Source organism: Mucilaginibacter gossypii (genome assembly GCF_900100945.1).
Lineage (GTDB): Bacteria > Bacteroidota > Bacteroidia > Sphingobacteriales > Sphingobacteriaceae > Mucilaginibacter > Mucilaginibacter gossypii.
The window spans coordinates 57,672-115,342 of the sequence record NZ_FNCG01000015.1 but is presented as its reverse complement, the minus strand read 5'-3'; the positions used below and the strand labels follow the sequence as shown (position 1 = coordinate 115,342).

At 43.1% G+C, this 57,671-nt stretch carries 49 protein-coding genes and 2 tRNA genes (1 of these 51 only partly in view); 24 read left to right on the top strand and 27 right to left on the bottom strand.

Annotated features, from left to right (window positions below; genetic code table 11):
• The 4 genes in view from BLS28_RS23040 to BLS28_RS23025 are tightly spaced (at most 50 nt apart) and all read left to right on the top strand, a layout consistent with a single transcriptional unit that may run on beyond the window.
• A protein-coding gene (locus tag BLS28_RS23040; protein ID WP_176844545.1) for a WG repeat-containing protein crosses the window boundary here: on the top strand, positions 1-848 show its 3' portion. The gene continues 247 nt to the left of window position 1, outside the view; the window shows 848 of its 1,095 coding nt (coding positions 248-1,095); its start codon lies beyond the left edge, outside the window; its stop codon occupies positions 846-848.
• Positions 845-1,654 (top strand): YARHG domain-containing protein, encoded by an 810-nt coding sequence (locus BLS28_RS23035; protein WP_091172938.1) that lies wholly within the window; start codon positions 845-847, stop codon positions 1,652-1,654. Before BLS28_RS23040 ends, BLS28_RS23035 begins: the two co-directional genes overlap by 4 nt.
• Entirely contained in the window at positions 1,651-1,974 is a 324-nt protein-coding gene (locus BLS28_RS23030; RefSeq protein WP_091172934.1) for a DUF2306 domain-containing protein, read from the top strand. The genes BLS28_RS23035 and BLS28_RS23030 overlap by 4 nt, the downstream gene beginning before the upstream one ends.
• Positions 1,975-2,024: 50 nt before the next feature.
• On the top strand, positions 2,025-2,294 hold the full coding sequence (locus tag BLS28_RS23025; RefSeq protein WP_369596636.1) for a DUF2306 domain-containing protein: 270 nt from the start codon (positions 2,025-2,027) through the stop codon (positions 2,292-2,294).
• An 87-nt stretch (positions 2,295-2,381) separates the two neighbouring features.
• Here the strand turns inward: BLS28_RS23025 and BLS28_RS23020 are convergent, their stop codons facing one another.
• From BLS28_RS23020 to BLS28_RS22990, 7 genes are all read right to left on the bottom strand, one after another.
• Complete coding sequence (locus BLS28_RS23020) at positions 2,382-3,548, bottom strand: toxic anion resistance protein (protein WP_091172928.1); 1,167 nt, start codon at positions 3,546-3,548, stop codon at positions 2,382-2,384.
• Positions 3,549-3,635: 87 nt separating this feature from the next.
• Positions 3,636-4,250: a TerD family protein gene (locus tag BLS28_RS23015; RefSeq protein ID WP_091172925.1), complete on the bottom strand. Its 615-nt coding sequence runs from the start codon at positions 4,248-4,250 to the stop codon at positions 3,636-3,638.
• Between the two features lie 4 nt (positions 4,251-4,254).
• On the bottom strand, positions 4,255-4,809 hold the full coding sequence (locus BLS28_RS23010) for a TerD family protein (RefSeq protein WP_091172923.1): 555 nt from the start codon (positions 4,807-4,809) through the stop codon (positions 4,255-4,257).
• Entirely contained in the window at positions 4,799-5,644 is an 846-nt protein-coding gene (locus tag BLS28_RS23005; protein WP_091172920.1) for a phosphoribosyltransferase family protein, read from the bottom strand. Before BLS28_RS23005 ends, BLS28_RS23010 begins: the two co-directional genes overlap by 11 nt.
• A complete protein-coding gene (locus BLS28_RS23000; RefSeq protein WP_091172917.1) occupies positions 5,641-6,336 on the bottom strand; it encodes an HAD family hydrolase in 696 nt (231 codons plus the stop codon). Before BLS28_RS23000 ends, BLS28_RS23005 begins: the two co-directional genes overlap by 4 nt.
• Before the next feature lie 132 nt (positions 6,337-6,468).
• Positions 6,469-7,137: a TerD family protein gene (locus BLS28_RS22995; RefSeq protein WP_091172913.1), complete on the bottom strand. Its 669-nt coding sequence runs from the start codon at positions 7,135-7,137 to the stop codon at positions 6,469-6,471.
• 4 nt (positions 7,138-7,141) lie between these two features.
• On the bottom strand, positions 7,142-7,717 hold the full coding sequence (locus tag BLS28_RS22990) for a TerD family protein (protein WP_091172910.1): 576 nt from the start codon (positions 7,715-7,717) through the stop codon (positions 7,142-7,144).
• A gap of 387 nt (positions 7,718-8,104) precedes the next feature.
• Here BLS28_RS22990 and BLS28_RS22985 point away from each other — a divergent pair, with 387 nt between their 5' ends.
• The 11 genes from BLS28_RS22985 (at position 8,105) to BLS28_RS22935 (ending at position 19,700) form a co-directional block, all read left to right on the top strand.
• Positions 8,105-8,836 carry a hypothetical protein gene (locus BLS28_RS22985; protein WP_091172906.1) on the top strand — a complete coding sequence of 244 codons (732 nt, stop codon included), beginning with the start codon at positions 8,105-8,107 and terminating at the stop codon, positions 8,834-8,836.
• 166 nt (positions 8,837-9,002) lie between these two features.
• Positions 9,003-11,690 carry a TonB-dependent receptor gene (locus BLS28_RS22980; protein WP_256337517.1) on the top strand — a complete coding sequence of 896 codons (2,688 nt, stop codon included), beginning with the start codon at positions 9,003-9,005 and terminating at the stop codon, positions 11,688-11,690.
• 9 nt (positions 11,691-11,699) lie between these two features.
• Positions 11,700-12,875, top strand: a complete 1,176-nt coding sequence (locus BLS28_RS22975; RefSeq protein WP_091172899.1) for a DUF4249 domain-containing protein — start codon at positions 11,700-11,702, stop codon at positions 12,873-12,875.
• A 47-nt stretch (positions 12,876-12,922) separates the two neighbouring features.
• Positions 12,923-15,307, top strand: a complete 2,385-nt coding sequence (locus BLS28_RS22970) for a hypothetical protein (RefSeq protein WP_091172896.1) — start codon at positions 12,923-12,925, stop codon at positions 15,305-15,307.
• Positions 15,308-15,494: 187 nt separating this feature from the next.
• Positions 15,495-15,571 (top strand) — tRNA-Asp (locus BLS28_RS22965).
• A gap of 109 nt (positions 15,572-15,680) precedes the next feature.
• Positions 15,681-15,754: transfer RNA gene (locus tag BLS28_RS22960), tRNA-Asp, on the top strand.
• 126 nt (positions 15,755-15,880) lie between these two features.
• Positions 15,881-16,783, top strand: a complete 903-nt coding sequence (locus BLS28_RS22955) for a helix-turn-helix domain-containing protein (protein WP_090531134.1) — start codon at positions 15,881-15,883, stop codon at positions 16,781-16,783.
• A 93-nt stretch (positions 16,784-16,876) separates the two neighbouring features.
• The gene (locus BLS28_RS22950; RefSeq protein ID WP_091172892.1) at positions 16,877-17,710 is read left to right on the top strand and encodes an oxidoreductase; all 834 of its coding nucleotides are present in this window, start codon (positions 16,877-16,879) and stop codon (positions 17,708-17,710) included.
• A gap of 41 nt (positions 17,711-17,751) precedes the next feature.
• On the top strand, positions 17,752-18,483 hold the full coding sequence (locus tag BLS28_RS22945; RefSeq protein ID WP_091172885.1) for an SDR family oxidoreductase: 732 nt from the start codon (positions 17,752-17,754) through the stop codon (positions 18,481-18,483).
• Between the two features lie 132 nt (positions 18,484-18,615).
• A complete protein-coding gene (locus tag BLS28_RS22940) occupies positions 18,616-19,461 on the top strand; it encodes an oxidoreductase (protein WP_091172881.1) in 846 nt (281 codons plus the stop codon).
• Entirely contained in the window at positions 19,422-19,700 is a 279-nt protein-coding gene (locus tag BLS28_RS22935) for an Atu4866 domain-containing protein (protein WP_091172877.1), read from the top strand. Before BLS28_RS22940 ends, BLS28_RS22935 begins: the two co-directional genes overlap by 40 nt.
• 183 nt (positions 19,701-19,883) lie before the next feature.
• Here the strand turns inward: BLS28_RS22935 and BLS28_RS22930 are convergent, their stop codons facing one another.
• From BLS28_RS22930 to BLS28_RS22910, 5 genes are all read right to left on the bottom strand, one after another.
• Positions 19,884-20,813, bottom strand: coding sequence for an NAD(P)-dependent oxidoreductase (locus tag BLS28_RS22930; protein ID WP_091172874.1), 930 nt, complete (start codon positions 20,811-20,813; stop codon positions 19,884-19,886).
• Between the two features lie 245 nt (positions 20,814-21,058).
• Positions 21,059-23,200, bottom strand: coding sequence for a carboxy terminal-processing peptidase (locus BLS28_RS22925; protein WP_091173135.1), 2,142 nt, complete (start codon positions 23,198-23,200; stop codon positions 21,059-21,061).
• A 189-nt stretch (positions 23,201-23,389) separates the two neighbouring features.
• Positions 23,390-24,019: a tetratricopeptide repeat protein gene (locus BLS28_RS22920; protein WP_091172871.1), complete on the bottom strand. Its 630-nt coding sequence runs from the start codon at positions 24,017-24,019 to the stop codon at positions 23,390-23,392.
• Positions 24,020-24,199: 180 nt separating this feature from the next.
• Positions 24,200-25,042 (bottom strand): isoaspartyl peptidase/L-asparaginase, encoded by an 843-nt coding sequence (locus BLS28_RS22915; protein ID WP_091172868.1) that lies wholly within the window; start codon positions 25,040-25,042, stop codon positions 24,200-24,202.
• 73 nt (positions 25,043-25,115) lie between these two features.
• Positions 25,116-26,036, bottom strand: a complete 921-nt coding sequence (locus BLS28_RS22910) for a cyanophycinase (RefSeq protein ID WP_091172864.1) — start codon at positions 26,034-26,036, stop codon at positions 25,116-25,118.
• A 172-nt stretch (positions 26,037-26,208) separates the two neighbouring features.
• On the opposite strand from BLS28_RS22910, the gene cphA reads away from it, so the two are divergent.
• Positions 26,209-28,836, top strand: a complete 2,628-nt coding sequence (cphA, locus tag BLS28_RS22905) for a cyanophycin synthetase (protein ID WP_091172860.1) — start codon at positions 26,209-26,211, stop codon at positions 28,834-28,836.
• Between the two features lie 270 nt (positions 28,837-29,106).
• Here the strand turns inward: cphA and BLS28_RS22900 are convergent, their stop codons facing one another.
• Together BLS28_RS22900 and BLS28_RS22895 are read right to left on the bottom strand one after the other, a co-directional pair.
• The gene (locus BLS28_RS22900; protein WP_091172856.1) at positions 29,107-29,769 is read right to left on the bottom strand and encodes a DNA-3-methyladenine glycosylase family protein; all 663 of its coding nucleotides are present in this window, start codon (positions 29,767-29,769) and stop codon (positions 29,107-29,109) included.
• A gap of 151 nt (positions 29,770-29,920) precedes the next feature.
• A complete protein-coding gene (locus tag BLS28_RS22895) occupies positions 29,921-31,039 on the bottom strand; it encodes a DUF4407 domain-containing protein (protein WP_091172853.1) in 1,119 nt (372 codons plus the stop codon).
• Between the two features lie 116 nt (positions 31,040-31,155).
• On the opposite strand from BLS28_RS22895, the gene BLS28_RS22890 reads away from it, so the two are divergent.
• From BLS28_RS22890 to BLS28_RS22880, 3 genes are all read left to right on the top strand, one after another.
• A complete protein-coding gene (locus BLS28_RS22890) occupies positions 31,156-31,470 on the top strand; it encodes a rhodanese-like domain-containing protein (RefSeq protein WP_090531100.1) in 315 nt (104 codons plus the stop codon).
• 2 nt (positions 31,471-31,472) lie between these two features.
• The gene (locus tag BLS28_RS22885) at positions 31,473-31,688 is read left to right on the top strand and encodes a DUF6358 family protein (RefSeq protein ID WP_091172849.1); all 216 of its coding nucleotides are present in this window, start codon (positions 31,473-31,475) and stop codon (positions 31,686-31,688) included.
• A 219-nt stretch (positions 31,689-31,907) separates the two neighbouring features.
• Positions 31,908-32,816 carry a prohibitin family protein gene (locus BLS28_RS22880; RefSeq protein ID WP_091172845.1) on the top strand — a complete coding sequence of 303 codons (909 nt, stop codon included), beginning with the start codon at positions 31,908-31,910 and terminating at the stop codon, positions 32,814-32,816.
• A 41-nt stretch (positions 32,817-32,857) separates the two neighbouring features.
• On the opposite strand, the gene BLS28_RS22875 is transcribed toward BLS28_RS22880, so the two are convergent.
• From BLS28_RS22875 to BLS28_RS22840, 8 genes are all read right to left on the bottom strand, one after another.
• A complete protein-coding gene (locus tag BLS28_RS22875; protein ID WP_091172841.1) occupies positions 32,858-33,415 on the bottom strand; it encodes a hypothetical protein in 558 nt (185 codons plus the stop codon).
• Between the two features lie 86 nt (positions 33,416-33,501).
• Complete coding sequence (locus tag BLS28_RS22870) at positions 33,502-34,137, bottom strand: hypothetical protein (RefSeq protein ID WP_091172838.1); 636 nt, start codon at positions 34,135-34,137, stop codon at positions 33,502-33,504.
• 171 nt (positions 34,138-34,308) lie between these two features.
• On the bottom strand, positions 34,309-36,585 hold the full coding sequence (locus BLS28_RS22865) for a GH92 family glycosyl hydrolase (protein WP_091172835.1): 2,277 nt from the start codon (positions 36,583-36,585) through the stop codon (positions 34,309-34,311).
• Between the two features lie 334 nt (positions 36,586-36,919).
• Positions 36,920-39,106, bottom strand: coding sequence for a hypothetical protein (locus BLS28_RS22860; protein ID WP_218134499.1), 2,187 nt, complete (start codon positions 39,104-39,106; stop codon positions 36,920-36,922).
• A gap of 176 nt (positions 39,107-39,282) precedes the next feature.
• On the bottom strand, positions 39,283-40,032 hold the full coding sequence (locus tag BLS28_RS22855) for a DUF3823 domain-containing protein (RefSeq protein ID WP_091172828.1): 750 nt from the start codon (positions 40,030-40,032) through the stop codon (positions 39,283-39,285).
• A gap of 13 nt (positions 40,033-40,045) precedes the next feature.
• On the bottom strand, positions 40,046-41,956 hold the full coding sequence (locus tag BLS28_RS22850) for a RagB/SusD family nutrient uptake outer membrane protein (RefSeq protein ID WP_091173132.1): 1,911 nt from the start codon (positions 41,954-41,956) through the stop codon (positions 40,046-40,048).
• Positions 41,957-41,969: 13 nt separating this feature from the next.
• Positions 41,970-45,143: a SusC/RagA family TonB-linked outer membrane protein gene (locus BLS28_RS22845; RefSeq protein ID WP_091172823.1), complete on the bottom strand. Its 3,174-nt coding sequence runs from the start codon at positions 45,141-45,143 to the stop codon at positions 41,970-41,972.
• 523 nt (positions 45,144-45,666) lie between these two features.
• The gene (locus BLS28_RS22840; RefSeq protein ID WP_091172820.1) at positions 45,667-46,854 is read right to left on the bottom strand and encodes a class I SAM-dependent rRNA methyltransferase; all 1,188 of its coding nucleotides are present in this window, start codon (positions 46,852-46,854) and stop codon (positions 45,667-45,669) included.
• Between the two features lie 166 nt (positions 46,855-47,020).
• Between BLS28_RS22840 and BLS28_RS22835 the strand changes: the two genes are divergently transcribed.
• Positions 47,021-47,875, top strand: coding sequence for a DUF2911 domain-containing protein (locus BLS28_RS22835; RefSeq protein ID WP_091172818.1), 855 nt, complete (start codon positions 47,021-47,023; stop codon positions 47,873-47,875).
• Positions 47,876-47,976: 101 nt separating this feature from the next.
• Here the strand turns inward: BLS28_RS22835 and BLS28_RS22830 are convergent, their stop codons facing one another.
• The 5 genes from BLS28_RS22830 to BLS28_RS22810 form a co-directional block, all read right to left on the bottom strand.
• Positions 47,977-49,686 carry a sodium:solute symporter family protein gene (locus BLS28_RS22830; RefSeq protein ID WP_091172814.1) on the bottom strand — a complete coding sequence of 570 codons (1,710 nt, stop codon included), beginning with the start codon at positions 49,684-49,686 and terminating at the stop codon, positions 47,977-47,979.
• Positions 49,687-49,794: 108 nt separating this feature from the next.
• Positions 49,795-49,986, bottom strand: coding sequence for a hypothetical protein (locus tag BLS28_RS22825; RefSeq protein WP_090531057.1), 192 nt, complete (start codon positions 49,984-49,986; stop codon positions 49,795-49,797).
• Between the two features lie 211 nt (positions 49,987-50,197).
• Complete coding sequence (locus BLS28_RS22820; protein ID WP_091172811.1) at positions 50,198-51,439, bottom strand: RNA polymerase sigma factor; 1,242 nt, start codon at positions 51,437-51,439, stop codon at positions 50,198-50,200.
• Between the two features lie 45 nt (positions 51,440-51,484).
• Positions 51,485-51,829, bottom strand: a complete 345-nt coding sequence (locus BLS28_RS22815; RefSeq protein WP_090531052.1) for a YciI family protein — start codon at positions 51,827-51,829, stop codon at positions 51,485-51,487.
• A 34-nt stretch (positions 51,830-51,863) separates the two neighbouring features.
• Positions 51,864-52,316, bottom strand: a complete 453-nt coding sequence (locus BLS28_RS22810; protein ID WP_090531050.1) for a carboxymuconolactone decarboxylase family protein — start codon at positions 52,314-52,316, stop codon at positions 51,864-51,866.
• 212 nt (positions 52,317-52,528) lie between these two features.
• Here BLS28_RS22810 and BLS28_RS22805 point away from each other — a divergent pair, with 212 nt between their 5' ends.
• The 4 genes from BLS28_RS22805 (at position 52,529) to BLS28_RS22790 (ending at position 57,202) form a co-directional block, all read left to right on the top strand.
• On the top strand, positions 52,529-52,987 hold the full coding sequence (locus BLS28_RS22805; protein WP_091172806.1) for a DUF1569 domain-containing protein: 459 nt from the start codon (positions 52,529-52,531) through the stop codon (positions 52,985-52,987).
• A 68-nt stretch (positions 52,988-53,055) separates the two neighbouring features.
• Complete coding sequence (locus tag BLS28_RS22800) at positions 53,056-54,144, top strand: acyltransferase family protein (protein ID WP_091172802.1); 1,089 nt, start codon at positions 53,056-53,058, stop codon at positions 54,142-54,144.
• 181 nt (positions 54,145-54,325) lie between these two features.
• The gene (locus tag BLS28_RS22795) at positions 54,326-54,922 is read left to right on the top strand and encodes a DUF6436 domain-containing protein (protein WP_090531366.1); all 597 of its coding nucleotides are present in this window, start codon (positions 54,326-54,328) and stop codon (positions 54,920-54,922) included.
• Between the two features lie 24 nt (positions 54,923-54,946).
• The gene (locus BLS28_RS22790; protein ID WP_091172798.1) at positions 54,947-57,202 is read left to right on the top strand and encodes a response regulator; all 2,256 of its coding nucleotides are present in this window, start codon (positions 54,947-54,949) and stop codon (positions 57,200-57,202) included.
• Positions 57,203-57,671 lie beyond the last annotated feature (469 nt).

Here is a 57,671-nt window from a genome sequence, read left to right as displayed (position 1 = left end):
GCGACGAAGAGGATGTATCTTTTAACATAGAGCTGAATGTAGAGCAGGCCGAAATTACGCAGATCAATCCTCAACTCGCCACAGCTGTTGTTCCTGTTACCTTTAGCGAGCAACATCTGGATACAAGGCATTCGGGCATAACTTTTACCATTCAAAAAAACGAGCAAAACAAACTCAGCATCTACCAGGCAGATGCTCGTAATTTCATGAGTGATTATATAGCTTACCGTAATACCGCGTGGACGAAAAAATATACAGATAAAGAAATTTACAGCCCGGAAACATTGAAAGCATTCTTAGATGCAGGCAATTTATTCGCTAAATATGATAGCGTAATATGGTTTACCCATTTAAAGAAACAGACATATTTTTATGTAGTAAAGGGGAAATGGGATTACTATAACTTAATGAAGGATACTACCAAAATATATAAAATGGGATTAATCGGACCCGATTATAAAGAAGTAATCCCTGCTGAATATGACCTTATTCATAACATCAGCGGCACGTTCCCTGATCTTATTGAAGTTGAAAAAGATCGTAAGCGGGGTTTTTACGACCTTAGTGGCAAAGTTGTAATTCCCGTTGAATATGACCAGATATTTCCGGTTAATGACACCGAAAACCTTGCCGCATTAAGAAAAGGCGATGAGTACTTTTGGTTAAAAAACGACTTTTCTGTGTCCGAAAAAGCCGAGGTTAAAATCAGTGAGCTGTTTTCAAAACTTAAGCAACCAAACTCATTTACATTGACCAAAAGCCCGGCCGGTGATATCACCGAGTTTAACTCGCGCGAGCAGCACGGCAGCATTTATATACCTCCTCTTACCTTGTTGACCTTGGGTTGATCCGAAAGATTCAGGAGTTTAAAAATCCGCTGCGAAACCATGTTGACTTTGTAGCAACAAGTTCACAGTATATAGTAAAAGCGAAGGCGTTGCCAGTAAAAATATCCACAGAAAACAACAGTTGGCTGCAAAGTGCTTATTATTCTATCCGCGATTACTTTATTGGAGGCCGTTCCGAATTCTATGACACCAATAATATGGTGTTGATAGATAACAAAAACAACAAGATTTATAGCTATGAAATTAACACTGAAATTAACTCCGAAGAAGGTGGTAGCGAATTAAGCGGAAGCTGCAATGAGTATAATATCAACGCTATCAGCGATTCGCTGCTGGAGGTAAAAGTAACCACCACTGCTAACATCGAACTTTATAATAACACCTTTATTGATGAATTACCCATATTTCACCTTTTAAAAATTGAAAATGGTAAAGTAAAAGAGGCCATGAATACCAAAAGGGTATTTGCTTTTACTAAATACCAAAAAATAGACGACCATTTTATTAATGGCTGTTATGTTTATGGTAAACTTGATAATGGAAAATATAAAACTTCAGTCGGAAGGCCAATTTCGTCCGAAGTATTGAGGTATATGAAAAACGAAATCTATGCCGATTATAATTATAAGTTTAAAGACAAACGCTGGACGGAAATGTTCGAACAACAATTTTACGGACACTATAAATCAGAAAACCTCAGCGTTCAGGATTCGCTAACCGAGATAGATAAGTATAACATCCAGTGGATAGATCAGAGGCTAAAAGGTTTACCGTCAATAAAACCAAATGTACTTGCCGCTAAATGAGCATTACAACCCGCATATTGGGATACTTTGCCTTTTTTTGGGTATTCGTACTCTGCGCCGGTACGTTTGTTCAGTACTGGGATTTTAATCATGATTCTTATTTTCTGCATATCAAACAAAAAGCCGTTGAAACCGGATGGTACCTGCCTGCTTTTTATTGCCATATTATAGGCAGCAGCGTGATCCTGTTAGCCGGTTTTTTCCAGTTTTCAAAAAAAGTATATAATAACAAAGCCCTACACCGGACATTGGGAAAGCTGTATGTGTTCGGCGTGCTGTTTTTCGCGGCACCGGGCGCTTATATCATGACGCTTTTATAAACCGGGGTACAGGCGTATTTATATCTTTTTTACTTCAGAATACATTGTGGATGGCCTTTACCCTGGCGGCATTTTTATTGGTTAAGAAAGGGCGAATTGATGATCATATTAAAATGATGAACCGGAGTTATGCGCTGGCTTTCGGCGCGGTTACTTTGCGGTTTTATATCTGGCTGTTTACTGTTTTGGGTAACGGCGTAAACTTTCATAATAACTACCTCATCATTGCCTTTTTCAGCTGGGTGCCTAATTTGATTTTGGCTGAGGTTATAAACAAGTATGGGAATAGGCAGGTTGAGGTAGAGAGAGAACGGGTATAAAACAAAAGCGTCATTGCTGTAAAGGAACGAAGCAATGACGCCAATGCATTAATGCCTTCTCCGTTGGAGAGGGTTGGGTGAGGCTCTTTAACTCACGCTCGTTACCGTTTTCTTCAATTCTGTTTCCAGGTTTTGAAGCTCAGTATTCAATGTGCGGCGATTGGCTGTGCCTTCGTCGTGAATGCGTTTTACCTCGGTAAGGGTTTCAATAAGTGATGAAGTAGTCTTTTTCAGTGTGTCTAACGATACTACCGTTTTCTCATTTTCGCGGGCTACATCAATACTGTTTTGTTTCAGCATTTCGGCATTCTTTTGTAAAATGGTGTTGGTTGTATCCGAGATCTTTTTCTGCATCTCCACATTCTCTTTCTGGCGGTTGAGGGCTACAGCAATGGTAAGCTGGTTTTTCCAAACCGGGATTGTGGTTGATACAATAGACTGTGCTTTTTCGGCAATGGTGGTATTGTTGTTCTGCACCACACGGATCTGTGCCAGCGATTGCATCATGATAAAGCGTACTACCTTTAAATCGGCAAGGCGTTTATCCAAACGGTTCACAAAATCGCGCAGGTCGGCAATTTCATAATCCTGGTAAGCCGTTGGGTTACCGTCCATCACTGCCAGCTTTTCGTTAAGCTCATTATACTTGAGTTGACCAGCAATGATCAGGTCTTCCATTTGTTTAATGTAGGTAACATTGCTGTCAAACATGGTTTGCAGCGAGCTGTTATCCTTTAACGAATTAACACGGCCTGCCTTGATCTTATTGGTGATCTTATCAATATTGTTAACCACGGTATCGTATTTCTGGAAAAGCTTTTTGGTATCAACCACCAGCTTTTTCATAAAAGGGATATGTGAAATGAATGACGTAAACGCGTTTTGGTTCAGCTCATCAACATCAATATAATTAAGTTCGGTAAGCAACTCGTTAATCAGCCCGCCTACTTCGCCTGAATTATAGGTACGTACCGAAGTAAGGAAGTTATTGCTATATTTCTCCATGGAGTTTTGTATCTCAACGCCGTAGTTCAGTATCGAGTTAACATCAGCTGGGTTGATGTCCTTACCCATCTCACCGTATTTTTGCAAATCCTGGTTTGGTATAGCGTCAAGGTTTACATTACCTTGTTTATCCACCTTCATAGGCACATTGCCGGTTGGTGCGGCTGCCGCCGGAAGATCCAGATTGGTTGGAGTGATCAGCGGTGGTATATTCAGATTTAGTTCATCATTGTTTGGTGCACTTTCCATAATCTTATTATTAATGATTTAGTAGTACTTAATTAGCTGATCTTAAGCGCCACCCGGCTTAATACTTAAGATCAATGAATTAAACTTTTACAAGTAGGTTGCGGTTACAGTTTTCACTGTTTCTTCCAATTTACGGTCGCGGGTTGGTTCGCCGATGGCGTTAAATTTCCATTCGCCGTTCTTTTTGTAAAAAACACCCATCACCATGGATACATGGCCCGCAAAATCTTTGCTGTGCGCAATATCATAAGTAGCGAAGATTTCGTTAACGCGGGTTGGCGTACCTTCATAAATTCGGATAGATGCAAATGGAATGCTGCCGAAATCCTGGCCGCGGAAGCTGTTCAACACAAAGGCTACATAGCTTACGGTTGGGCTAAGCGTAGCAAAATCAACGGTAATCACTTCGTTATCCAGCCCGTCGTTACCTGCCATGTCACCGGTAAGATCATCACCGCTGTGTTTAACCGAGCGATCTTTTGAACGCAGGTTACCAAAGTAGATCACGTCAATTAGCTGTTTGCTGTCGTTATATAAAATGCAGCTGGCGTCAAGGTCAACGGCCTCTTTCGTAGTGCCAAAGCCAAATAGGCCTTTTCTTTCTATCGCGCCCCAGTTTATCCCAACACATACATTTTGCAATTTGCTGCCATTACTTTTTTCGAGGCTGATCCGTTGCCCTTTTTGAAGATTGATAGCCATATGTTTAGTTGTATTTGTTTAAATAATCCTGCAGGCCACCTTTCATGCCTACGCCTACAGCTTCAAATTTCCAGTTATTATCTTTTTTGTAGATGCGGCCAAACTCAACGGCAGTTTCTATCGAAAAATCTTCTTCCAGCTCGTATTTCAAAATATCGGTATTGGTAGCTGAATCAAAAATGCGGACGAAAGAGTTGCGCACCTGCCCGAAATTTTGGCGGCGACTTTCGGCTTCGTGGATAGTCACCACGATGCAGATTTCAGTAGCACGCGGATCGATCTTTGACAAGTCGACAATAATCTGCTCATCGTCACCGTCACCTGCACCGGTCAGGTTATCGCCGGTATGCTCAACAGCACCATCCGGAGACTTTGAGTTATTATAGAAAACGAAAAATTCGTCGGCCAGTATTTTTTTATTATCGCCCATGATGAACACCGAAGCATCCAAATCAAAAGCCGAGCCTGTTGATGAGCTGTTTGTATCCCAACCAAGGCCTATCGTAAATTTAGGGGCACCAATAGTTTCCCTTTGGCCTTTTTGCAAGTTAATTGCCATGCTGAATTAGTTTATTATTGTTTATTAATAGGTTTTGTTTAATAAAGTTTAAGTTAGGTGTATAGGCTTCAATGGTATGATAACCATTACCCAAAGCCATATCATACAGCAAGTTTATGAAATTGCTGTCTTGATCTTGTATAAAGATGCAAAAACTTTCGTGATCGTAATTTAAAATATATTTTACTATGCGGGTGTTGATGCAAAAATTAGTGCCCTTAATGATATCATTTAAATGATAGATGTTTTTAACATGGTGATAATTGAGGTAGTTCTCTATATTGGGGTGTATGTTTTTGTTCACCAGTTCGGCAAAGTACAGCATGTAAATGTCGTTCTGTAAGCCATACTCGTCTACCATTTTCATGATCATGCGTTCATGACTTCCGGTTATCTTGATGTCATCCAAAAATAACAGCGTTTTGCCCAAAAGGAAATCCTTATCAATATGAAACGAATCGTTACCTATTAAATTGATCCTTTGCTCGGCATCCAGCTCGCCGTAATCTTCTTTATAGGTTATGGTACGATGAACCTTGGTTTCCTGTACAACAGGATAACCATGATGGGCCAGCCAGCGGTTAAGCCTGCACACAAAGTGGTTTTTCATGGCAAACGTAGCCGTTGGGATAAACGAGTAGGGGCTCGATATCACTACGATCTGTTTCTCTATTGGCTGTTTAGTTAAGATTTCGATGATAAAGCCATCGGCCAGCTCGGTGCCGAAGTAGCGGGATACCTCGCCATCGCCAAATTTAAAGCGACTGTAATCATCGGCATCGAAACCAAAATGTGTTGCGCTGTTGATATGATGTAATGAGTAGGTAGCTTTCATACACTTAATAAGGTTAAAATGGATAAGTTGTTTGAATTGATGAGCAGGCTATTGAGTCCTGCATCATTAGCCCCCGCTATATCTGCCGCCGGGTTATCGCCTATATGTATTATACCTGACCGGTCTATCTGCTTTGGTTTATTACACTCTTTAACTTTTTGCACCATCAGCTTAAATAAATCCCCGTTTGGTTTCGACATCCCCTCCTCGTCCGAATAGAGCTGAAAGTTAAAGAAAGTATCCAACCCCAATTTAACCATCACCTTGCGGAGCGTTTGTCCTTTTATAAAGCCTGTATTACTTAAAATACTCAATGAGCAATCACCTTTTTGTTTTAGATGCTGCAGCACTTCAATTGTTACAGGTGAGTAAAGCACCGGCAGATAGTAAAACAGCAGGGTTTCCATGTCGGCATACAGCTTATCTATATTAACATCGGCAAGCGGATACTGGTTATCATTAATTGCGCTGATCACCATCAGGTACATTTCATCGGCATCAATGTTTTTACCAGTACGTTCGTTCACGGCATTGCACATGAGGTCAACCTGCCTGAAAGCCCTTGCCACATCGTCAATGCTTTTACCGCCTGGGTTAAAATCCCGGTGAAAGATCTTAGTGCGTTCTATCTTAAAGTATGGGTTTGACTTGATCAGCGTGAGCCACAGATCAAATGAATAGTGCTGGTACATTTATGTTTAGGTAGAATTAAACTTAACCAAAATGTCATTGCGAGCGTAGCGTGGCAATCGCTTGCTACACAGAGCGGCTATGCTTACGTGCGATTGCTTCGTCGTTCCTCCTCGCAATGACATGTTTTTATGTTAATAGTTCCGAAGTAATTCCGAAAGGCTATCAGTACTATGCGGATCACCGATGGCACGGAATTTCCATGTATCATCCTTTCGATAGACTTCGGCAAAGGTCATGGAACACATGCCGTTGTAAGTTGAATCGCCGGAAAGACTGAATTTAGCGATCTCTTTACCATGGCTGTCAATCGCGCGGATGAAAGCATTCTCCACCATGCCAAAGTGTTGATTGTTTTTACGCCCCTGGTAAATAGCTACCAGGAACAAGATCCGGTCATATTTAGGGTCGAGCGAATCAAGCTTTACGATGATCTGCTCATCATCACCTTCTCCCGCCCCGGTACGGTTATCGCCCGTTAGCCAGATGTGGCCGGAGGGATGTCGCATAGAATTAAAGTAGATCACATCACCCTCAAACATATTAATGGTACGGCCATTGGCAGTTTGCTTGGCATAACCGCGATTAGCCACTTTGCCGTTTTTATCTAACAAAAACGCTATTGCATCCAAATCATATTCAGCTTCTTCGGCACCGCCAAACAGCTTGCCTAAAAAGCCGCCACCATTACTTTTCCTAACGTCCCAGCCTAAACCAATAGTTACCGAGGAGAGGTCGAAACTTTCGCCTTTATCATTTTTACGAAGGTCAATTGTTTGACCTTTTACCAAATTTATAGCCATTGCCTTATTTGATTATTTGCCCTTTGAAATATTTACTTAAAAAGAAAGCTAGGTCTTCTTTGTAACCAACGCCCGATGCTTCAAACTTCCAGGCGCCACCGCGTTTATAAAGCCTGCCAAACTCGATTGCTGTTTCGATAGAAAAATCCTCGCCCAGCTCATATTTACAAACTTCGGCGCCTGTTTGATTATCTAAGATACGAATGTATGAGTCACGTACCTGGCCAAAATTTTGACGGCGGGCTTGTGCTTCGTGAATAGTTACCACAAACAGGATCTCCTGGATGCGGGCATCTACTTTGGTCAGATCAACAGTGATCGATTCATCATCGCCTCCATCGCTGTTACCGCCTGTTGGGTCATCGCCGGTATGATGTATAGATTGCTCGGGCGAGTCGACATTATTATAGAATACAAAAAATTCATCCTGGGGTACTAGTCGGTTAACATCGATCATGATAGCCGATACGTCAAGATCGAAGTCATAACCTGTACCTTCGTTCGGGTTCCAGCCCAAACCAACTGTCATTTTTGAAAGGCCGATATCAATTTTCTGCCCTTTTTGTAAGTTAATAGCCATTTTAGTATGTGTTATTTTTAGGTAAAACCTGTGTAGCCTATTGGGTTTGCGCGGCGCTGCAGGTATTGAGCCGAAGACAAGCCGGCAAGTAAACGCTTAATCTAAGGTAGATGTTTTATTGAGGTGATATTGTAAAATTGCCTACACAAAAATAAGACGATGACAGGGGGCGGTTGTTACAGAAGAGGGGAGATAATTTAGTTGCGTAATACGCAATTATTTAACAATGGTTGTTGCATTTGTTTTAGCTCATTCGTAATAGTACGTTGTAGTCCCCCAGTCGCTTTTTTATGTAACACGATTAATACACTTGCTTTAGCGTATTAAGGGAAAGACACTTGGTAATTAAGTGAAAGTCATGTAAATTCCGTTTTTATAAAAACCTAAATGTTAAAAAAATCACTCCTGGCCTTAGTTATCACCTGGGGCACAACGGCAAACGGTCACGTTTCTGCACAAGCGGGCACCGATAGCACGGGTTTAGACCTCGTAATTGCTAATTATCACACTACTATAGGTCAACAATCACACCTATATAATGGGCCCGAATATGAGTTTTATGATCCCATAATAAAAGGTAATGCATATGTTTTTGACAATAAGTTATTTACGGCTGGAGATGTAAAATACGGGACCGCGGTTTATCGCGATGTCCCGATGTTATATGATCTGAATAAAGATTTGGTGGTTATACTGCTTTATAACCACTTTACCAAAATTTCATTACTAAGCGAGCGTGTGCCGGAGTTTTGGCTGCTTAACCATCATTTTATACGCATTACTACCGATTCGACAGGCCAGGCCCGCCTTGCTACCGGTTTTTATGATCAATTATACCAGGGAAAAAAGATCGGGATCATTGTAAAAAGGGCCAAGAGCATCCAAACCAACACGGGAAATAATACCATCGAATCTTTTTTTAGCGAAACAAGCGACTATTATGTTAAAAAAGGGGATAACTATTTCAGTTTTAGCGGAAAGGGCGGACTGTTAGATATTTTTAAGGATAAAAAGAAGGAGTTGCGGCAATATATAAAAGCAAATCATATCGACTTTCGCGAAAATCAGGAACAGGCTATAGTGGATGTAACTACTTATTATGATCATCTAACAAATTAATGTGGTGTGCCTATTATTTAATAACAAGGCAAAAAATGATATAGAATTAAATGTGTAAGGCAGGAAATAAAATAACCGGATGAAAAAAATTTACTTTTTAAGTTTCTGTTTTTTGATTTTAATTAAACTGTGCCAGGCCCAGCAGGGTCCGGTAAAATCAATCAGCGTGAACTTTCAACAAGCTACTATTGAGCAGTTTGTAACAGAACTGGAAGCAAAATCAGGCTTTCATTTTTTTTACGACGCCATGCAGTTTGATAGTTTGAAAGTAACTATGCAAGCAACCAATAAACCTATTGAAACCATATTGAGCCAGGCTTTTAAAAACACCGGTTTTAGTTTCGCCATAACCAAACAACAGCAGGTGTTTTTAACTAAAGGGCGCGAAATACAAACCGGGCTGGCGGTAGGTTATTTTGGCATTACAACTGCCAATGCAACTGCAGCAAATATGAGTGTATCCTTGGCTAATGCTGATCTTGATAAAGATAAAAAGATACCCGAAGCAACAACCGAAAATAAGCTATACGAAATAGGGATCAAAACCAACACTATTGAGGCGGGTACGGCAACGCTTTCGGGATATGTAAAGGAAGCTAAATCGGGCGAATCTGTAACAGGTGCCAGCATATATGTAACCAATACCAAAACGGGTGTAGCTACCGATCAGTTTGGCTATTTCACTATCAAATTACCCAAAGGCAGGCAGGTTTTAAGCGTTAGGGGCATTGGCATGCGCGATACCCGCAGGCAGATCATGCTTTACTCGGACGGTAAGATCATCATTGAGATGCAGGAACAGGTAACCAGTCTTAAAGAAGTAAAGATCTCTGCCGAGAAAGTGGCTAACGTGCGTAATGTTCAATTGGGGGTGAACAGGCTTGATATTAAAAGCATAAAACAAGTACCTACGGTATTTGGCGAGGCCGATATCTTAAGGGTGGTGCTTACCCTGCCCGGCGTTCAATCGGTAGGCGAGGCTACCACGGGTTTTAACGTTCGTGGCGGCTCGGCCGATCAGAACCTCATCCTGATGAATGACGCCACCATTTATAATCCCTCGCATTTCTTCGGCTTTTTTTCATCGTTTAACCCTGATATAGTTAAGGATATTGAATTATATAAAAGCAGTATTCCCGAAAGGTTCGGCGGGCGTTTATCATCGGTGTTGGATGTTACCAATCGTGAGGGTAATAAAAAGAAATTTACCGGTTCGGCTGGCATTGGTTTAATCACCAGCAGGCTTAACGTTGAAGGGCCTATCATCAAGAATAAAACCTCGTTTTCATTCGGGGGGCGTACCACTTACTCCGACTGGCTCCTTAAGCTCCTGCCCGATGCCTACAAACACAGTTCGGCTTCATTTTATGATCTTAACCTGGATATAAGCCACCAGATTGATGATAAAAACAACCTGTATCTAACCAGCTACATAAGCAAAGATAAATTCAGGCTTAATAGCGATACTGCTTACAGTTACAGCAACAGGAATATCAACCTAAAATGGAAGCATAATTTTAATAACAAACTATTCAGTGTTATTACGGCCGGGATAGACAAGTACCAATATGATGTTTCAAGCGCCGGTAACCCGGTAAATGCTTACAAGCTGAATTTTGATATTAACCAGAGTAATTTTAAAACGGATTTTACCTATTACCTTAACCGCAAAAATACTGTCGATTTTGGGCTAAGTTCCATTTATTATAAGCTCCATCCAGGCAACTTTCAGCCTCTTGGCGCCCAATCATTGGTAGCTCCTGATGTTATCGCTACACAACAGGCCCTGGAAAGCGCCCTATACCTGGGCGACAAGTTTGACGTGACCGACGACCTGTCGATAAGCGGCGGTGTAAGGTATTCAATCTACAATTTCCTGGGGCCGCAAACGGTGTATAATTATGCGCCTAATCTGCCTAAAACAAGCGCCAACCTGTTGGATAGTACCTATTACGCGAGTGGTAAGTTTATTAAAACTTATTCGGGGCCCGAAATCAGGCTTTCGGCCAGATATCAACTGGGCGATAACCTATCGATCAAGGGCGGCTATAACACCCTCAGGCAGTATATTCACCTGTTATCAAACACAACAGCCATATCTCCCACTGATGTTTGGCAACTAAGCGATCCTAATATCAAACCTCAATATGGCGACCAGGTATCATTAGGCCTTTATCATAATTTAAAATCAAACACTATTGAAACGTCGGTCGAGGTTTACTACAAACGGTTAAGGGATTATCTTGATTACAAGAGCGGAGCCAACCTGGTATTAAACCATCATATTGAAACAGATGTGGTAGGTACACAGGGGAAGGCATATGGGGTTGAGTTTTTAGTTAAAAAAGCCACCGGGAAAGCCAATGGGTGGATCAGCTATACCTATTCGCGTACGTTTTTAAGACAAAATGATCCTAACGCAGGCGATTTGATTAATGGAGGGGCTTATTATCCTGCAAATTTTGATAAGCCACATGCTTTTAATTTTATTAGTAACTACAGGTTTTCACATAGGTTCAGCGTTTCCTTAAATCTTACCTACAGCACAGGCCGTCCTATTACGCTACCTATTGCCAAGTATGAATATGGTGGTTCCGAACGGGTATTTTATTCAGACAGGAACCAATACCGCATCCCGGATTATTTCAGGTCGGATTTTTCAATGAACATAGAGGGGAACCATAAGGTACATCAGTTAACACACAACTCATTTACAATAGGTGTATATAACTTAACCGGCAGGCAAAACGCATACTCAACATTCTTTACCGAACAGGGCGGGGCCATTAACGGATATAAGCTATCCATATTTGCTAAACCTATTCCATTTATTAATTACAATATCAGGTTTTAACAGAAAGAGATGAAAGGAAAACGATACATATTGATTTTATTGTTGCTGGCAGGTATTTACAGTACTTGCAAAAAGCCATATAATCCTAAAATTGTGGATTCGCCTAATCATTACTTGGTTGTTGAAGGGGTGATAAACAATGGCAGCGATTCAACTATAATAAAATTAAGCAGAACGGTTAAAATTTCGGGCACTGTAAGCACAAGCGGAGTTGATAATTGCGCGGTATCTGTTGAAGCCGAAGGGGGAGCAGCATATTCACTTACGCCCCGGGGAAGTGGGACTTATGTTATACCGGCGCTTAATCTGGATGCCTCAAAAAAATATCGATTGCATATTATTACAGGAGATAGCAAAGAATATGCATCAGATTATGTTGTGGTTAAAAAGACACAACCTATTGACAGCATAGGATTTAATATTAAAAACAACAACGTGCAGATTTATGTGAATACGCACGATGCCGCAAATAGCACCCGTTATTATCGTTGGAGTTATGATGAAACCTGGCGGTTCCATTCAAGATATCAGTCGGCATACATGGTTGACCAGGTGCTTAAGGCAGTTGTTTTTCGGCCGGTTAGTGAAAGCAGCTATTATTGTTTCGCGGGGAGCAAATCAAGCACCATAGTGATAGGATCATCAGCTAAGCTGTCGCAAGATGTAATATATCAGCAGCCGGTAACAACCATAGCTTCAACATCCGAGAAAATAGAAACCCGTTATTCCATTTTACTAAAGCAATATGCCTTAACTAAGGAAGCTTACCAGTTTTGGGAAAACATGAAGAAAAACACGGAGCAGTTAGGAAGTATATTTGACGCCCAGCCATCGCAGTTAACAGGGAATATCCACAATCTTAAAGATCTGGCTGAGCCTGTTATTGGCTATATAAGTGTAACCAACATTCAATCGAAAAGGGTATTTATTGATAATGCCGATCTCCCTCGCGATTGGGCGCCTACATATCCATATGATTGCGGTCCCCTTGATACTGCACTCTTTTTTAATCCCAAAACCAAACAAAATGATGTACTGGGCATCATAATTAATGGTAATTCAATACCTGTGCTTGATATAACCGAGAAAATGAACGTAATAGGTTATACTTATTCATCAATTGAATGTACCGATTGCAGGATCAGGGGACGAGTACAAACCCCCTCATTTTGGATAGAGAGATAAAAAAGTTTATGAATGATGCCATGAAAATAAATCAATAAGGTTTGGCTATGAATGAAATTAAAAAACTTGCTATGGTTCCGATGATTTCCGGCATGTTACTGTTGTCATTGAACGGGGTGGCACAAACTATAAGCCAAATCTCCGACAGCTTTACCAAATACTATCAGGGTACTGTACAGGAAAAGATTTTTGTACATACTGACAAAAGCGCCTATATGACCGGCGAAATCTTATGGTTTAAGGCATATAACGTTGACGCCACTTATCATAAGCCGCTTGGTCTTAGCAAAGTTGTATATGTTGATGTGTTAGACAACAAGCAAAATGCCATAATACAAACTAAAATAGAAATAAAAAACGGCCTCGGTAGCGGCTCTGTTTATATCCCCGTATCGGCAAGTAACGGGAATTATAAATTAAGGGCATATACCAACTGGATGAAAAATTTCAGTCCTGATTATTATTTCGAAAAGAATATAACCATTATTAATCCTCTAAAATCTCCCGAAGCCATAACTAAAGCACAGTCACCGGGCTACGATGTTCAGTTTTTCCCGGAAGGAGGGAACCTTGTTGCGGGTATTAGCAGTAAAGTTGCTTTTAAGCTTACAGCATCAGACGCTACAGGCTTAAGTGAATGCAGAGGTTTTATTGTTGATCAGAAGCACGATACGGTAGCGCGCTTCCGGCCATTGAAATTTGGTATTGGCAGCTTTTTATTCACCCCGATAGCCGGGAATGTTTATACGGCTGTTATTAAATCGGGCAATACCCCGGCTGTTACTAAAGAGTTACCTGCCGTTGAAAGTCGGGGTTACGTAATGGCTGTAAAAGATGCAGGTAGCACACATGTGGAGATCACAGTAAAAGGAGCCGGCGTTGAAGCTGGCGAATTATATCTGTTTGTTCATACAGGCCAATCGGTTAAAGCCGGTATGGCAGCACCCTTTAATAGCGGTGCTGCCATTTTTACGCTTGATAAAGCTAAATTGGGCGAAGGGGTGTCGCACTTAACAATTTTCAATAGCGCCAGGCAACCCGTGTGCGAAAGGCTTTATTTTAAACGTCCCAAACAGAACCTCATTATCGAGGCCTCCGCTGATCAGCCTTCATATACCCGTCGTAAAAAGGTAAGTGTGGACATCGCTGCCAAAGATTTTTCGGGGCGCGTAAAACCTGCTAACCTGTCAATGTCGGTTTATAAGATTGATTCATTGCAAAATATTGATGCCGGCGAAATATTCAGCTATCTGTGGCTCAAGTCAGATTTACGTGGAAATATTGAATCGCCAGGCTACTATTTCAAAAATTCCGATGCTGAAGCCGACACGGCCCTTGATAACCTCATGCTAACACAAGGGTGGCGAAGGTTTCAATGGGATAATGTATTTGGTAATAAACAGGCGGCATTTAGTTTTTTGCCAGAGTATGACGGGCACCTGATTGCCGGTAAAATAACCAATACGCAAACCGGTGGTATTGCCAAAGATGTAGTAGCTTATTTAAGTGTCCCGGGAAAACGGGTACAGCTGTATGCCGCAAAAAGCGATTCGACAGGCAGGTTGATTTTTAATACAAGACAACTTTATGGTCCCGGCGAAATAGTAGTTCAAACCAATTCAGAACGGGATACCACCTATCATATTGATATTTTAAGCCCTTTTTCTGAACAATTCGCAAAATCCCCAATATTAAAATTTAACCTAACCCGGGGTATGCAAAGTGCCATTGAAGAACGAAGCCTGAGCACGCAGGTTCAAAATATTTATTTAGGCAATAAGATCAAGCACTTTTATGAGCCGCAGGTTGATAGTTCGGGTTTTTATACACCCCCCTATAAAACCTACCTTTTGGATAACTATACCCGTTTTACTACAATGGAAGAGGTATTGAGAGAGTATGTAAAGGAGGTTTGGGTTAACAGATCGCAAAAACGGTATCACATCAAAGTATTGAATGGTAATGGATTTTTAGATGGCGACCCCTTAGTGATGCTTGACGACGTGCCTGTTTTTAACATAGATAAGGTTATGGGTATTGATCCGTTGAAAGTTCGTAAGCTGGAAGATGTTCCGTACCGGTATTATTGGGGACCATCTGTTTACGAAGGAATCTTAAGCTTTACAACTTATAAGGGCGATCTTGGCGGTGTTGAAATAGACCCAAAGGCAGTAGTGCTCGATTATGAAGGTCTGCAATTACAACGTGAGTTTTATTCTCCGGTATATGACACTGAACAGTCAGTAAAAAACAGGTTACCCGATTTCAGAAACCTGCTTTATTGGGGGCCGGATATCAATACTTCAGCCGCTGGTAAAAATCAGTTGTCGTTTTATACGTCTGATCAAACAGGGAAATATATAGGAATTGTACAAGGGGTTACGTTACAAGGTGACATCGCAAGCCAATATTTTAGCTTTGAAGTGAATTAACTACTATTAAATTTCTACAGGATTTATATTTTGTGATTTCCTGATTTAATGTTGAATATCAGTAATTTACAGCAACCAAAAAAGGCGCACCGCGCAAAAAAGTGCTTAATTTTCAAAATAATGAACTTTTTTGAAAAAACAATTTGTGTAGAATAAAATGGTTTGTATATTTGCACACCCAAACGGAGGAGTGGTAGTTCAGCTGGTTAGAATACATGCCTGTCACGCATGGGGTCGCGGGTTCGAGTCCCGTCCATTCCGCCAAAAGTCTTACTGAAAAGTAGGGCTTTTTTGTGTTTTAACCTTTTTTAATTTTAAGTTCTACAATTTGTGTAGATCAAAAAGGTTTGTATATTTGCAACCCCAAACGGGAGGAGTGGTAGTTCAGCTGGTTAGAATACATGCCTGTCACGCATGGGGTCGCGGGTTCGAGTCCCGTCCATTCCGCTAAGAAGCATTTTAAAAATGTTCAAAAACCTTTAAATCATATGATTTAAAGGTTTTTTTGTTTGCCTCAAAATATTAAATTATCCCTGTTTTGAAGCCTTGGTTTGATTTTTGTAACTTTGTTTTATGTCGAAAGCAGAAACACTTCAAGATTTTTATCAAAGAAAGGTTAACTGGCTGCCCGGTAACCTTCAGCAAAGCATCGGTCACTTTAATGTATTCAGGATTGAGGATTGTATTGGCCCTAACGCAAAGCAAGTAACCTACAGCCGCCGTACTTTTTATAAGATCAGCCTGATGCGCGGCGATAACATCATTCATTATGCCGATAAAAGTATCAAGCTTTCGGGTTCAACGTTGATGTTCTTCAGTGCCATGGTACCTTATACATTTGAGCACATGTCTGATGATCGCACAGGCTTCTTCTGTATATTTACTGAGGAGTTTTTTCTGGAGAAATTCCGTACCGGCTTAAGCGAGTTTCCGATGTTTGGCCTTAATGCCAAGCCGGTTTATGCCTTAAATGATGAACAGGACGCTTATGTAACCGCTCTTTTTCAGAAAATGCTGTCTGAGATTAATACCGAGTATGCTTTTAAATATGATCTGCTCCGTAATTATGTTACGGAAGTAATTTATTATGCGCTTAAAACGGAACCATCCGAAAATGTTTATAAGCATGTTGATGCCAAATCGCGCATAACATCAGTATTTACCGAGCTGCTTGAAAGGCAGTTCCCTATTGAAACCCCTTCACAGCGGTTTGTATTGCGATCGGCCAATGATTTTGCACAACGGCTTTCGGTGCATGTAAACCATCTGAACAGGGCAATCCGCGAAACTACCGGCAAAACCACTACCGATCATATTGCCGACAGGCTGCTGAGCGAAGCCAAATCATTATTAAGGCATACAGACTGGAACATTTCTGAAATTGGTTATTGCCTGGGCTTTGAGGAGCCGACACATTTTAATAACTTTTTCAAGAAACAAACCCAACAAACGCCAAGCTCGTTCCGAAATGTTTGAATTTTGTAACCTTTGGTTTGATTAATGTAATGTGCCCCCTTTGTTGCTGCTGTAACTTTGTTTTATCTCAAATAAACAAATCAAACAATTTTTATGGACAACAACAAAGTATGGTTTATTACCGGGGCTTCGAAAGGTTTTGGCCTCAGCTTAGTAAAACAACTACTGGATGCAGGACAGCTTGTTGCCGCTACTTCCAGAAATTTACAGGAATTAACCGCTGCGGTTAATACAACAAGCAATAATTTTTTACCCCTACAAGTCGATCTGGTAAACGATAGCAGTGTATCGCTTGCATTGCAACACACTTATGAGGCTTTTGGCCGTATCGATGTAGTGATCAACAATGCTGGCTATGGCATTGGTGGTGCTATTGAAGAACTTAGCGATGCCGAAACCCGTATGGCATTTGATGTAAACGTATTTGGTACGCTGAACGTAATCCGCGCGGCAATGCCATACCTGCGCAAACAGCGCTCAGGCCATATTATCAATATTTCATCTATCGCAGGTATTACAGCTAATACCGGCTGGGCAATTTATGCAGGGGCCAAATATGCCGTGATCGGTATTTCGGAAGTGCTTGCTGCGGATGTTAAGGAATTGGGCATTAAGGTAACCGTGGTCGCTCCCGGCGCTTTCCGCACCAGTTTTCTTACTGCAGGATCGCTTTCAATTACTGACAACCAAATTGATGATTATACAGAAGTGCGTGCCATTCATAACAAATACCTCAAAATGGACGGCAAGCAAGCCGGTGACCCGGAAAAAGCGGCAACTGCTATTATCAACACAGTTTATGAAGACAACCCGCCATTGTACCTTTTATTAGGTGGCGATGCATACAATCGTGCTTTGGCAAAGCTTGATACTTTACACAATGAAATCAGGCAGTGGGAGGATGTAACCTGCTCAACTGATTTCTAAATTTATTCCGTTTACCCTATATCTACCTATATAAACACCAAATGGAAAGTATCAAGGATAAAGTGATTGTAATAACCGGTGCCAGCAGTGGCATCGGCGCATCTGCTGCCCGCAAACTGGCACAACTTGGCGCTAAAGTGGTTTTAGCTGCCCGCCGAGAAGATCAGTTGAAAGACCTGGCACAGGAAATTGGCGAAAATGCAATTTATGTAGTAACCGATGTTGCCAGGCGAACTGATCTGGATAACCTCATTCTGCAGACCATAGCCAAATTTGGCCGAGTTGACGTAATGTGGAACAATGCCGGCATCATGCCCATCTCTTTTTTTGAAGAAGGTCATGTTGATGAATGGGACAAAATGATTGACATTAATATTAAGGGTGTATTGTACGGGATTAATGCTGTGCTGCCCCACATGCTTGAACGCGGCCAGGGGCATATCCTCTCCACGTCATCGGTTGGTGGTTTAAAAACGTCGCCGGGCATTGGCGTTTACAGCGGTACCAAGTTCGCGGTCAAGGCTATTATGGAAACCCTGCGCGAGGAAGTTGCCCAAAACATTAAGGTAACCACCATTTACCCCGGCGCAACTAAATCCGAATTAGGACATGATATTACCAGCCCTAAGATTAAGGGCTTATACGGCAACCTTGCCAACATGCCAAAACTTGATGAGGAGGCTATAGCCAACGCGGTGATTTACGCTATAAGCCAGCCGGATAATATCTCCGTTAACGAGGTGGTGGTACGGCCGCTCGGACAAACACGATAGAGCAGGTTGAATTCATCATAAATCGGTGGAATCATAGCCTATCGGTGAAGTCCCAAAAGGCAAAATAGGTGAAAATCATAAACAATCATTGAAATAGTAACAAGTAAAATCAAAATCTATCAAATACAACATATGGAAAACAACAAAGTATGGTTTGTAACTGGTGCCTCAAAAGGACTGGGACTTGCCTTAGTAAAAAAACTATTGAATGAAGGCTATAAAGTAGCCGCTACATCGCGCAATTTAAGCGATTTGACCAAAGCAGTTGACTCGCAAAACGAGCGGTTTTTACCCCTCGCCGTTAACTTGACCAGCGAAGACAGTGTGCAGGAAGCTGTTGAGCTTACTGTAAAAACCTTCGGAAAAATTGACGTTATTGTCAACAACGCCGGTTACGGATTATTAGGCGGTATTGAAGAATTGACCGACCGCGAGGCCCGTGATAACTTTGAGATCAACGTATTTGGATCGTTGAATGTGATCCGTAAGGCGTTGCCTTATCTGCGCGCTCAAAAATCCGGACATATTTTAAATGTGTCGTCGATAGGTGGTTTCACCGGCGCGTTTGCAGGGGGAGGTATTTATTGCGCCACCAAGTTTGCCGTTAATGGTTTTTCTGAAACCCTATCGGCCGAAGTTGCACCGTTTGGCATAAAGGTTACCATTGTACAGCCGGGGTATTTCAGGACCAACTTCCTGTCGGCCGGTTCATTGGCGGTACCTCAAAACCAGATAGCCGACTATCAAAACGTTCGCGATACAGTAAATTTTCACCAAAACGACATGGACAAGCAACAAGCCGGCGACCCTGAAAAAGCAGCCGAGGCTATGATCAGCATAACTAACGAAGCTAACCCACCGCTAAATTTATTTTTGGGCGAGGATGCTTACGGTCTGGTTGAAAAGAAGCTTGCCTTCGTTCAAAACGAATTAGCAACATGGAAAGATTTAACACTTTCAACAGCAATACAACAATAAATGCTCATCATTATATAGGTGTATGGGTTACCCGCGATGGGTTTATACGTCATGAATTTTTGCCTAACGGGCGCTATACCGAGGCCCGAGGCGACAAACGAAATGCCTACACAGGTTATTACAGCGTATTAGGGAACCACGTTGAATATCTTGACGATACAGGCTTTACCGCCGAAGGTGATTTCAGGGACGGGGTGTTTTACCATGCCGGCATGGTACTGTACAAGGAAACGGCATAACGAATATATTAAATCAGTTATCATTTCTGCCAACCCGGCCCGGAAATGTATCTAAACGGAAATCTCCTGCACCATGCCCTATAATGTATTGCATAGTGTAGGAAATTTCTCTTTGATGTCACGTACAGGGGCGTTCCTTACGCTGTCGAATTATTAAAGATATGTGTGGTTCCGATAATCTGCCTATCCTTTCAAATCGGCCAGCTTTTCGGCCATTACCTCGCTGATCTTCCGGTATGAATCAAATGTCCAGCCGGCAACGTGAGGGCTTAACAGCACTTTGCCGCTTTGTTTTAATTCCTCAAACCATTGTTGTTCGGCAAGGGCCGGGAATTTTTCAACCTCCAATACATCCAACCCTGCCCCTAAAATTTTGCCTTCGCGTATGGCGTTTAGCACGGCACTTACTTTAGCAGTTTTGCCGCGTGAGGTGTTTAAGAAAAAGATAGGCTTTTTAAAATGGAACAGGTATTCATCATCCACCAGTCCGTTGGTTTCTGGAGTTAAAGGGATATGTAAGCTCAGTACATCGCTGTGCTTTACAATTTCTTCCATGCTTACCTCGCGCGCATATTTATCACTGAAGCCGGTTTTGTATTTATCGTAAGCAATAACATTTACCTGGAAGCCTGAAAGTTTCCTGGCAAAGCTGCTGCCCATATGGCCGTAGCCGATAATACCTACTGTTTTACCTTTTAGTTCGTAACCCCGGTTAGCCTCGCGCTGCCACTTCCCCCCGCGAATTTCGGCGTCGCCGCGGTTTAGGTTGTTCATTAATGACAGCAGTAAACCTATGGCATGTTCGCCTACGGCATCCGAATTGCCTTCGGGTGCGTTGATGAGTTTTATACCTTTTTGAGTAGCATAATCTTCATCAATATTATCCATACCAGCGCCGGCGCGGGCTATGAACTGTAAGTTGGTGGCAGCATCAAGCACAGCTTTATCCACCCTGAATTTTGAGCGGATCACCAACCCTGCATAGTCGCCTATGATTTGCATGGCTTCGTCAACCTTAATCAGCGGACGGTAATCGCAGGTGTAACCCTTGGCCTCGGCCATCTCCATGAAAATGGCATGCACATCATCAACAATAAGAATATTATTTTTCAACTTGAATTGATTTTTAATAAGAGGCCAAATTTACAAAATGCAAGGTTATTAGCCGAGGGGGTTTTATAATATGACACTAATTCCTCGAATTAAATCGAATCACATAAGTTTTGTTTTCTCTGTAAGGTTTCTAAATACAAATTCGTGTAATTCGATTTAATTTCTTCACATGCAAAGCATTCGTGTTTAAATAAAAACGCCTGACATCTTTCAATGCCGGGCGCTCAATATTATTAATAATTTGCTTAGTTAGCCGGTTGCGATACGCTTGTATACTTATTATCAAGGCTGATATAATCGGTCATGATTTGGCCGGCTTCGCGTTTTACAAAGTCAAGGTCTTCGTTTTTAGGTTTGGTTTGACCCTTTTTAAGGGCTGGCAAACCTAATGCTACCCGACGCAGGTTGTTACGCTCAAATGATTTCGCTTCATCATCGTCACGTTGTTTCTTCAAATCAGATTCTTTTAACGATACACTGTCATCGGCATCATGTTTTTTGAAATCAGCAATATCTTCAAGCAGGTATTTATAGCTGTCGCTGCCGGCCATGCGTTGGTCGTGCAGTTTTTTTAGCTGTGGCAGTACGCCGGTAAAATCGCCTGTTTTGGTATAATCTGTTTTGGCAATGATGTCAAAAGGCATTGCTGATGGTTCGGTATCTTCGCCATATTTATCCAATGGAATAACCGACGGGAATGAAATATCAGGTGTTACCCCTTTGTGCTGGGTTGAATTACCGCTGATACGATAGAATTTAGCTATGGTCAAATTAAGTTGTCCGTAAGTGCTTTGGCTGCCGGTTGAGGTTGTTTTTTTACCGCCACCAACTACGCCCGCAATTTTTTCACGAAGTGAAGAACCAATCACCCTGTCAAGATCGATAGCGCTTTGTACCGAGCCTTTACCATAAGTTTGGGTACCCAATATTAAACCGCGGCCGTAATCCTGGATAGCGCCTGAGAAGATTTCAGAGGCCGAAGCGCTGAAGCGGTCAACCAGTACCGCCATAGGGCCGCTATAGGTGATGTCCGCATCTTCGTCTTTATCAATTTCCACCTGGTCTTTAGTGTCACGCACCTGTACTACAGGGCCGGTTTTAATGAACAGACCGGTAAGCTCAATAGCTTCCATCAATGAACCACCACCGTTTTCACGCAGGTCGATCACCAGGCCATCTACATTTTCTTTCTTTAACGAGTCAAGGATTGCCTTAACATCGTGGGTGGTACTTTTATAGTTAGGGTTGCCTGCTTTATAATCGTTAAAGTCAATATAGAATGCCGGGATAGATATTACACCTATCCTAACCGTTTTACCATTGCTGTTGTAAGTGCGGATCTCTTTTTTGGCCGATTGGTCTTTCAGGATGATCTTCTCACGTACCATTTCAACCACTTTGGGTTTGCTTGATGCATTTGCACCGGCAGGCAATATTTCAAGCCTTACCGTTGTGCCTTTAGTACCGCGGATGATAGCGATGGCATTATCAACACGCCATCCCACCACGTTCTGGAATTCGCCGGTTTTACCCTGTGCTACTGCAACGATACGGTCGTCGACACTTATCTGGTGGCTTTTATCTGCCGGACCGCCCGGTACAATGGTTTTAATGGTTACATACTCGTTTTCCACCTGTAGTGAAGCACCGATCCCTTCAACCTGGCGCGACATTTCGATATTGAAATTAGCTGCGTTTGACGGGTTAAAGTAATTAGTATGCGGATCGATAGCCTCTGTAAAGGCGTCCATAAAGTATTGAAAAACGTCCTGGTTTGATAGCTTGTTGGTTTGTGTTAACAGGTTTTCGTAGCGTTTCTTAAGTGTTTCCTTATTTTTGGCCATATCTGCATTGGCCAGTTTCAGGTTTAGCAAATCGTATTTTACGCGCTTGGTCCACATGGCATCCATTTCGCTTTGCGAAGCAATCCATGGTAGTTTATCGCGATCATAAACAAAGGTTTCAGTTTTATTGAAATCGAAATTTTTATTGATCTGCTCAAGCGAATATTTTACATGCTCGATATATCTTTTCTGAAAAACGTTGAAGATATAAAAAGCATCGGCCAGGTTGCCGGCTTTAATATCATCATCAAGTACGGTTTTATATTTTTCAAAATCCTTGATATCAGATGCTAAAAAATAGCTGTGGTTCTCGTCGAGCGATTTGATATACCGGTCGTAAATGATGGCGGATACTGAATCGTTCAGCGGAACTTTTTTATAGTTGTAGTTAGAGATTAATGATGCTACCTGCTTACAAACAAGGCTTTGCTGTTCATCGGGCTGTAAATCATTTGAACCTGCTACTTTAACAGGTTTGGATGGTGATGCTTTACAGGCGAGGGCTGCGCCCAGCACCAATAACAAATATACTTTCTTAAACATATCTTTTACTGTAGTTAAATCGGGGTTGGTGTAAAACATCAATACTTGTGCCTATTATTAATTTGCTAATGTAAAATAAAAAAGAGACAGTCAATATGCTGTCTCTTAATTACTAATAACAATAATACGATTATGTTTTACTAATAGTATGCAGGCAGCACCATTTTACGTTTTTGTTACAAAAAAACACTATTTGTTAACCGGTTTGGTAATTGTACCTGCATCGGCGGTTTCGGCAAAATGGGTTTCGGTATGCAGCGTGTTGAATTTATTGTCCTGTAAATAGCGCGTTTTTTTCTCTACAGTAGCCAGGTCAAAAGTTAAACCGCGGGCAACAGCCAGTTGTCGGGCTTCGGCCAGGTCTTGTTTAGCCTGTGTATAATCGCCGTAATCAGCTTTTACAGTCGCAAGGTCAAGCAGGTTTGCTATGGTATGCCTGTCGTCGTTTTGCTGGCGCGATATGGTGATACTTTGCAGCAGGAACCATTTGGCCTCGGCCAGGCGGTTTTGTTTCATATACATCTGGGCCAGGTCGCTAAAGTTGTAGCTGGCGGCATTGTACACATGAAAACGCATATTGTGCTGCGCGGTTTTCATAACCGATTCCTCGATCATGGCCAGTACATATGGGGTATGTTCAATAGTAAACGGGCGGATTTTTACTTTAGCCACTACAGGAGCGGGCAGCCTTTTAATAGAGTGGCTTTGTGCATAAGCCATTTGCGGAGACCGGGTACGCTTATTGAATGGCTTATAATACCATTGCGCTGATGCATCGAACCCAACAGCGCATAAAATAATAAGTAGGAAATATCTCATCTAATCTTTTTCCTGGGTTTAAACTGTTTATTTTAAATTAATCAGCTTAACAAATGTAATTATTTGTTAACGGGAAAACAATACCCGTAAAATGCAGTAAATACGTAAACGCCTAAAGGCCACCGTTATTTTACAGGTGCTTAACTTATACCCTTTCTACGGGAAAAATAAATTTAGGTTTTAGTTAAAAACTTCAATATCTCCGTCATGCAGGGCCCATACCATGTAAGGGTGGGTGTCTGAGTGATAGATCTGCCCATCAGTAGTAATGCCTATCACACCGGCAAAGCCATCGTAAGGTTTCATTTCATCGAGGGTTTTTTCGGTAGCGGCCATAAGGGGCATGCCATCGGTTACTCGCGTAACAATTTTAACAGCTACCGAGCCACTTACAATATCTTCACCTACGCCGGTACATGAAACGCCGGCAAACTCATTGGCATAATTTCCTGCAGTAGTGGCCGAATCACTAACACGGCCGGGAATTTCAAAACCTTTGCCCCCGGTACTCGTTGCGGCCGCCAGGTTTCCATGCACGTCCAATGCAACGCAGCCCACGGTGCCCAGCCTGATAGAATCGCTTAGTTTTTGTTCGTATTCGTGACGTCGCTGCGGGATTTCGGGGTTATAGTATTTATGACCGTTTTCTATAGCAAAATCGCATGCTCCTTTGCCGCTCAATACACGATCATCGTAGGCTTGAAGTTTTTCGGCTACACAGATCGGGTTTTTAACATCTTCAATGTTGATGACGCCCGAAAAGCGTTGGGTTTTGCCATCCATCAAAGAGGCGCTGAGGCGAATCTTGCCATCGCTCTGGATCTGTGATCCCGTTCCGGCATTAAAAAGTTCGCAATCTTCAAGCAGCCTTACGGTATAAACGGCCGTTTCGGCAGCAGTGTGATGTTGCAGGTGTTTGTATCCTAACTGCACTATGCCGTTCAGGGCTTCCTGTTTGGCCAGCTTTACTTCCTGGTTGGTATGCGATTCGCTAAAAAAACCGCCGTGAATAATTATTTTCATAATTATAAATTAAAGTAGATGTACCTGCATAAATAAGGCCAGGCTATTTAATAAGAACTTTATGCAGTTTAAATTATTGTAATAGATTGCTACCGGGTGCATGTATAAAAACACCTTCTTCAACTTTTACGCTCTTTTTTATGAGTAAACGGTGTTGTATCAGGTCGTACTTATCAAATATCGACATGACGTGCACTCTCAGGTTTTCGATAGATATTGGCGAGCCGAGCTCCACATCATAAATATTGGTTGATACGATGTTGCGCCCATCAACCAAAATGATGAGGCCCGAGCCGATAGCTTCCATCATATAACCTTCGGTAATAAGTAAGCCTGTATCTTCGCCCAAACCTATCCCCAAAATGCCGGGGTTAGTTGCAACGGCATACATTAACCGGCCTATGCGGCCACGCTGTACAAAGTGAGTGTCAACAATCACCGAATCGATAAAGCCAAGGCCGGCGGTTATCTGCACTTCGCCTTTCACAAGGGCTTCGTTACTTTGCCCGCGGTAGATCATATGTGTGGATGCTGCCGCAGCGCCTGCCGAAGTACCTGCTATCACAAAGTTTTCTTTTTGATAGCGTTGTTTAAGGATCTGTAAAAATTCGGTGCCGCCAAAAATGGCTGTTAGCCTGAGCTGGTCGCCGCCGCTGAACATCACTACATCGGCTTTGCGGATCCTGTCTAAGTATGCCTTGTTCCCCGCATCTTCGCGGCTTTTGATGTGCAGTACGTTAACATTGGTAACGTTGAGCTGGCCAAACGCCTTGATATACTCAGCGCCGACAAGCTCCGGAATCTGTGAAGCTGTGGTGATCACTTCAATTTGTGAGCCTTCATGCTTTGCCGATTCATTAATAATGCGCCTTAATATGCCTTGTTCAAAAAATTTGATATAATCTGGTTGCAAAATGTGTTCCTGAAGAGTAACATTACTCCCCATATCAACTGCGCCACCTATAATTATTAGTTTACCTTTCGGGACAATCATGATTATTTCACAATATCTTAATACAACTATATACAAATTACGACAAAAACCTGCACAAACACAGGAACTAATAATAAATAATGGCTTTTCGCCATCAAAAATTTTATTCCCGTGTTATGTTTTATAGTTTTAAGGGGAAAATTAGACTGACAAAAAAATAGCATCCTACATAATGAAGATCGAGAATATTCAGGTACTACGCGGACCCAACATTTGGAGCATCAGACGCAAAAAATTAATACAAATGCGGCTTGATCTGCAGGAGATGGAGCACCGCCCCTCCAACGAAATAGATGGCTTTTATGAACGGCTTGAAAAGCTGCTGCCGTCGTTATATAGCCACCGCTGCTCGCCCGGTGTACCCGGCGGTTTTTTTCAGCGGGTGATTGCCGGCACCTGGATGGGACACGTCATTGAGCACATAGCCTTAGAGATTCAAACCCTTGCCGGTATGGATACCGGCTTTGGCCGCACCCGCGAAACCAAAACAAAAGGCGTATACAATGTAGTATTTGCTTACCTGGAAGAAAAGGTCGGCGTTTTTGCAGCCGAGTCGGCCGTGCGCATAACCGAAGCTTTGATAAAAGGCGAGGATTACAACCTGGATGCTGATATTCAGCAAATGCGCGAGATTAGGGAAAATACCCGCCTGGGACCAAGTACCGGGTCAATTGTAGAAGAAGCGATCGCGAGGGATATCCCATGGATCAGGCTCAACAACCAATCGTTAGTGCAGTTGGGTTACGGCAAAAATCAGGTACGTTTCCGCGCTACCATGACCGAAAAAACCAGCAGCATTGCTGTTGATATTGCCAGCAACAAGGAAGAAACCAAACGACTTTTACAGGAGCAGGCCATCCCTGTTGCTAAAGGCGTAACTATTTCATCGGCATCGGCTGTGCCGGATGCCATCCGCAAAGTGGGCTTCCCGCTGGTGTTTAAACCGCTTGATGGCAACCACGGCCGCGGCATTTCTATCAACATAAAAACTGAAGAAGAGGCTATTGAAGCTTATGAGCACGCTGCCAAAATTTCGCGCCGCGTAATTGTGGAGCGTTATGTTACCGGCTTCGATTTTAGGGTGTTGGTGATTGATAATAAAATGGTTGCAGCCGCTCTCCGTAAACCGGCACATGTTACCGGCGATGGCAGGCTGAATATCCAGGAATTGATAGACCTTGAAAATACAGACCCGCGCCGGGGTTATGGACATGAAAATGTGCTTACAGAGATAACGGTCGACCGTGATACCCTCGATCTGTTGGCAAAAAAAGACTACACGCTTGAAACTGTTCCCGAAAAAGATGAGGTGGTTTATGTAAAATCAACTGCTAACCTAAGCACAGGCGGCACCTCTGTTGATGTTACCGACCATGTACACCCGCAAAATATTTTCATTTGCGAACGCATTTCTAAAATCATCGGCCTGGATATTTGCGGCATCGACATCATGGCGCAAAACCTTACCGAGCCGCTTACTGATACAGGGGGAGTGATACTGGAAGTTAATGCCGCACCGGGCTTCAGGATGCATATTGCTCCGAGCGAAGGCTTGCCCCGCAACGTAGCCGGACATGTGATTGATATGCTTTACCCGGCCGGTAAATCGGCCCGCATCCCTATCATAGCTATTACCGGGACTAACGGTAAAACCACTACCACCCGTTTGATAGCACACATTGTTAAAAATAACGGTCACCGGGTAGGTTTCACCACCTCGGATGGGATCTACGTACAAAACAATATGATGCTGAAGGGCGATACAACCGGCCCTGTAAGCTCGGAGTTTATACTGAAAGACCCAACAGTTGATTTTGCGGTATTGGAAACAGCCCGCGGGGGTATCCTGCGCTCGGGCCTCGGTTTTGGCTTTTGCGATATAGGGGTAGTTACCAATATCCAGGAAGATCACCTTGGCTTATCGGACATTCATTCATTGGAAGACCTATCGCGCGTAAAAAGCGTAGTGCTTAACTCGGTTAAGAAGGATGGCTGGGGCGTTTTGAATGCCGATAACGAGTATTGCGTACGCATTGGCAAAAAGGCCGAATGTAATATCGCTTATTTCAGCCGGAACGAAAATAATCCCATCATTAAATCACATTGCAAAAAAGGAGGCATTGCCGCTATTTGCGAAAACGGGTTTATCACCATTTTAAAAGGCGACTGGAAGATCCGCGTACAGCGTACCATCCTGATTCCGCTTACGTTTGGCGGTACTGTGCCCTTTATGATCGAGAATGTGCTGGCCGCTACACTGGCTACGTTTTTATGGGGATTTAAGACAGAAGATATCAAGATCTCGCTCGAAACTTTTATTCCATCGGCCTCACAAACGCCTGGCCGCATGAATATTTTTGAGTTTAAAGATTTCCGGTTCATGATTGATTTTGCCCACAATCCGGATGGATACACTGGCATCAAGGAGTTTTTAAGACATATCGATTCGCCGCTTAAAATTGGTATCATAGCCGGCACCGGCGACAGGAGGGATGACGATATCCGCGAACTGGGTAAAATATCGGCCGAAATGTTTGATTATATCATCCTGCGCCAGGAAAAACACCTGCGCGGCCGCACCGCCGAAAATATTATTGGTTTACTCAAAGAGGGAATTGAATCAGTTGATCCTGACAAGCAGGTTGAGGTAGTGCCTAAAGAAGTTGATGCTATTAAACACGCCATGAGCCTGGCCCGACCCGGAACATTCATTACCGCCCTGAGCGATGTGGTTGATAATGCCATTGAAACCGTACAGGATTACCAGGAGCAGGAGAGGAACGGACTATTTAATGTTTGACAGCCCTAAAGTGGGGCTTTTGATGAGCATATTTTGAATGCGTTGGCGAAGCCAGCGCATTTTTTGTTTATATACTTTTGTAGGTTAAAGTGTAATAACACCTACCATGGACAGCACCAACAGGGGTTAACAGGGTTAACACAATTTTGAATGTTTCAGTATAATAGTCTGAATATCAATTGTTTAATAAAATGGAGGGGTTGCGCGAAGGATCTGATAAAGATATTCAGCTTATGGGAGGTGTTATTAAATTTAAGCCTCCGAAGATCTTTATTTTTTAACGCCTTGCTTAGAGGGTTTGGGTGGGGCCGGTACTCTTTGGCTCAGATAATAATGCCACAAAATCATCGCCGCTACCGTTCGGTATGGTTTCCATTGTTCGGTCACCGCTAACAATTCTTCTTTGGTAATATCTTTTGGCAGATTTTTTACCCGTTTAAGGGCATTCACTGCGGCCAGATCCCCGATAGGGAAAACATCGGTGTGCTGTAATACAAACATCAGGTAAACATCAACAGTCCAGTTGCCAATGCCTTTGAGGGCGGTTAGTTTGGTACGGATAATATCATCAGGCATTTGTTCCATTTCGGCAAGGTTGATCTGCCCGCTTACAATGGCTTCGGCAAGGTATTTTATATAGATGTTTTTTTGGCGACTTACATAACATGCCCTGAATTCTTCATCGGTAAGCAGTAGTACCCGTGCAGGGGTAATTTGCTGTACCCGCTCGCGCAATTTATTTAAGGCAGATAGTGCTGAAGCCAGTGATACCTGCTGCTCTAAGATAATATGCACCAGTGTTTCAAAACTATTGGGCCTTGACCATAAAGGCGGATGACCATGGTTTTTTATAATCAGGGCCAGATCAGGATCATTAGCTGCAAGATGATCACAAATGGAATGATAGTTTGAATGTGAAAATTGCTCAAACATAGGTTGATATTATGTTTTGCAAGATGGGAGATTGGGTTGGTAATTGCAAAATATTCCACTGTAGAGACGCATAATTGCGTCTTCGCCCATAAATCGGCCCTGCATAGTTGGGAGACGCAATTATGCGTCTCTACGGGAAAAATGCAGGGTTTTACTCGTAACTATGCCGCTCAAAATCATAATCAGATTGCGAGGTAATGATCTTTTTTCGCCGCTCGATATCCGTATCCAGGTTGTGGTCGTAAATATTATCCGTAACCGCTATATCTCGTTCCTTATCCCGTTCGGCAAGGTGGATATTGGCTTCGGCTGTTTTGGCGATAGCCGTATCATAAGGCCCTTTGGGCGACATCAGCTTTACAAATACCGGCAAACATTCAAACAAAATGAACAGGTAGCCGATAAACGAAATAGCGAGATAGGTATCGAGGTCGCGCTTGCCGTTTTCAGTGTAGGTGAGCTGGCCTAATGCCCAGTTACGGTCGGAGAAGCCGGCTATGCTGGCCAGGCTGTCCAGTTGATGCTCTGTAAACAAACGGGTGCTGTTCAGTCCCTCATAATCTTTACGGGCACTCAGGTATTGGTCCATCTGCCCTAAATTATCAGTAACGGATTTAAGCCGGGCTTCCTTTTCTTCCAGTATGGCCTGCTTTTGCTTTGCATAAGTGCCATAACCGGTAATGCCCGATGTTTGGTTGGTTTTATCACCGAAAACTTCCTGGTTAAGCTGATAACGTGAGCGGTTAATATCCCGCTCCAATGAATCTTTCTCCTTTTTCAAATCGGTGTTTTTACCCAGTTCCATGGCATACTTCTGCATGTAGGTTTTTTCGAGGGTATCAATTTTACTGCGTTGCCCCTTTAAATAGGCGGTTTTTAGTTTCTGGCGAATTTCTTTATCAAAAATCTTGAGTTCAAGTGGGCGCGATATCACAATACCAATCATGATAGCCAGCAAAATACGCGGCGATGCCTGCAATATCTGCTGATTGGTTGTACCTTCTTTATTAATGCTGGATACGATGTAACGGTCCATATTAAAAATGGCCGTTCCCCACAGTAAACCAAATAGTATAGCAAAACCTACAGCAAAGGCATCGCCATTAAAAACAAAGTACATGGCATAACCGCCGGATAATGCGGCGAACGTTGCCGTGAAAAATATAGTTGCCCCAATACCAACATACTTATTATGCTCAATTGGGTACTTTTTTAAGGTATCGATATGTGCTCCTGAACAGAACCAGAAAAAGCGTGTAACTTTTTTCATTAAGTAATTATTGTGTAAACATATATGAAACGCTCATATACTTTGATTGTTACAAATAACAAGCCTAAATATTTGATTAAGAAAAAAACTACCTTTGAATTATAATTACATTTAACATGAACGAGATAACCGTACAAGAACTAAAAGAGAAAATTGACAAAGGCGAAGATTTTCAACTGATTGATGTTAGGGAAGATTTTGAATACGAAACTTCAAACCTTGGCGGGCAGCTTATACCGCTTGGCGGCGTGCTGATAGAATCGGAAAAGATAAGTAAAGACAAGCCGGTAGTAGTAATGTGCCGCAGCGGTAAACGCAGCGCGGCTGCTATTATGCAACTGGAGCAGCAGGGTTTTACCAATCTGTCAAACCTAAGAGGAGGGATCCTTGCATGGCAGGCCGAAATTGACCCTGAATTAAACGTATACTAATAATGGGCTTTAAACTGGTGCTCAATGTGCTTTACACCATGGGTGTAGCTTTGTGCTTTATTGTAGCTTATAAAATGTTCACCGAAAAAAACTACCTGATCATGGCTGGTGCCATGGTTGTTGGCGTAGTTGTGATTTTCATGAAGCTGAGGCTTTTGAAAGAGGTTAAAGAGACCCAGCAAGCCCCGCAAAATAAAAAAGGCAAAGGGGCAAAATGACCCATTGTTAATTATGCTAAAGACTTACGAAGTTTTTAAAACCTCGTAAGTCTTCTTTTCATTTCTCTGGTGCAAGTTTTGAGCAGTAGTAGTAAGCAGCGGATAACTCATGCAGATCACGCTAAACCAGAGAGCCCCGCATTTTACAGCCGTAATCCCACTAAAAATCATTCTTTTATAATAGGCTTGCAACATGTAAAAAAAGCTTAACTTCATTGCATGTTTATAGCAGTATTAGGAGTTATTGTACTCATTGTGGGTATAGTACTCAAACGTTCACCCGAACCGGCCGGCCGCTTTAATGGAGTGGTAACCGCGGTAGGTATAGCCATGGTTGTACTTGGCTTATTACTCAATATTTTTAAAGTTATTGAGCCGGGCAAGGTAGGGGTTCAAACCCTTTTTGGCAAGGTGCAGGACCAGGTGCTTGAAAGCGGCTTACACATTATAAACCCTGTTGTAGAGATCACCACTTTTGATGTACAGACCCAAACCTATACCATGAGCGCGGTAAACAACGAAGGCCAAAAGGAAGGTGATGACGCTATCCGCGTACTTTCATCAGACGGGTTGGAGGTTACTATTGATCTTTCGGTGCTGTATAAAGTAAAACCCGACAGGGCTCCTTATATCATGCAGAATATTGGCGAAAACTATGTGGATAAGATCGTTCGCCCGGTTTCGCGCACGGCCATCCGTGATAACGCGGTTGCTTATGCTGCTGTCGATCTGTATTCGACCAAGCGGCAGGAGTTTCAGGATAAAATAAACCGTTACATTACCGCCAGTTTTGAAAAACGCGGACTGGAGCTGCAACAAATTCTGGTGCGCAACATCACCCTGCCTGCCTCGGTACGGGCCAGCATCGAATCAAAGATCAACGCCGAGCAGGACGCCCAGAAGATGGAGTTCGTATTGCAAAAGGAACGCCAGGAAGCCGAACGTAAGCGGGTGGAAGCGCAGGGTATTGCCGATTATCAGCGTATCCTTTCAACCGGGTTATCGGATAAGCAACTTCAATATGAAGCCATAAAAGCACAAAAGGAAATAGCGCTATCGCCCAATGCCAAGGTGATTATTATTGGCGGCGGAAAGGGAGGCAACCCGATAATGATCAGCGATAAATAGTGCGTGATTAATGTACCTTGTTTTGGGCGGGCATAAATGGATTAGTCCGCCCTGTAGGCTTTCAATACTTTCCTTTCCCTACCTTCTCCGGGCCAAAGGGTGATCTTATAATGGTCGGTACCTTCGTCCTCATCGGGATTCACGTTTTTTACAGCATACGAATAAATGCGCACGCGATATCTTGCCGGGGTAACAATGGCTTTTAAGATAATTTTTGTATCCGGAAAATTCAGGATCTCCATAATGCCCGAATTTAGTTTTACACTTCCTTCTACAACATGGTCGTATTTGCTGAAATCTTTCTCGGCGTCGGCTGTGTTGAGCACATTAAGTTCGGCCCGTATATGGCCATAACTGGCTGTTTTTATGCCGATGATATCTTCGGTAGTTCCTAAGCGCGCATTTTGGGCGTCGCTGTTCCAAAAAGTTGTATCACCTGTGGTACCGGTAAAGGCCGAATCGCACAGGTAAAATTGGTTATGGGTAGTGAAAAAATCGAGGTTGTATTTGCCGGAAGGGTGTAAGGAAAAAGCTAATATCGCAGGCAGTACCAAAAGACATATGAGTAGTACTGAATGATGTGTTTTTTGCCCTTTCATTGATAAGGCAAGTTACAAAAAAGATAAAAGTAAATTCACCAATTAAACGTAAACAAACCCTAAATAGCTGCTTAAAACCATATTCTTTATTGCTTTTGCCTGGCTTTATTCACAACCTCTTTAAAATCGGCATAATAAGAATCTATTGTTTCTTTCTTGATAACTGGCCAAAGGCTTTTATCAACGCTTAACTTATCTATGTCTTCGTCTTTTACCTTATCACGTGCTGTTAAAACGTTGATCCATCGCTGATCATATAATTCGTCATTTGCAGTTACATAGGCTACAACCTGGGGAACAACCTTTTCTAAGGTATCCAGATGCTCAAAGGCATATTGGTTTATCGACATCCCGATTGGGCCGTTCCAATTGGCTGCCGATACCGTTTTATCTACACTGCGGTTTACATCGTATCTTGATCTTAATTGCGCTACATAAAACCAAAAACAGGCATCGCTATATTTTTCCTGCCCAAATAAAACCATAGCCATAGTAAATAATACCGGAGGGATATGTTTATTGGCGCTGGCCTGCACAGAGGCAATAAGCTTATTTTGAGTTTTGTTGGCGCTGCGATCATAAAATGCCATCATCGCTTTCGCGTCTTCATCATTGAATATAATCCGCTCTGCCTTTGATTGTCCGGCCTTTAACGCCGCAAAATCCTGCGCTTTAACAATAGAGGTAATTGTGATAAATATGAAAAGAAAAAGATATTTCATGGTTTAGTGCTGGTTGCTAAATGTAGGCAAAAAAGCTTTCGTATAGAATATCTAAAACAAGAAACGCATCACCCGCATCTCCCGTCATGCATGTTTGATCTGCATAGCGGGAGACACATGTGATGCGTCTCTACAAAAGCCCTCCCCATTGGGGAGAGTTGGGAGGGGTGTTTACTTCTCGTTACTCATTGAATAAGGCACATCGGCATCTTTGGTACCGCGGTCTTTATTCGGAGTGGCCTGCATATCAAAATCAAGCACTGCACCGTTTAACAAACCTTTGTGGCTTAACCAGTTGTTGGTATATGGTTTACCGTCAACAGTAAGTGTATTTACGTACCTATTATCCGCGCTGTTTTTAGGCGCGTTGATGGTGATGGTTTTGCCGTTCTCTAAATTAACAGTTACTTTTTTAAACAGCGGGGCACCTAAAACATACTGGTCGCTGGCCGGGGTAACCGGGTAAAAGCCCATAGCCGAGAAAATGTACCATGCAGAGGTTTGACCATTATCCTCATCGCCGCAATAGCCATCCGGCGTAGCCCTGTACAGCCTGTTCATAGCTTCGCGAACCCAGTATTGAGTTTTCCAAGGCTGGTTTGCGTGATTATATAAGTAGATCATATGCTGGATAGGCTGGTTCCCGTGAGCGTATTGGCCCATACCTGCAATCTGCATTTCACGGATCTCATGGATCACACCACCGTAGTAGCTGTCATCAAATACCGGAGGCATTTCAAACACCGAATCCAGCTTGGCTGCAAATTGCTGCTTGCCACCCATCAGGTTTATTAAACCCTGAATATCGTGGAACACGCCCCAGCTATAGTGCCAGCTGTTACCTTCGGTAAAGGCATCGCCCCATTTAAACGGATTAAATGGCGTTTCAAAAGTACCATCCTGGTTTTTACCGCGCATCAGTTTAGTTTGCGGATCAAAAATATTGCGGTAGTTCTGGCTGCGTTTTTTGTAGATCTCAATTTCCTTTTTAGGCTTGCCCAAAGCCTTACCCAACTGGTAAATAGCAAAATCGTCATAAGCATACTCAAGAGTACGGGCAGCATTTTCGTTGATCTTTACGTTGTATGGCACATAGCCTAAAGTGTTATAATACTGCACACCCCGGCGACCGGTAGCATTAGGCCCTTCGTTGTTGGCACCGTGTTTAAGGGCCTGGTATAAAGTCTCGATATCGTAACCGCGCAGGCCTTTCAGGTAAGCTTCAGAAACTACCGATGCAGAGTTGTTACCTATCATACAATCAGCGTAGCCCGGGCTCGACCACTCTGGCAACCAGCCACCTTCTTTATAATCATTGATAAGGCCTTCCTGCATTTCTTTGTTGATAGACGGGTAAACCAAGTTCAGGAAAGGATACAATGCCCTGAAGGTATCCCAGAAACCGGTACCGGCAAACAGGTAACCCGGCGCAACTTTACCGTTGAATGGGCTGTAGTGTATATTTTGCCCATTGGCATCAACCTCATACATCTTGTTTGGGAAAAACAGCATACGGTAAAGGCTGCTGTAAAAAGTACGGGTTTGATCTATAGTACCACCTTCAACATCTAAACGACTTAACGTTTTGTTCCAGGTATCTTTTGCTTTTTGGCAGGTTGCTGCAAAATCGTCGTTACCCAACTCACGCTTTAGGTTAAGTTCGGCTTGTTCAATGCTGATGAATGAAGAAGCTACTTTCAGATGAACTTTTTCGCCTTTAGCAGTTTTCAGGGTGATTACCGCGCCGGCATGGTCGCCGGTGTATTCCAGTTGTCCGGCATCCTGTTTCCAATCGTGCCATGCCGAAGCCAGCGCAAAGGGTTTATCTACATAAATAACAAAGTAGTTTTTGAAATTGGCAGGTACCGCACCGCTGTTTTTAGTGCTGTAGCCAATGATCTTTTGCTCACCGGGAATGATCTTTACGTATGAGCCTTTGTCAAAAGCGTCGATCACGATGTGCGAACTCTCGCTTTTAGGGAAAGTGAACTGGAAGCTGGCAGCGCGTTCGGTTGGCGTTATTTCAGTTGTTACATCATAATCGGCCAGGTAAACGCTGTAATAGTATGGTTTCGCTGTTTCAGGTTTATGCGAGAACCAGCTGGCGCGATCTTTTTCATCCAGTTTTAACTTACCAGTTTCCGGAAAAACAGAAAACATACCATAATCATTCATCCAGGGCGATGGCTGATGGGTTTGTTTAAAACCGAGGATCTTATCGGCATCATAAGTGTACTGCCACCCATCGCCCATTTTACCGGTTTGCGGTGTCCAGAAGTTCATACCCCATGGCAGGGCTACTGCCGGGTAAGTATTACCGTTTGATAAGGATGGCTTTGATTGCGTACCCATGAGTGGGTTAATCAAATCGACAGGTGACGACATCTTTTCTTGTGCCGAAAGTGCTGCCGGTAAAAAGGCAAATGCAAGGAGGAGTAACTTTTTCATTTGTTATTTGGGGACTTTATTTTCAAATCAATACAGTATTATCGGTACTCAAAGAAATTTAAAACGGGGATTGCGCGATTCCCTCCCTCGGGAGGGTGTAAGGAGGGGTTAATCACCATGCATATTCATTAGCAAAGCCTACAAACCCCTCCCCGCCACAACACTTTCCACCGCACCCCTCCCAAGGGAGGGAATTAAAAAATCTTCCGAATAGCCGTTATCAACACAAGGACAAATTTTTTGAGCGAATTACGGAATCTCTTTTCAAAAAAACTTCCGCACGCGAGATTTCGCGTACGGAAGCATAAATCAACTCTCTCTCAAAAAGACTCTTTTACCATTTAATGCTCACCTTAATACCCTCGGGACTGTTGGCAAAGCCCAGGTACAAGGTTTTTGATGATTTATCCCACGAGGATTTTACATCAGCTATGGTTTTTCCTGTATTATCGGTAACTACTGTTTCTTTCGGTTGCGCCGGCAATAAGATCCGGGCGCTGTTTAATGTATTAATCGGGCTTTTGGCTACAAAACTGTAGCTGTTTTCCGTTATAACCTCATCATAAACCCTTGAGGCCGAAGCTAATACTTGTGGTTGTTTTTTATCCGCAACACGCTTAACTACATACAATAAGGCTTGCTCATTTGGATTGATCGTTTTTTCGGCGAGTACCGGCAATTGCGGATCGAACAGATCGATAACCGGGCCCTTTACCATATATGGCTTGCTATCGGCATTTTCATCCATTACCGAAATAATATCATACGGACCACGCTCCAGGTACATGCTATTTTTAAATTTTAGCTTACCACCATCGGCATCTTTTTCATAAGCTTGCTTTACAGTTTTGATGAAATTATCATCATTATTAGCCTGCATTACATACTCTTTGGGGTTTTGCCTCAGTACATAAACCGTACCTTTGCCAACAGCAAAACGCTGATCATTCCCGGTTGAGTTTATACCCAGCAGTTTAAACAGGTGCTGTGATGGCGCTTTAAAATTATTGCCTTTGGTATCCCACCATTCCATTACCGATTGGTAAGGGTCATCATCCCTGCCAACATAAATCAATACACCGCCCTGTTTAACCCAGGCAGCCAGTTGCTCGTGAACTTCGGCTGATACAGGTTTCATGTTCGAATAGCTCATCACCAAAACCTTAATATCCTTAAGCGATGCGGCATAACCCAGGTTTTCCATGTGTACGGTTTGTACCGGCACACCGCGCTTTACCAGTGGCAGCGTTTGACCATAGAAGTTAGAGAACTGCGGATCTTCAAAGCCGTTATGTGTAGGGAAACGCTGGAACATCAGTGTATTGCTCATCAGCACACCGATTCCATTAACACCAGATACTTTGTTGGTTGAAACAGGCATATCGTTCAGCGCGTTCACCATGATCTGCATCTGGGTTGAGTAAAACTGGGGGATCAGTGTTTTTTCATTAGTACCCAATACCGGGTAGGGGTGCGTATAGATCCTTTCGGGCCATGGCATTACCTCGTAATCGGCAACCATAGGGTATAACAGTTTAGCGGTAAAGGTAGCCTGGTAGTTGCGTTTGTAATCGCTCCAGTCGTGTACACGGTCTTCAATCGGGTCGGTGAGGAAAAATACTTTCCTCCCGGTTGGGGCCGTCATGGATACTACCGAACCATATTCAAGAAAGGCATTCTCAAATACACGCTCTTTTCTTTCGCCGTTAAAATACGTAGGCTCACGCGAAGTACCTGTCCATACCTGGGCAATATATCCGTCGATACCCGGTAACGAAGCCAGGCTTGCCTCCGGACTAACAATTTGCCATGATGAATAGTTTACCAGTGAGTGTGTAGCAATGAACACCTTAATGTTCATGCCTTTGCTTTTGCCGTACTCTTTGGCGTATGATGATACCTGTTTTATAGTTTCATAATACAGATTGTACTTTAGCTTGTTTGATAAGTAAGTATTTTCAGGAGATGCGTCCTGCGGTTTCCATGGGAAGCCGTAATATTTTTGCCATTGGTTTTTGAAGCCGGCGCTATACCCGGCACGGGCCCAAAACTCTGGTTCTTCTAAAAAAATGTTGGTGATACCAACGTCTATCACCCGTTTAACTACGGCGGTTTTCATGTATTCGATAAACGAATCATCGGGCACAACATAAGGCATATCCTTCCCGTGGAAAATTGTATCGCCTCTTTGAGTTACCTGCCCTACGCCAAGGTGGTTTTTACCATCCCATTTACCTAAAAAGTAATCTTTGTAATCGCCCCAGGCAATGCCGGTCATGAAATTTACGTCATAGCCACGGTCGCGCCATGATTTAACGCGTTGCTCAAAGGTCATGTTTGGATGATCGTTGGTACCATAAACAATGGCAATGTCCGATCGTACATCAATTTCGGGCCTCCAGGGACTGCTGGTTTGAAAAGCAGTTTTCTCTTTCAGGGAAGCCGGTTTAGGGTTAGAATCCTGCGCATAGGCGCTGGCAGCAAGGGCAAGTCCACAACAAAAAAGCAGCGTATTCTTCATAATGTAGTTTTAATAATAATGCCGTTCAGTCTTCAATCCCCAGTCTTTAGTTGAAAGTCAAAAAACAAGACTTTGACTTGCGAAAAGTACTATTGGCTTAGCGATGTTATATTTTATAAAACTGTGTTGGAAGGAACCGTTGCCGGCTCCCCCCTCACACAGGTATTTATTTCTTTTTACGGAACCTTTACCTCCTTAACGTCGGTATAGTTATAATAATTAAGGCCATAGGAAACCCTTGCACCTACGCGGATGAAATAACTCCTTTTACCCGGCAATGCACCACCAAGTGTGGTAAGACTAAGAGTTTTACCAACCGAGTTATTTGCATCATTACCGCCCAGCTTAGGTGTGTAGCGGTTATCGTAGTTATTATTGCCTACGTAATTGTTTGAATTAACAAATACAGCCACATCACTTACGTTTTGCTGAAAATTAGGATCGGCAGTACCCCGGGTAACTTTAAAGCTGGTAGTTATGGTGCCATCAGCATTTAAAACAGGATCGCCAACCCACTCTATCCGCAAAAATGGCTCAACCGAAAAGTTTACGGTGGTTACATCTTTAACATCAACCGTTTGGCTTTTATCAACAATGGTTTTGCCGGTATTATCAACCTGCACCAATGGCACAAAAGCGCCCTCGGCCGAAATTACATTTTTACCTGCAAACAGTTTGGTGTTTTGATAAGTACCATCCTGAAATGAGGATATATAAAAAGGGGTTGGGTTAGCGCTCCAGCTTATCTCCAATAATTTGATCCGGGTGCCGGAACCTTGCTCTGTTTGCAGGCTTTTACCATTACCAGCATCGGTTACGGTACCCTTTAGGGTAACATTGGGAGCGGCATAATTATCAACCTTTTTGCATGAGCTGCCTGCAGCAACCAATACACTTAATGCTATGCTATAAAATAGTTTTTTCATCTCTCTCTTAAAATTAATAACCCGGATTTTGAATTAAATTCTGGCTTTTCTGGATCTCGCCCTGTGGAATCTGCTCGTAGTACCAGCGCACGTCAAAAGTGTACCTTGAGTTACGTTCGTCTAAACGGGCATCAAAGAAATACTTACCATCATTGGCCGAATAGAAAGGCATAAGCGTGCGGTAAATAGTACTGTTTTGTTCTTTATCAGCAACCCTCCAGCGGCGCATATCCCAGTATTGTTTGTTTTCAAAACCAAGCTCTTTTTTGCGTTCTTTACGTACCACGTTAATGCTTAGGTCGGCAGTACCGGTTAACAGGTCGGCACCAGCACGCTCACGAATAGCGTTAATCTGGGTAAAGGCATCTTGTAAATAGCTTTTATCTGATTGGCCCAATGCGTTCAGCTCTACAGCAGCTTCGGCACGGTTAAGTAATACCTCGGCATAACGTAATTCGATCCAGGTTTGATCAGATCGGTTTTCCAACACTTCAGATGTTGGTTTATCCGGTACGATATATTTACGGATAGAGAACCCGGAAACAGAATTGGTACCATCTCCGGTGAAATAACCGCTTAAGCCGGCAGGGTTCATGGTTGTGCCGTTTGGCAATTTATATGGCGTTTGGCTGGCATTTGCCGATTGCACAATGTTATCAGTTGGATAATGAGCAGTTGAACCTGCAGGCAACAGCGGACTGATTCCACCTGCTGTAGGACCAGTATAAATCCCCCTACGAATTTCAATGCTTACACCTTTCATTACATCACCCGGCAAAACTACGGTTGCCCTTAGCCTTGGTTCGGCATTGGCAAATATGTCCACAGTGTTGGTGTACAGATCGTATTTTCCACCCGTTGTGGTTTTGATGGTACCATCAGCATTTTTAGGGAAGCCGTCAAACAGCTCCACAAAATCCAGCGTAGGGTTAACTTCGGATGAGTAACCATTAGCACCCATCAACTGGCGTGGCACATTATAGGCATCATAACCATGTACCGATTCAGGATAGTGATACTGGCGAACAAATATGTTTTCAGGGCTTGATGCATCAAAAAACATATTCACGTAGTTTAGGTACTGCGCATTTTTATCGCCTGCAGCCCATGCTTTTTTGTATAAGCTGTATTTACCATCAAGTAATGCCGCGGCGTCATAAGCTGCTTTAAAGTAAGTAACCGCTTTTGCCGCAGGGATACCGCAAAGCCTGTTACCGCCGCCATCAACCAATGTGATCTGGTTGTATTTGGCTATTGTACCGGCATAAAGCATTGCCCTTGATTTGAAACCGGCAGCTGCATATTTGCTGGCCCTGCCTGCCTGATTAGTTTCGGGAAGGTTAGTGTAGGCATAATCCAGATCGGTACCGATAAAATCATAGATCTTTTCTTCAGACGAGCGGGGGATTTTTAATTCTTCAATACTTTGCTCCGGGTAGTTAAGCACTTTATCAACAAGTGGTACACCACCGTAACGTTTAACCAGTGCGAAGTAAGTAGCCGCACGCACAAACCTTGCTTCACCCAACCAGTTATTTACCTGGTCGCTGGTAAAGTTACTTGCATATTTAGGCAGGGTTTCTGCAAAATAGTTGGCATCCCTGATAACCCTGTAGCAATCGCCCCAGGTTGAAAGGCCTGTATTTTCCTGCATTGATCCATTCTGGTCGCGGCTTAAAGCCTCGCCGGTTGTGGCACTTGTAGGGCTGATGATCCAGAACATATTCAAGCCTCTTTCGGGCGAATATCTGAAGTCTTCAATAGGCAATTCGCTGTACATGCGTGACATGTAGGCCTGAATACCCGCGGCGGTTGCAAAAACGTCATCGTCCTTAACAATGCTTGGGGGCAGGGTATCCAGCTTTTTACATGCCGTTGTCCAGCAAAGTAAAAAAGCCAATATCGTATATGTGTATTTTTTCATGATCTGTAATGGATTATAGTTTAACATTTACACCGATTGAATAAATTTTATCTAAGGGGTATAAATAGCCGTAGTTGGCCGATGGGTGCTCAGGGTCAAGGTATTTCAAACCTGTAATGGTTAAAATATTGTACCCGTTAACAAAGATCCTTGCACCTTTAATACCCACCTTTTTAGCGGCTGCGGCAGGGATACTGTAGCCAATCTCGGCAGATTTCAACCTTACATAAGCTGCGCTGTGAATGTTTGACAGTGAGTTGGTGTTAGCTGTTGTACCGGTAAGCGCAAAAGTACCCGGAGTCCAAACAGTGTTTGGATCATAAGGATCGGCTTTAGGATCGGTTGGATGGTACCTGTCCATAAACATACCCAAGGCGCTACCGCCACCCCATAACGGGATATTTAATTGCTCAATGTATGATACGTTGATGCCTGTAGCACCTTGCCATACGGTATTGATATCAAAACCTTTGTATGAACCGCCCAGTGTTAAACCAAATGTAGTTGAAGGTACGCTGTAGTTGTTGTTACTTACGTTTTGTGCTATCGGGTGTACGTCCTGATCGTTGATCACACCATCACCGTTCCAATCCTGCAAAATGTAGTCACCAACTACTGTGTTACGTGATACAAACTGCGGGCTGTTCAGGATCTGCTGGTAATTCTGGAACTGGCCGTTAGCTCCGTAACCCCAGAATATGTTATTGTAACGATTGTCGTTATTGTTATGCCAGTTAAGCTGTGAGTTACCATAAGCAGAGTGAACCTTGCTGATCCATTGTGTACGGGTATAACCGAATGTACCTTTAACAAAATAGTTAAAGCTGCCAATGTGGTAACGATGATTTATTTCGATATCAAAACCCTGGGCACGGTCGCTATTAAGGTTTTCCTGTGGTAAACCGGCACCTACAACACCCGGCAGGTTATCGGCACGGGTATCAAGCAAGCCGCTTCTGTCGCGCCTGAAGGCATCAACAGTTAAGCCTAACAAACCGTTCCAGGCCTGTAAGTCGATACCTGCGTTATAAGTTTTAGCAACATACCAGAAAATATAAGGATTGGCGATGCCACGGCTTTGTGCGCCGTTAACAAAAGTACCGTCAAACACTGATCCCGGAGGCAATCTGTTATTGTCACCTGTGGCAGGGTAGTTATAACCGGTAAGATATTGGTAAGCGTTAAGACCGGCGTCATCACCCAGTTTAGCATATGATAAACGGATCTTCAGGTCGTCGATAAAAGAAAGAGCTGATGTATTTTTCCAGAAGTTTTCCTGTGAGATTCTCCAACCTGCCGATGCACCCGGGAAAAAGCCCCAACGCTTAAGCGGAGAATTTTTGGAACTGCCATCATCCCTGAAGCTAAACTCAACCAGATATTTAGATTTGTAATCGTAGTTTACACGACCAACAAATGATTTGTTTACATAGTCATAAGGCCAGCCGCCATCAACCGTTGCAGTTTGATTTAAAGCGTTACCCGCCGATAGCTGATCAACTGGAAGCGATAGCTGACGTTGTGCATTAAAGTTATCTCCTTTTTGTTCACCTTCTTCATAAAGCGCTAATGCACTAATGTTGTGCCCCCCTTTAAACTGCTTAGCGTAATTTAATGAAAGCTGCATTAAGGTACTTGGCTTTTCATAAAACTGGCGTGTGAGTGAACCTGGTGTTTGGTTAGCTATTGCCTGATAAGAATTGCTGTTAGCGTCATAGTTATACTGGTTATATGAGCGCTGATAAATTTTATTACTTGAGAAATAGTAATCGTAGTTATACAAGCCCTTAGCACTTAAACCCGGTACAAAAGGCACATTGTACGTTGCAGATACCGAAGATTGTAACCATTTGTTGGCGATTTGTTTATAACCATCAACATTGGCATCGGCCATTGCAACAGGGTTTGAACCATCAACCTCGCCATTATTCAGGTAAGCCGGATTGTTGTTGGCATAGATACTTTGAGTAGGAACCTGCCTCCAGAATGAGCGGATGATCCACCAGGCATCCTGGTAAGGTTGATTTTTTTGTTCGATGGTGCCGCTCAGGTTTACATCAATGGTTAGGTTTTTATTGATTTTGGTGGTAAGGTTTGAGCGCAGGTTGTATTTTTTGTAGTTCAGGTCGCCGCTTTTGAAAAAGCCGTCCTGATCAGTGATACCCATACTAACAAAATAGCTGCTGTTATCGGTACCGCCTGTTGCATTCAGGTTATGCTGTTGCTGGGGAGCGCTGTTAGCAAAAACAGGGCTATACCAATCGGTACTGGTCTTTGAACCGTTTTTATAAGCGGCAAAATCGGCATCGGTATATTTCACTTGTCCACCGTTTACGTTGTGCAGCAACTGCTCGTTAACCAGGGTCATGAAATCAACAGCGCCAACAGGTTTTGGCATGTAGGATGGAATCTGCCAGCCATAGGTACCTGAATAATTAAGGTCAACCGCACCTTTTTTACCTTTCTTAGTAGTTACAATAACCACGCCGTTTGCAGCACGTACACCGTAAATAGCAGCAGATGCATCTTTCAGTACTGAAACACTTTCGATATCGTTAGGGTCAAGGCGGCTGATGTTATCGCGGGGAATCCCGTCAATAACCACCAACGGGTTACCAAAGCCACGGATATCAAAAGCATTGCTGAATGAACCCGGCTCAGATGTGTTTTGGGTGATCCGTACACCAGCCACTTTACCGGCAAGCATATTCAGCACATTCTCGTTTTTGGTAGTCACGATTTCGCTGTTGGTAACTGATGCAACTGATCCGGTCACCGTTGCTTTACGCTGGGTGCCATAGCCTACCACAACCACCTCGTTCATGCTGGTGGCGTTTGGCTGTAGCTTAATGGTGATGCTTTTCTGATTACCTACATTTACTTCCTGTGCAACGTAACCCAGGAAAGTGAAAACCAGCGTTTGGCTTGGTTCGGCATTGATGTTAAACTGGCCGTTAACATTAGTAGTTGTACCGTTAGGCGTACCTTTAAGCTTAACGCTTACACCGGGCAGTGGCTGCCCATGCTCGTCATTTACTACACCGGTTATTTTGCTGCCCTGAGCAAAAGCCGAAGTCCACATGGCTAAAAATAAAAGGGCGGTTATGCAGCATTGAAGCATCCCTTTAATTTTAGCACGATAACGGATGCGATGGCACCCATCCAAATTGGTAAAATTTTCGTACATAAATAATTGGTTAATGGGTTTATAACTCTTGCCAAAAGGGAAGCAAAAACCATTAAACAGGGATGGTTAAACCCGTTCAATACATATCATGCTTTCCATTTGGCACAGCAATGATATAGCGGGTGGTATTAAAACAAGGGTTAAAAAAGGGGTTAATTGGACTAAAATTTTATTAACCGCACAAAAATTAACCGCTTTTTTAAGCGAATGGAGGGTTAACTAAAGAAAGACTACCGCAGGTTTAGCGGTAGCGTAACCTGTGGTGCACATAATGACCGGTTTATGAAATGAACAAAAAACATGTCATTGCGAGCGATAGCGCGGCAATCGCACGAAAGCAAGGCCGCCCTGTATAGCATGCGATTGCCACGTCGCACCCTCGCTCATTCCCGTTCCGCGCCTCGCAATGACATGGTTTATTTTTCGCACTTAAAAGCCCGCGGCAGCGTTAAACGCCGAAGGCCTGTTTTGCTTAGCAACACAGGCCTTCTACAAAAATTCCCCCTTTAGGGGGTTAGGGCGACTAAAACACCCTGCAAAGCAAACCTTTCAGATACTCGCCTTCGGGGAAGGAAGCACGTACCGGATGGTCTTCGGGTTGATGGAACTGGTAAATGAACTGAACCTGTTTACCGGCATCAAGCGCAGCCCAGGCAATTACCTGCTTAAAGGTCTCCATATCCATAGCGCCCGAACAGGAATAGGTTGCCAGCAAGCCACCTTCGTTAAGCAGCAGCATACCCAAACGGTTTAAATCTTTATAAGCCCTTGAAGCCCGGGTAAGCGCCGAGCGTGATGGCGCATATTTAGGCGGATCGAGTACGATAACATCAAACTTCTCGCCCTCATCCCTGAATTTACGCAACTGCACATTCACGTCGGATTTAATAGCCGTGTGTTTGGTTGCATCCAGTTTATTCAGCCTGATATTTTCGGCCAGCGTTTCAATAGCTAACGCCGAGCTGTCTACGCTGGTTACTGATGCCGCGCCTTCTTTGAGACTATTAAGGGTAAAACCTCCTGTATAGCAAAAGCAATCCAGTACTTTTTTATCTTTTGCATGCATGGCCAACACATGACGATTATCGCGCTGATCGCAATAAAAGCCGGATTTTTGGCCTTCGGTGATATTGATACCGTAAATAACGTTGTTTTCTAACACCTCAACCAGCTCAGGCGGCGGACTGCCAGCAAGTACTTTATTCTCAGCTTCGGCCAGCCCTTCGTGGGCTCGTGAAGCATTATCACTTTTATCCGAAATACTTTCGGGATTGAGCAGTTTTTTTAGTTCATCAATAATAACGGGCATTACATTTTGAATACCCGAGGTAAGTACCTGCACTGCCAAATGGCCGGCATATTTATCAACGATTAGCCCCGGCAGATAATCCGATTCACTAAAAATTAAACGACAGGTATTGGTACCGTTAGCCAATATGTTAGCACGGCTTTTAACCGCGGTTGCTACTTTTTCGCGAAACCACGCTTCGTTTACCTTTACATCCTTGTTCCACTCCAGCAAACGTAAAGTCACCCTCGACTGATCGTTATAAAAGCCATAGGCCATAAATTCGCCCTGTGTATTCACTAAGCGAACCACATCGCCATTGGCAGGTTTGCCCTTTACTTTTTCAATCGCCCCTGAAAATACCCAGGGATGCCTTTGCAGTACGGCTTTTTCTTTACCCTTCTTTAATATAACGTCAATCATGGGTGCAAAGGTAATAAAGCGCTGGCAATTTTAGCTTTGCAGCAACGCGCCCTTCATTTATTCCGTATTTACATTGAAGGTGCCTAAACCTTGAAAATATTTTTACGTCATACACAATAATATCTGCATTAAAACATTTGGTATCTTAGATTCGAAAACTATAATCATGAAAAAAACCTACGTACTCCTGTTCAGTATGCTGATAGCGTGCTGTTGTTTTAGCTCAAAATCATACGCCCAGATTCCCCGCATACCTGAGGCCAGCTCAACTCAAACCATTATCCAGGATTTCGGGTTAGGGAAAATAACCATCACTTATTCCCGTCCAAATGTTAAAGACCGCAAAATATTCGGGGGCATTATCCCTTACGGCGAAGTTTGGCGCACCGGTGCCAACGCTGCTACTACCATTACCTTTACCGAAAAAGTTGTAATTGAAGGTAACCCTGTACCTGCAGGCACTTATTCGCTATTCAGCATCCCAACTAAAGGCGAATGGACTATCGTCTTAAACAAAGTTGTAAAACAATGGGGTGCATACAGCTACAAGCAAGACCAGGATTTTCTGCGTTTTAATATCAAGCCAATCCGCGTGAGCGAAAAACGCGAAACATTTACTATGGCTTTTGTTAATACAACTACCAAATCAACCGACCTTGTTTTGGTTTGGGACAAAACCGCGGCCTATATCCACATGGAAACTGATGACGACGCCAAAATTACAGCTAATATTGATGAGCTGATGAAAGGCGACCGCAAACCATACTATTTCAACGCCATACAATACTACTACGAAAACCATAAAGACGTTGATAAAGCCCTTGGCTGGGTTTACGAAGCCGAAAAAATTGAGCCTAAAGGCCCATGGTATAAGCTATGGGAGTCGCGTTTGTTACTGCGTAAAGGCGATAAAGCTGGCGCTATAGCAGCTGCAGAAGCCGGTATTGCCTTAGCCAACGCCGACAAAGATGAAGAATACGCCCGCTTAAACCAGGAAGCCCTGGATCAGGCTAAGCGATAGCCCTAAGCCCCACCCAACCCTCCCCGGAAGGGGAGGGCTTTAAAAAGAAAATCGCTGTTTTTTATAGGAAATGGCGATTTTCTTTTATGAATTGATAATATTCAGAAAGTCTCCCCAACCGGGGGAGATTTAGAGGGGGCTGCCACGCTGATCAACACCGCAATTACTATCAGCAGAAGTGCACCGATAGCATTGAGCCACAAATAAGCGATTACATCAAAATAGCCCAGGATACAAATAATTGCTTCCGTTATAACTGCCGCTATAAATACCGCAGTCCCTTTTATTTTTTTAAGATAGAAGGCCACTATGAACACTCCAAGGATGGTTCCGTAGATATAGGAGCCCAATTGATTCACGGCTTCGAGCAGGTTACCTATGCGGCTGGCGTAAAGGGCCATCCCAATGCAAACCAGGCCCCAAAACACCGTTGCCAGGCGCGATGCATTTAAATAATTCTTATCTGTGGCGTTGGGATTAACAATGCGTTTGTAAATATCAACCACACTGGTTGATGCTAATGAATTTAAAGCACTGGCGGTTGAGCCCATAGAGGCCAGAAAAATAATGGCTATCAGTAATCCTATCAAACCTTTGGGCAGATACTGGGTAACAAAGGTAAGGAATACGTAGTTGGTATCGTTATCATCGGCCTTGGGGTTATTTTTTTTCATCAGTTCAATGGCGTTTTGCCTGATGAGGCGGGCCTTAGTGTCGGCCACCTTTAATTGATCTTTGGCATAACCGATCCGGTCTTCATTTTTACTGTCGATGGCTTTTATCAACTCGTTAGCCTTGATCTTTTTTTGCTCAAAAGCCTGGCCATATTGCTGATTGAGATGGTCGTATTCCGCAGCGTAAACGCTTTTTCGAATTTGTTTAACCTCATACTGGTTAAAAAACATTGGCGGGCGGTTAAACTGGTAAAACGCAAAAACCAGCACCCCTATCAGCAGGATCAGGAATTGCATCGGGATCTTGATCAGGCCATTCATGATCAACCCGAGGCGGCTTTGCCCTACTGAGCTGCCGGTTAAATAACGGCCAACCTGGCTTTGATCTGTACCAAAATAGGAAAGCTGTAAAAAGAAGCCCCCGATCAATCCGCTCCAAACTGTATAACGGTTATTAGGGTCGAATTTCCAGTCTATCACGTTCATACGGCCCATTTTACCGGCCATTTTGAGCGAGCTCATGAAGCTTACATTGCCGGGCAACAGGTAAACAACCAATACTCCTGCCAAAAACATCCCCGTAAAAATAATGCTCATTTGTAATAGCTGCGTATATGACACAGCCTTACTACCGCCATAAACGGTATAAACAATTACCAGCCCGCCTATAAACAGTGTAGTGTAAACCGTATTAATATTTAATATGGTTGAGAGGATGATAGACGGAGCATAAATGGTAATGCCGGTTGAAAGGCCGCGCTGAACCAGGAAGAGGAACGATGTGAGTGCACGGGTTTTCAGATCAAAACGCTGTTCCAAAAATTCGTAAGCAGTATAAACCTTAAGGCGATGGAAAATGGGGACAAAGGTGATGCAAAGTACGATCATGGCCAGGGGCAGCCCGAAGTAGAACTGCACAAAACGCATTCCGTCTGAATAAGCCTGGCCCGGCGCCGAAAGAAAGGTAATAGCACTTGCCTGGGTAGCCATTACCGATAAGCCTACATGGTACCAGGGCAATGAGCGGCTGCCCATCAAAAACTGGTCGATATTTTTATTATTGCCGCTTTTCCATATGCCATAAAGCACTATAGAAAATATGGTAAGGCCTAAAACAATCCAGTCGGTTAAACTCATTCAAAGAATTTGGTAATGAGCCAGAATACTAAAACTAAAAAAACCAGCCACGCGGCAACAATGCCGTAAAACTGGTTCCAATTTTTTATGAATGAAGGGAGGTCAGGATCAGGCCTCTTCATTACGGCCACGAACTAACACGGCGATATATGCAGCAGCAGTTAACAACCCTAAAACACCACCTACAAAAATCCAGGTAAAGCCTTTTTCAATAATACCGCCTACAAATAAGCCAGAGATTAATCCTACCAAATAGTATATGTAATCAAAGTTTTCTTTTTCTTCTTTATGGTGTCCCATGATGTTATGTATATGATTGCAGCAAAAATAGGTGATTAATTGAATTTTACCAAAGTTTGTTTTGTAAAAGGATTGTGTGTTTTTAAAAGCTCATAAATGACGACAATTATTCATTCGGTGTCCGGTCGGCTTTAAATTCACTATCGTTGTAAATATGCCAATAGCTTTGCGGTATGCATGAACCAATACCCTTTCAACTATTGTGAAAAGGCTATTCCTGCAAGTTTTTTAACCGCTCAACATTTTCCGCCATAGTTGCCTTATCATTTGCAGAAGTAGCCAGGTTCATAGCTGTTTCGTAATGCTGTAAGGCTTTTTGATTATCTATGCCGGTATACAGGTTGCCCAGCAGCGAAAAATAAAAGTGGTTATTGCTTAGGTTCAGTTTTTCGGCTTCGGCTATTGCAGCCGGTTTTCCATTGGCTTTGGCAAGGGCAAATGTCCGGTTCAGCGCGGCGATGGGCGAATACTCCAGCATGAGGAGGCTATTGTATAGCTGTAATATATTTTCCCATTTTTCGGCAGCATCTTCCTTAAAGGTATGCCAATAAGCAATGCCGGCTTCGAGGTGATATTTAGTTATTGAAGTTCCGGTTGAAGCCTGGTTCAGGTAATGGATACCTTTGTTGATCAGGTCCCTGTCCCAAAGTGATTCATCCTGATCATCATAAAGGATCATTTCACTATGATCATTGGTGCGGGCCTCAAACCGCGACGCGTGGAAACACATCAGCGCAAAAAGTGCATTTACGGCAGGGGTATTGGTGGCCGGATTTTCAATAAGCAGGTAATTAAGCCGCATAGCTTCTGCACAAAGATCACGACGGAGGGTGACATTTTGGGAGATTGAGTAATATCCCTCAGAAAACAGCAGGTAAATGGTTGTTAAAACAGTTTCCAGCCGGTTGCCGATCTCGCTAAGGTTTGGCTGTTGGATCTGGATTCCGGCTTCTTTCAGTTTTTCCTTTGCGCGGTTTATCCGTTTGTATATCACCTCCTTGTTTGCTAAAAAAGCATCGGTAATTTCCTGTACGCCAAAACCGCAAAGCAGGTTAAGGGCAAGCGCTACCTGCGACTCGGCCGAAATAACCGGGTTGCAAACCGTAAAGATCATGGCCAACTGGCTATCAGCTATGTTTTTGGCAGACAGGTCGATCTCTATTTCGCCTGTGCTGTCGGTAGTATATTTTATTTCGGGCAAAAGCTTTTGCTTAAAAATCGTATCCCGTTTCAGGTAATTTTTGGTTTTATTTTTTGCAACGGTATAAAGCCATGCCGTCGGATTATCAGGTAAACCTTTCAGGCTCCAATTTTCAGTGGCTGAAAGGAAGGTGTCGCTCACAATATCTTCGGCAATTTCAATATGTTCAATACCAAAAAGGCGGCAAAGCACTGCTGCAATTTTCCGGTACTCGGTGCGGAACAGGTGAGGTAAAAGTTCTTGGGGTTGCATAGGTTAAAATAAAATGCCTTTGCAAAAGTACAAAGGCATTTTATTTTATACGGCAGGCACGGCCATTCGTACTTCAACGGTGGCCCCCCATTGCAATATCGGGCAGCCTTTGGCAATTTCAACGGCCTCATCGTAATCTTCGGCCCTGATTATAAACAATCCGCCTATCGATTCCTTAATTTCGGCATAAGGACCATTGATCACGGTATTTTGCTTAATTGTACGGCCATCACCATCCCAGCGTTTGGGAGCACCAACCAGTTTGTTTTGGGCCGCGATGCCGCCTATCCAATCCTGGAAAGGTTTTATAGCTGCCTGCATTTGTTCGGGCGAGGGACTGGCATCTTTACTTTTCAGATCCCTGTGGATCACTAACAAAAACTCATTCATAAGGCTATGTTTTAATGGCGTTAATATAAGCTGTTTATGCAAACTGGCCAACCTGGTATGTGCCGGGCGTATTTGGGAACGATAGGTTGATGCGGTTCCAGGTGTTAATGGTGGTAACGGACAGCGTAAGGTCTATCAGCTCTTCATCACTGAACTGCGCCTTGGCTATGTTGTACACTTCGTCGGTTACATGGCAGGCGGTAACGGCTTCGGCCCAGGCGAAGGCGGCCCTTTCACGATCGGTATAATAAGGCGATTCTTCCCAGGCGCTCAGGCCGTATAAACGTTGTTCAGTTTCGCCTTTGGCACGTGCATCTTTATAGTGCATGTCAAGACAATAAGCGCATTTATTGATCTGTGATACCCTGAAATTTACCAACTCACGAAGGGATAACTCGAGGGGTGACTTTTTAAGATAGGTATTAATACCAAATAATGGTTTTAAGGCATTTTGGCCTTTTTCCCACATGCTGATTCTCTGTTCCATTTTGTTTTAAATTTATGTTGTTAAAACCCAATGACAACCGTGCTTAGCAGATTGGACAAAATGAAAAATATTTTTTATTTTTTATAAGATCGGAATTCATATCGGGAATTTTTGTTGGGCGGCATCTAATGCATCGCCCGCTTCGCAGATTTTCCGGTTTAACTAAATATACATGTAATACGTCTCTGTACAAAAATACCTATCTTTCCCTCATGGCCTTACCCAATATTTTCACTGCACGGGTAGCTGATGATGTAATCAGCCGGATCAACAAGCTCACGCCTCAAACCTCACCGGGGTGGGGTAAAATGAACGTAGCACAAATGTTGGCACACTGCTGTGTAACGTACGAAATGGTGTATGAAGATAAGCACCCCAAACCCGGCTTGTTCATGAAACTGATCCTGAAAATGCTGGTTAAAAACAAGGTAGTGAGTGAAACACCATATAAACACAACAACCCTACAGCGCCTGCATTTCTCATTACCGGCGAAAGGGATTTCAATACCGAAAAAAACAGGTTGATAGCCTACATCCAAAAAACACAGCAGCTGGGCGAAAAAGCTTTTGATGGCCGCGAGTCGCATTCGTTTGGTCCCTTAACTATTACCGAATGGAGCAATATGTTTTATAAACATATTGACCATCACCTCACTCAGTTTGGCTGTTAAGCGCATAGTTTGAACTTCCGGCTAAATTTTCCTTTCTTTACCGGCATACAGGTAAATCGATATAGTGCATGGAAAAACTAAGCCCAGCCATCCTTAAAACCAAACAGCATTTTGAAATTCTTGACGGCCTTCGGGGCATAGCTGCTATAGCAGTTGTTACTTTCCATTTTATGGAGATTGCTTATTCCGACTACAGCAAGGATTTTATAGGTCATGGCTTTTTAGCGGTTGATTTTTTCTTTTGCCTGTCGGGCTTCGTAATTGGTTATGCTTATGACGACAGGGTCGGCAAAATGGGCATAAAGGAATTTTTCAAATCGAGGTTGATCAGGCTGCACCCGCTTGTTGTTTTTGGCTCGGTATTGGGCTTGTTAGGGTTTATATTTGATCCATTTAATGCCCAACCCATAGCCCGTAGTGCGGGCAGTATACTACTATTATTTCTCAGCTCCATATTAATGATTCCTAACCCGACAATGAATGAACGGTATTTTAACTTGTTTGGGTTTAATGCACCTGCTTGGTCATTGTTTTGGGAATATGTAGCTAACATTGTTTATGCACTTGTACTTTGTCGCCTTCAGCGGCGCTACCTGATTGTCCTTACTGCAATTTCTGCTGTTGGCATTTGCTATGTGGCAGCTCACTCAGGTAATTTAATGGGCGGCTGGAGCGGCGGAACTTTCTGGGATGGAGGTGTACGTATAGCTTATTCTTTTACTGCTGGTTTGCTGGTTTACCGTTATAACCTTATCGTCAAAAATAAGCTTGGTTTTATCGGTCTTTCTATTTTATTGATGCTGGCTTTCCTGTCTCCGTTCTCAACATGGAACTGGCTTACCGAGCCTTTTATAGTTATAATTTATTTCCCGTTAATGGTTTCGCTGGGAGCAGGCGCTGTTCTTAACAACAGCTTACGTAAAATATGTGTTTTTTCGGGGAGTATCTCTTATCCTTTATACATGACCCATTATGCAGTAATGTGGATGTTTGGTAATTATTATGCGGCAAATAAACCCGATGCTGTTCACCTGGCATATATCATTATACCCGGATTAGTTGTATTAGTTACATTTGCTTACCTGGTTATGATAGGTTACGATATCCCCCTGCGTCGTTACCTAACCGAAAGAAGAAAAAAACAGGCTGTCAAATAACTGAATGGCTATTCGTTTGCTTAATTAAAGATTAAGGAGGGGGTTAGCCAACGGTTAAATTAAAACCTGTATGTTTAAAATGCCGGAAAAGTGTTTTTTATACACTAAAAATAATTATTTTTACAAATGGTTTTGTGCTGATTTTCAGTTGTTCTGTTGAAGTATGCCAACCTTTGGTACAATGAAAAAAACGTTAGTTATTGGTTGGCTCGTGATACTTTTAATCGCTGTTGGCGCTTTGTTTTGGTATAATGAGCTGCAATACCAGTTGCCTACTCCTGTACCCGAAAACTATAAAGCAGTAAAGCAGGGTACGATAGTGTCCATCAACCCCAGGCACTACCAGGATCGCAGTAAACCGCTGTTCCTGCATTTTTTTAATCCGGATTGTCCCTGTTCAAGATTTAATATCAAACAGTTTAAGGCTATTGCCCAGCAATATCACAGACAGGTGAATTTTGCCATCGTGATCATGAGCAGTAAACACTTCACCGAAAGCGAAATCCAGGACAAGTTTGGGATGAAACTCCCCGTTATATTTGATCCCTCGGTTGCTGAGGCCTGCGGGGTTTACTCAACACCCCAGGCTGCCCTTATTGATACAGGCAGCAAGCTGTATTACCGCGGCAATTATAACATAAGCCGTTACTGTACCGATGAAAAAACAAGCTTCGCCAAAGTAGCGATCAACGGTTTACTGAACGACAATACACGCCTAACATTTAATAAACTTGCATTAACCTCATACGGCTGTCGACTGCCCGACTGTCATAATTAATATTACCCCTAAATATCAATCATTGTGACCGCAGACATAGTTCAAAACATTAATTTTCAAACCGAGATCAAAGACCGCTCAGACAGGTTGATGGATTATTTCCTGCCTGTGCATTTTGTAGTTGGTTTAGCATTGGCCTATTTTTATGATACATGGCTTATTGCCTTTGGCGTTGGCGGCCTGTGCCTGTTGGCGTACTATACTGCTAAAATAGCCCTGCCTAATTCTTCCTTATACCAATATGTGCTGGCAGCTGTATTAGGTATTTTTATGGCCCAGTATATTTACCAGATGCACGGCTTGTTTGAGATGCACTTTTTTGCTTTTATTTCGAGTGCGCTGCTGATCACCTACCAAAACTGGAGGCTACAATTGCCATTGCTTTTAGTTGTTATTGTACACCATGCTGTTTTCAGCTATATGCAGGATATTGGCTATGGCGGCATATTTTTTACCCAGCTCAATTACTTTGATCTTCAAACGTTTACCATACATGTGTTGCTTACCGGGGTTATCATGTTCATATGCGGACTTTGGGCCTATCAGTTGCGCAAGTATAACGAACTAAGAATAGTACAAACCCTGCAAATGGCCGATCTGCAGCGGGAAGCTCAGTTATCGCTCGAGCGTAAACATAATGAAGAGGTTTTGGCAGCTGCAAACCAGGAACTAAACTATTCAAACCAGGAACTTCAAAAGGCACGCCTCGCGGCCGATCAGGCTAACCAGGAAAAAAGCATTTTCCTGGCCACCATGAGCCACGAAATCCGTACGCCTATGAACGGGGTTATCGGGATGTCGGCTTTATTGAATGAAACTGAGCTTAATGATGAGCAGCGTATGTTTAACGAAACCATCATCAGCTGCGGCGAAACGCTCATCCATGTGATCAATAACATTCTTGATTTTTCAAAGATAGAAGCAGGTAGCCTTGATCTTGAACAGGATGATTTTAAGCTGCGGCAATGTATTGAAGATGTGATGGATATGTTTGCCATTAAAGGCGGACAAATGGGGCTCGACCTGGTTTATGAAATTGCCGAAGATATATCGCCGGGTATCATCGGCGATCCGCTGCGGCTTAAACAGGTGCTTATAAACCTGGTAAGCAACGCCATAAAATTTACGGAGAAAGGTGAGGTTGGTATTAAGGTTAGCTGTGTTGACAAACAATCTGATGGCTTGCTGAAATTAAGATTTGATGTTTGGGATACAGGTATAGGCATTCCGCATAATAAGCTGCACCGGCTGTTCAAGGCATTTTCGCAGGTCGATTCATCTACTACACGCAAATACGGAGGTACCGGTTTAGGTTTGGCCATTTGCCAAAAGCTTGTAGCGCTAATGGGGGGCAGTATAGGCGTTGAAAGCGAGCCTGGTGCCGGTACCAGGTTTTTCTTTACCATAAACGCCTATCCCGGCGAGATTTCCCACCGGCAGCCTGCCAGTTTTGATCTTGAGGAACTGCGCGGCAAAAAGATTCTTATAGTTGATGATAACCATACCAACCTGTCTATTTTAAACCGCCAGTTTGAAAACTGGAACCTTAAATCGGTACCGGCAGAGTCTGCCGCCGAGGCTTTAGTGATCCTGCAGAGAAACAAAGACATTGACGTGGTTATTACCGACATGAATATGCCCGTAATGGATGGGGTTATGCTGGCCCGCATCATCAGGGAAGGGTACAGCCACATTCCTATTATACTGCTAAGCTCGGTTGGTGAAGAATTTATAAAAGATCAGCGAATGCTGTTTACCTCTGTTATGAGCAAGCCGATAAAACAACAGGTGCTGGGCAAACAGATTTTTATGGCACTCAGGAATAAATCGGTCCAAAACGATGATAAACAAATTAAGAGCAAGCTTTCGGTTGATTTTAGTGATAAATATCCCTTCAATATCCTCATTGCCGAAGATAATGAGGTTAACCGGCACGTTATTAAACACATTTTAAACAAAATGGGCTATAAGCCGGGTATGGCCCAAAACGGGCTCGAAGCAATAGAGGCCCTGTACCAAAACGATTACGAGCTTATTTTAATGGACATGCAGATGCCTGTTATGGATGGGCTTGAGGCTACCCGTGTAATCCGTAAAGAAAACATTAAGCAGCCTGTTATCATTGCATTAACAGCCAACGCCATGGCCGGCGATGAACAGGATTGCTTGCAGGCCGGTATGAATGATTACCTGAGTAAGCCTGTAAAGCTTGATGAACTGATGAATAAGCTTTCGAAATGGCACACTGTAGTTAATAAAGCCGCAATTCGTCAGGGTTGATGCAACCGCATTCCTGCAATAAGTTTGAGGCTTGGTTCGCCATCAAGGGTAGGATAATGACCTGGCGGGGGGCCTGCCTAAACTTAATAGTAGTGAAGTTTCCTCATCCCGGTATGCAGAATATAAATGCAACAATACTTTTGCAAAACAATTAGGTTATTTTTTTCATTTTTGTACAGCATAAGCAATATGTTGAATAAGCGAAATACTGAATTTTTGAGATCGTTGCGGATATTATCGGTAATGGCCTTTTATTTGGTCATCGCGAGCAGTCATGTTTTTTTTCTTCCCCGCTTAACGCAGTCGGGCCGTACGCGTTCAACAGGATTCAATTCGGTTTTTAAACGAAAGATGGAGAACCTGCACAGCAGCTTCAGCGAATCAAGCTACGTTCAAAGACCAGACAAATCAACCCTTGAGGAGAAAAAGTCTGTTACCGATTTGATCAGCGCTGTTGTAGGCAGTTTTA

Bases quoted from the DNA above. Each gene is read 5' to 3' on its own strand.
- BLS28_RS23030 (WP_091172934.1), top strand. From the start codon at position 1,651: ATGAGCATTACAACCCGCATATTGGGATACTTTGCCTTTTTTTGGGTA.
- BLS28_RS23025 (WP_369596636.1), top strand. From the start codon at position 2,025: ATGGCCTTTACCCTGGCGGCATTTTTATTGGTTAAGAAAGGGCGAATT.
- BLS28_RS23020 (WP_091172928.1), bottom strand. From the start codon at position 3,548: ATGGAAAGTGCACCAAACAATGATGAACTAAATCTGAATATACCACCG.
- BLS28_RS23015 (WP_091172925.1), bottom strand. From the start codon at position 4,250: ATGGCTATCAATCTTCAAAAAGGGCAACGGATCAGCCTCGAAAAAAGT.
- BLS28_RS23010 (WP_091172923.1), bottom strand. From the start codon at position 4,809: ATGGCAATTAACTTGCAAAAAGGCCAAAGGGAAACTATTGGTGCCCCT.
- BLS28_RS23005 (WP_091172920.1), bottom strand. From the start codon at position 5,644: ATGAAAGCTACCTACTCATTACATCATATCAACAGCGCAACACATTTT.
- BLS28_RS23000 (WP_091172917.1), bottom strand. From the start codon at position 6,336: ATGTACCAGCACTATTCATTTGATCTGTGGCTCACGCTGATCAAGTCA.
- BLS28_RS22995 (WP_091172913.1), bottom strand. From the start codon at position 7,137: ATGGCTATAAATTTGGTAAAAGGTCAAACAATTGACCTTCGTAAAAAT.
- BLS28_RS22990 (WP_091172910.1), bottom strand. From the start codon at position 7,717: ATGGCTATTAACTTACAAAAAGGGCAGAAAATTGATATCGGCCTTTCA.
- BLS28_RS22985 (WP_091172906.1), top strand. From the start codon at position 8,105: ATGTTAAAAAAATCACTCCTGGCCTTAGTTATCACCTGGGGCACAACG.
- BLS28_RS22975 (WP_091172899.1), top strand. From the start codon at position 11,700: ATGAAAGGAAAACGATACATATTGATTTTATTGTTGCTGGCAGGTATT.
- BLS28_RS22970 (WP_091172896.1), top strand. From the start codon at position 12,923: ATGAATGAAATTAAAAAACTTGCTATGGTTCCGATGATTTCCGGCATG.
- BLS28_RS22955 (WP_090531134.1), top strand. From the start codon at position 15,881: ATGTCGAAAGCAGAAACACTTCAAGATTTTTATCAAAGAAAGGTTAAC.
- BLS28_RS22950 (WP_091172892.1), top strand. From the start codon at position 16,877: ATGGACAACAACAAAGTATGGTTTATTACCGGGGCTTCGAAAGGTTTT.
- BLS28_RS22945 (WP_091172885.1), top strand. From the start codon at position 17,752: ATGGAAAGTATCAAGGATAAAGTGATTGTAATAACCGGTGCCAGCAGT.
- BLS28_RS22940 (WP_091172881.1), top strand. From the start codon at position 18,616: ATGGAAAACAACAAAGTATGGTTTGTAACTGGTGCCTCAAAAGGACTG.
- BLS28_RS22935 (WP_091172877.1), top strand. From the start codon at position 19,422: ATGGAAAGATTTAACACTTTCAACAGCAATACAACAATAAATGCTCAT.
- BLS28_RS22925 (WP_091173135.1), bottom strand. From the start codon at position 23,200: ATGTTTAAGAAAGTATATTTGTTATTGGTGCTGGGCGCAGCCCTCGCC.
- BLS28_RS22920 (WP_091172871.1), bottom strand. From the start codon at position 24,019: ATGAGATATTTCCTACTTATTATTTTATGCGCTGTTGGGTTCGATGCA.
- BLS28_RS22915 (WP_091172868.1), bottom strand. From the start codon at position 25,042: ATGAAAATAATTATTCACGGCGGTTTTTTTAGCGAATCGCATACCAAC.
- BLS28_RS22910 (WP_091172864.1), bottom strand. From the start codon at position 26,036: ATGATTGTCCCGAAAGGTAAACTAATAATTATAGGTGGCGCAGTTGAT.
- cphA (WP_091172860.1), top strand. From the start codon at position 26,209: ATGAAGATCGAGAATATTCAGGTACTACGCGGACCCAACATTTGGAGC.
- BLS28_RS22900 (WP_091172856.1), bottom strand. From the start codon at position 29,769: ATGTTTGAGCAATTTTCACATTCAAACTATCATTCCATTTGTGATCAT.
- BLS28_RS22895 (WP_091172853.1), bottom strand. From the start codon at position 31,039: ATGAAAAAAGTTACACGCTTTTTCTGGTTCTGTTCAGGAGCACATATC.
- BLS28_RS22890 (WP_090531100.1), top strand. From the start codon at position 31,156: ATGAACGAGATAACCGTACAAGAACTAAAAGAGAAAATTGACAAAGGC.
- BLS28_RS22885 (WP_091172849.1), top strand. From the start codon at position 31,473: ATGGGCTTTAAACTGGTGCTCAATGTGCTTTACACCATGGGTGTAGCT.
- BLS28_RS22880 (WP_091172845.1), top strand. From the start codon at position 31,908: ATGTTTATAGCAGTATTAGGAGTTATTGTACTCATTGTGGGTATAGTA.
- BLS28_RS22875 (WP_091172841.1), bottom strand. From the start codon at position 33,415: ATGAAAGGGCAAAAAACACATCATTCAGTACTACTCATATGTCTTTTG.
- BLS28_RS22870 (WP_091172838.1), bottom strand. From the start codon at position 34,137: ATGAAATATCTTTTTCTTTTCATATTTATCACAATTACCTCTATTGTT.
- BLS28_RS22865 (WP_091172835.1), bottom strand. From the start codon at position 36,585: ATGAAAAAGTTACTCCTCCTTGCATTTGCCTTTTTACCGGCAGCACTT.
- BLS28_RS22860 (WP_218134499.1), bottom strand. From the start codon at position 39,106: ATGAAGAATACGCTGCTTTTTTGTTGTGGACTTGCCCTTGCTGCCAGC.
- BLS28_RS22855 (WP_091172828.1), bottom strand. From the start codon at position 40,032: ATGAAAAAACTATTTTATAGCATAGCATTAAGTGTATTGGTTGCTGCA.
- BLS28_RS22850 (WP_091173132.1), bottom strand. From the start codon at position 41,956: ATGAAAAAATACACATATACGATATTGGCTTTTTTACTTTGCTGGACA.
- BLS28_RS22845 (WP_091172823.1), bottom strand. From the start codon at position 45,143: ATGTACGAAAATTTTACCAATTTGGATGGGTGCCATCGCATCCGTTAT.
- BLS28_RS22840 (WP_091172820.1), bottom strand. From the start codon at position 46,854: ATGATTGACGTTATATTAAAGAAGGGTAAAGAAAAAGCCGTACTGCAA.
- BLS28_RS22835 (WP_091172818.1), top strand. From the start codon at position 47,021: ATGAAAAAAACCTACGTACTCCTGTTCAGTATGCTGATAGCGTGCTGT.
- BLS28_RS22830 (WP_091172814.1), bottom strand. From the start codon at position 49,686: ATGAGTTTAACCGACTGGATTGTTTTAGGCCTTACCATATTTTCTATA.
- BLS28_RS22825 (WP_090531057.1), bottom strand. From the start codon at position 49,986: ATGGGACACCATAAAGAAGAAAAAGAAAACTTTGATTACATATACTAT.
- BLS28_RS22820 (WP_091172811.1), bottom strand. From the start codon at position 51,439: ATGCAACCCCAAGAACTTTTACCTCACCTGTTCCGCACCGAGTACCGG.
- BLS28_RS22815 (WP_090531052.1), bottom strand. From the start codon at position 51,829: ATGAATGAGTTTTTGTTAGTGATCCACAGGGATCTGAAAAGTAAAGAT.
- BLS28_RS22810 (WP_090531050.1), bottom strand. From the start codon at position 52,316: ATGGAACAGAGAATCAGCATGTGGGAAAAAGGCCAAAATGCCTTAAAA.
- BLS28_RS22805 (WP_091172806.1), top strand. From the start codon at position 52,529: ATGGCCTTACCCAATATTTTCACTGCACGGGTAGCTGATGATGTAATC.
- BLS28_RS22800 (WP_091172802.1), top strand. From the start codon at position 53,056: ATGGAAAAACTAAGCCCAGCCATCCTTAAAACCAAACAGCATTTTGAA.
- BLS28_RS22795 (WP_090531366.1), top strand. From the start codon at position 54,326: ATGAAAAAAACGTTAGTTATTGGTTGGCTCGTGATACTTTTAATCGCT.